The organism is Mycolicibacter sinensis (assembly GCF_001667375.1).
Lineage (GTDB): Bacteria > Actinomycetota > Actinomycetes > Mycobacteriales > Mycobacteriaceae > Mycobacterium > Mycobacterium sinense_A.
This window is the reverse complement of record NZ_LZIN01000081.1, coordinates 1-55,429: the sequence shown is the minus strand read 5'-3', so window position 1 is coordinate 55,429 and position 55,429 is coordinate 1. Positions and strand designations below refer to the sequence as shown.

The 55,429-nt window shown below is 68.1% G+C and carries 60 protein-coding genes and 2 pseudogenes (1 of these 62 cut by a window edge); 37 read left to right on the top strand and 25 right to left on the bottom strand.

Annotation, left to right across the window (positions count from 1 at the left end; genetic code table 11):
- From A5771_RS17085 to A5771_RS17075, 3 genes are all read right to left on the bottom strand, one after another.
- Positions 1–248, bottom strand: partial view of an alkaline phosphatase family protein gene (locus tag A5771_RS17085; RefSeq protein ID WP_064856377.1) — the 5' end (the start) only. The gene continues 1,159 nt to the left of window position 1, outside the view; the window shows 248 of its 1,407 coding nt (coding positions 1–248); the start codon lies at positions 246–248; its stop codon lies off the left edge, out of view.
- 153 nt (positions 249–401) lie between these two features.
- On the bottom strand, positions 402–1,133 hold the full coding sequence (locus A5771_RS17080; protein WP_064856376.1) for a hypothetical protein: 732 nt from the start codon (positions 1,131–1,133) through the stop codon (positions 402–404).
- Positions 1,134–1,376: 243 nt separating this feature from the next.
- Entirely contained in the window at positions 1,377–2,084 is a 708-nt protein-coding gene (locus A5771_RS17075; protein ID WP_064856375.1) for a TetR family transcriptional regulator, read from the bottom strand.
- A 70-nt stretch (positions 2,085–2,154) separates the two neighbouring features.
- On the opposite strand from A5771_RS17075, the gene A5771_RS17070 reads away from it, so the two are divergent.
- Together A5771_RS17070 and A5771_RS17065 are read left to right on the top strand one after the other, a co-directional pair.
- A complete protein-coding gene (locus A5771_RS17070; RefSeq protein ID WP_064856374.1) occupies positions 2,155–3,204 on the top strand; it encodes a ferredoxin reductase in 1,050 nt (349 codons plus the stop codon).
- A gap of 15 nt (positions 3,205–3,219) precedes the next feature.
- Positions 3,220–4,319: pseudogene (locus tag A5771_RS17065) on the top strand (fatty acid desaturase family protein).
- 16 nt (positions 4,320–4,335) lie between these two features.
- Here A5771_RS17065 and A5771_RS17060 read toward each other — a convergent pair.
- Positions 4,336–4,548 carry a TOBE domain-containing protein gene (locus A5771_RS17060; RefSeq protein WP_064856373.1) on the bottom strand — a complete coding sequence of 71 codons (213 nt, stop codon included), beginning with the start codon at positions 4,546–4,548 and terminating at the stop codon, positions 4,336–4,338.
- Between the two features lie 46 nt (positions 4,549–4,594).
- Positions 4,595–5,203: a TetR/AcrR family transcriptional regulator gene (locus A5771_RS17055; RefSeq protein ID WP_064856372.1), complete on the bottom strand. Its 609-nt coding sequence runs from the start codon at positions 5,201–5,203 to the stop codon at positions 4,595–4,597.
- A 116-nt stretch (positions 5,204–5,319) separates the two neighbouring features.
- Between A5771_RS17055 and A5771_RS17050 the strand changes: the two genes are divergently transcribed.
- Positions 5,320–6,654, top strand: coding sequence for a cytochrome P450 (locus A5771_RS17050; protein ID WP_064856371.1), 1,335 nt, complete (start codon positions 5,320–5,322; stop codon positions 6,652–6,654).
- A gap of 18 nt (positions 6,655–6,672) precedes the next feature.
- Here the strand turns inward: A5771_RS17050 and msrA are convergent, their stop codons facing one another.
- Genes msrA through A5771_RS17020 form a run of 6 tightly spaced genes read right to left on the bottom strand, consistent with a single transcriptional unit; the run spans position 6,673 to position 11,499 of the window.
- Positions 6,673–7,176, bottom strand: a complete 504-nt coding sequence (gene msrA, locus A5771_RS17045) for a peptide-methionine (S)-S-oxide reductase MsrA (protein ID WP_064856370.1) — start codon at positions 7,174–7,176, stop codon at positions 6,673–6,675.
- An 18-nt stretch (positions 7,177–7,194) separates the two neighbouring features.
- Entirely contained in the window at positions 7,195–8,352 is a 1,158-nt protein-coding gene (locus tag A5771_RS17040; RefSeq protein WP_064856369.1) for a cytochrome P450, read from the bottom strand.
- A gap of 4 nt (positions 8,353–8,356) precedes the next feature.
- Entirely contained in the window at positions 8,357–9,493 is a 1,137-nt protein-coding gene (locus tag A5771_RS17035) for a hypothetical protein (RefSeq protein WP_064856368.1), read from the bottom strand.
- Positions 9,483–10,121 carry a TetR/AcrR family transcriptional regulator gene (locus A5771_RS17030; protein ID WP_064856367.1) on the bottom strand — a complete coding sequence of 213 codons (639 nt, stop codon included), beginning with the start codon at positions 10,119–10,121 and terminating at the stop codon, positions 9,483–9,485. The genes A5771_RS17035 and A5771_RS17030 overlap by 11 nt, the downstream gene beginning before the upstream one ends.
- Positions 10,118–10,948, bottom strand: coding sequence for an enoyl-CoA hydratase/isomerase family protein (locus A5771_RS17025; protein WP_064856366.1), 831 nt, complete (start codon positions 10,946–10,948; stop codon positions 10,118–10,120). Before A5771_RS17025 ends, A5771_RS17030 begins: the two co-directional genes overlap by 4 nt.
- A gap of 11 nt (positions 10,949–10,959) precedes the next feature.
- Complete coding sequence (locus tag A5771_RS17020) at positions 10,960–11,499, bottom strand: VOC family protein (RefSeq protein WP_064856365.1); 540 nt, start codon at positions 11,497–11,499, stop codon at positions 10,960–10,962.
- Between the two features lie 122 nt (positions 11,500–11,621).
- On the opposite strand from A5771_RS17020, the gene A5771_RS17015 reads away from it, so the two are divergent.
- From A5771_RS17015 to A5771_RS17005, 3 genes are read left to right on the top strand one after another with little or no spacing between them, the layout of a single operon-like run.
- A complete protein-coding gene (locus A5771_RS17015) occupies positions 11,622–12,128 on the top strand; it encodes a nuclear transport factor 2 family protein (RefSeq protein ID WP_064856364.1) in 507 nt (168 codons plus the stop codon).
- Entirely contained in the window at positions 12,125–13,150 is a 1,026-nt protein-coding gene (locus A5771_RS17010; RefSeq protein WP_064856363.1) for an NAD-dependent epimerase/dehydratase family protein, read from the top strand. Before A5771_RS17015 ends, A5771_RS17010 begins: the two co-directional genes overlap by 4 nt.
- Positions 13,147–13,527: a DUF427 domain-containing protein gene (locus tag A5771_RS17005; protein ID WP_064856362.1), complete on the top strand. Its 381-nt coding sequence runs from the start codon at positions 13,147–13,149 to the stop codon at positions 13,525–13,527. Before A5771_RS17010 ends, A5771_RS17005 begins: the two co-directional genes overlap by 4 nt.
- Here the strand turns inward: A5771_RS17005 and A5771_RS17000 are convergent.
- Positions 13,524–13,913, bottom strand: a complete 390-nt coding sequence (locus tag A5771_RS17000) for a nuclear transport factor 2 family protein (protein WP_064856361.1) — start codon at positions 13,911–13,913, stop codon at positions 13,524–13,526. The two genes, A5771_RS17005 and A5771_RS17000, sit on opposite strands and share 4 nt — an antisense overlap.
- Before the next feature lie 187 nt (positions 13,914–14,100).
- Between A5771_RS17000 and A5771_RS16995 the strand changes: the two genes are divergently transcribed.
- The gene (locus A5771_RS16995; RefSeq protein ID WP_234783091.1) at positions 14,101–14,880 is read left to right on the top strand and encodes a DNA-3-methyladenine glycosylase family protein; all 780 of its coding nucleotides are present in this window, start codon (positions 14,101–14,103) and stop codon (positions 14,878–14,880) included.
- Here A5771_RS16995 and A5771_RS16990 read toward each other — a convergent pair.
- A complete protein-coding gene (locus A5771_RS16990; RefSeq protein WP_064856359.1) occupies positions 14,867–15,457 on the bottom strand; it encodes a TetR/AcrR family transcriptional regulator in 591 nt (196 codons plus the stop codon). The genes A5771_RS16995 and A5771_RS16990 overlap by 14 nt on opposite strands.
- Positions 15,458–15,591: 134 nt before the next feature.
- On the opposite strand from A5771_RS16990, the gene A5771_RS16985 reads away from it, so the two are divergent.
- The 4 genes from A5771_RS16985 (at position 15,592) to A5771_RS16970 (ending at position 19,612) form a co-directional block, all read left to right on the top strand.
- The gene (locus A5771_RS16985) at positions 15,592–16,257 is read left to right on the top strand and encodes a TetR/AcrR family transcriptional regulator (protein WP_064856358.1); all 666 of its coding nucleotides are present in this window, start codon (positions 15,592–15,594) and stop codon (positions 16,255–16,257) included.
- 62 nt (positions 16,258–16,319) lie between these two features.
- Positions 16,320–17,255: a class I SAM-dependent methyltransferase gene (locus A5771_RS16980; RefSeq protein WP_064856357.1), complete on the top strand. Its 936-nt coding sequence runs from the start codon at positions 16,320–16,322 to the stop codon at positions 17,253–17,255.
- Between the two features lie 72 nt (positions 17,256–17,327).
- Positions 17,328–18,707, top strand: coding sequence for an aldehyde dehydrogenase family protein (locus tag A5771_RS16975; protein ID WP_064856356.1), 1,380 nt, complete (start codon positions 17,328–17,330; stop codon positions 18,705–18,707).
- 41 nt (positions 18,708–18,748) lie between these two features.
- On the top strand, positions 18,749–19,612 hold the full coding sequence (locus A5771_RS16970; RefSeq protein WP_064856355.1) for an SDR family oxidoreductase: 864 nt from the start codon (positions 18,749–18,751) through the stop codon (positions 19,610–19,612).
- Positions 19,613–19,621: 9 nt separating this feature from the next.
- On the opposite strand, the gene A5771_RS16965 is transcribed toward A5771_RS16970, so the two are convergent.
- The 3 genes from A5771_RS16965 to A5771_RS22750 all read right to left on the bottom strand — a co-directional run bounded on the left by A5771_RS16965 (position 19,622) and on the right by A5771_RS22750 (position 22,276).
- Positions 19,622–21,139, bottom strand: coding sequence for a PE-PPE domain-containing protein (locus A5771_RS16965; protein WP_082947288.1), 1,518 nt, complete (start codon positions 21,137–21,139; stop codon positions 19,622–19,624).
- Between the two features lie 80 nt (positions 21,140–21,219).
- Positions 21,220–22,035 (bottom strand): tyrosine-protein phosphatase, encoded by an 816-nt coding sequence (locus A5771_RS16960; protein ID WP_064856354.1) that lies wholly within the window; start codon positions 22,033–22,035, stop codon positions 21,220–21,222.
- 97 nt (positions 22,036–22,132) lie between these two features.
- On the bottom strand, positions 22,133–22,276 hold the full coding sequence (locus A5771_RS22750) for a hypothetical protein (protein WP_109401181.1): 144 nt from the start codon (positions 22,274–22,276) through the stop codon (positions 22,133–22,135).
- A 130-nt stretch (positions 22,277–22,406) separates the two neighbouring features.
- Between A5771_RS22750 and A5771_RS16955 the strand changes: the two genes are divergently transcribed.
- Entirely contained in the window at positions 22,407–23,087 is a 681-nt protein-coding gene (locus A5771_RS16955; protein WP_064856353.1) for a TetR/AcrR family transcriptional regulator, read from the top strand.
- Here the strand turns inward: A5771_RS16955 and A5771_RS16950 are convergent.
- On the bottom strand, positions 23,068–23,967 hold the full coding sequence (locus A5771_RS16950; protein ID WP_064856352.1) for an alpha/beta hydrolase: 900 nt from the start codon (positions 23,965–23,967) through the stop codon (positions 23,068–23,070). The genes A5771_RS16955 and A5771_RS16950 overlap by 20 nt on opposite strands.
- A 50-nt stretch (positions 23,968–24,017) precedes the next feature.
- Between A5771_RS16950 and A5771_RS16945 the strand changes: the two genes are divergently transcribed.
- The gene (locus A5771_RS16945) at positions 24,018–25,358 is read left to right on the top strand and encodes an FAD-binding oxidoreductase (protein WP_064856392.1); all 1,341 of its coding nucleotides are present in this window, start codon (positions 24,018–24,020) and stop codon (positions 25,356–25,358) included.
- Here A5771_RS16945 and A5771_RS16940 read toward each other — a convergent pair.
- Genes A5771_RS16940 through A5771_RS16930 form a run of 3 tightly spaced genes read right to left on the bottom strand, consistent with a single transcriptional unit; the run spans position 25,355 to position 27,579 of the window.
- Positions 25,355–25,891 carry a TetR/AcrR family transcriptional regulator gene (locus A5771_RS16940; protein ID WP_064856351.1) on the bottom strand — a complete coding sequence of 179 codons (537 nt, stop codon included), beginning with the start codon at positions 25,889–25,891 and terminating at the stop codon, positions 25,355–25,357. The two genes, A5771_RS16945 and A5771_RS16940, sit on opposite strands and share 4 nt — an antisense overlap.
- A 30-nt stretch (positions 25,892–25,921) precedes the next feature.
- Positions 25,922–26,749, bottom strand: coding sequence for a thioesterase family protein (locus A5771_RS16935; protein ID WP_064856350.1), 828 nt, complete (start codon positions 26,747–26,749; stop codon positions 25,922–25,924).
- Between the two features lie 11 nt (positions 26,750–26,760).
- Complete coding sequence (locus tag A5771_RS16930) at positions 26,761–27,579, bottom strand: SMP-30/gluconolactonase/LRE family protein (protein ID WP_064856391.1); 819 nt, start codon at positions 27,577–27,579, stop codon at positions 26,761–26,763.
- A 108-nt stretch (positions 27,580–27,687) separates the two neighbouring features.
- Between A5771_RS16930 and A5771_RS16925 the strand changes: the two genes are divergently transcribed.
- On the top strand, positions 27,688–28,587 hold the full coding sequence (locus A5771_RS16925; RefSeq protein WP_064856349.1) for an acyl-CoA thioesterase: 900 nt from the start codon (positions 27,688–27,690) through the stop codon (positions 28,585–28,587).
- On the opposite strand, the gene A5771_RS16920 is transcribed toward A5771_RS16925, so the two are convergent.
- Positions 28,582–29,265, bottom strand: coding sequence for a DUF427 domain-containing protein (locus A5771_RS16920; protein ID WP_064856348.1), 684 nt, complete (start codon positions 29,263–29,265; stop codon positions 28,582–28,584). The two genes, A5771_RS16925 and A5771_RS16920, sit on opposite strands and share 6 nt — an antisense overlap.
- A 145-nt stretch (positions 29,266–29,410) precedes the next feature.
- On the opposite strand from A5771_RS16920, the gene A5771_RS16915 reads away from it, so the two are divergent.
- Genes A5771_RS16915 through A5771_RS16885 form a run of 7 tightly spaced genes read left to right on the top strand, consistent with a single transcriptional unit; the run spans position 29,411 to position 35,813 of the window.
- On the top strand, positions 29,411–29,968 hold the full coding sequence (locus A5771_RS16915; protein WP_082947287.1) for a hypothetical protein: 558 nt from the start codon (positions 29,411–29,413) through the stop codon (positions 29,966–29,968).
- Positions 29,968–30,684, top strand: coding sequence for a hypothetical protein (locus A5771_RS16910; RefSeq protein WP_064856347.1), 717 nt, complete (start codon positions 29,968–29,970; stop codon positions 30,682–30,684). Before A5771_RS16915 ends, A5771_RS16910 begins: the two co-directional genes overlap by 1 nt.
- Complete coding sequence (locus tag A5771_RS16905; RefSeq protein ID WP_064856346.1) at positions 30,681–31,907, top strand: cytochrome P450; 1,227 nt, start codon at positions 30,681–30,683, stop codon at positions 31,905–31,907. The genes A5771_RS16910 and A5771_RS16905 overlap by 4 nt, the downstream gene beginning before the upstream one ends.
- Positions 31,908–31,910: 3 nt before the next feature.
- Positions 31,911–32,879, top strand: a complete 969-nt coding sequence (locus A5771_RS16900) for a zinc-binding dehydrogenase (RefSeq protein WP_064856345.1) — start codon at positions 31,911–31,913, stop codon at positions 32,877–32,879.
- A complete protein-coding gene (locus tag A5771_RS16895; RefSeq protein ID WP_064856344.1) occupies positions 32,876–33,628 on the top strand; it encodes an HpcH/HpaI aldolase family protein in 753 nt (250 codons plus the stop codon). The genes A5771_RS16900 and A5771_RS16895 overlap by 4 nt, the downstream gene beginning before the upstream one ends.
- A complete protein-coding gene (locus A5771_RS16890; RefSeq protein WP_064856343.1) occupies positions 33,628–34,359 on the top strand; it encodes an SDR family NAD(P)-dependent oxidoreductase in 732 nt (243 codons plus the stop codon). Before A5771_RS16895 ends, A5771_RS16890 begins: the two co-directional genes overlap by 1 nt.
- Positions 34,341–35,813, top strand: coding sequence for a flavin-containing monooxygenase (locus A5771_RS16885; protein ID WP_064856342.1), 1,473 nt, complete (start codon positions 34,341–34,343; stop codon positions 35,811–35,813). The genes A5771_RS16890 and A5771_RS16885 overlap by 19 nt, the downstream gene beginning before the upstream one ends.
- On the opposite strand, the gene A5771_RS16880 is transcribed toward A5771_RS16885, so the two are convergent.
- Positions 35,803–36,906, bottom strand: coding sequence for an alcohol dehydrogenase catalytic domain-containing protein (locus tag A5771_RS16880; RefSeq protein ID WP_064856389.1), 1,104 nt, complete (start codon positions 36,904–36,906; stop codon positions 35,803–35,805). The genes A5771_RS16885 and A5771_RS16880 overlap by 11 nt on opposite strands.
- Positions 36,907–36,920: 14 nt before the next feature.
- On the opposite strand from A5771_RS16880, the gene A5771_RS16875 reads away from it, so the two are divergent.
- From A5771_RS16875 to A5771_RS16800, 16 genes are all read left to right on the top strand, one after another.
- Positions 36,921–37,388 carry an acyl-CoA thioesterase gene (locus A5771_RS16875; RefSeq protein ID WP_064856341.1) on the top strand — a complete coding sequence of 156 codons (468 nt, stop codon included), beginning with the start codon at positions 36,921–36,923 and terminating at the stop codon, positions 37,386–37,388.
- A 45-nt stretch (positions 37,389–37,433) separates the two neighbouring features.
- Positions 37,434–37,883 carry an SRPBCC family protein gene (locus A5771_RS16870; RefSeq protein ID WP_064856340.1) on the top strand — a complete coding sequence of 150 codons (450 nt, stop codon included), beginning with the start codon at positions 37,434–37,436 and terminating at the stop codon, positions 37,881–37,883.
- Positions 37,880–39,493 (top strand): fatty-acid--CoA ligase FadD5, encoded by a 1,614-nt coding sequence (gene fadD5, locus A5771_RS16865; RefSeq protein WP_064856339.1) that lies wholly within the window; start codon positions 37,880–37,882, stop codon positions 39,491–39,493. The genes A5771_RS16870 and fadD5 overlap by 4 nt, the downstream gene beginning before the upstream one ends.
- A gap of 298 nt (positions 39,494–39,791) precedes the next feature.
- The gene (locus A5771_RS16860) at positions 39,792–40,529 is read left to right on the top strand and encodes an MlaE family ABC transporter permease (protein ID WP_109401185.1); all 738 of its coding nucleotides are present in this window, start codon (positions 39,792–39,794) and stop codon (positions 40,527–40,529) included.
- Position 40,530: 1 nt separating this feature from the next.
- The gene (locus A5771_RS16855; protein ID WP_064856337.1) at positions 40,531–41,400 is read left to right on the top strand and encodes an ABC transporter permease; all 870 of its coding nucleotides are present in this window, start codon (positions 40,531–40,533) and stop codon (positions 41,398–41,400) included.
- A 5-nt stretch (positions 41,401–41,405) separates the two neighbouring features.
- Entirely contained in the window at positions 41,406–42,620 is a 1,215-nt protein-coding gene (locus A5771_RS16850; protein ID WP_064856388.1) for an MCE family protein, read from the top strand.
- Positions 42,617–43,645, top strand: a complete 1,029-nt coding sequence (locus tag A5771_RS16845; protein ID WP_064856336.1) for an MCE family protein — start codon at positions 42,617–42,619, stop codon at positions 43,643–43,645. The genes A5771_RS16850 and A5771_RS16845 overlap by 4 nt, the downstream gene beginning before the upstream one ends.
- Positions 43,642–45,246 carry an MCE family protein gene (locus tag A5771_RS16840; RefSeq protein WP_064856387.1) on the top strand — a complete coding sequence of 535 codons (1,605 nt, stop codon included), beginning with the start codon at positions 43,642–43,644 and terminating at the stop codon, positions 45,244–45,246. Before A5771_RS16845 ends, A5771_RS16840 begins: the two co-directional genes overlap by 4 nt.
- Positions 45,243–46,808 (top strand): MCE family protein, encoded by a 1,566-nt coding sequence (locus A5771_RS16835; RefSeq protein ID WP_064856335.1) that lies wholly within the window; start codon positions 45,243–45,245, stop codon positions 46,806–46,808. Before A5771_RS16840 ends, A5771_RS16835 begins: the two co-directional genes overlap by 4 nt.
- The gene (locus A5771_RS16830) at positions 46,808–47,977 is read left to right on the top strand and encodes an MCE family protein (protein ID WP_234783090.1); all 1,170 of its coding nucleotides are present in this window, start codon (positions 46,808–46,810) and stop codon (positions 47,975–47,977) included. The genes A5771_RS16835 and A5771_RS16830 overlap by 1 nt, the downstream gene beginning before the upstream one ends.
- Positions 47,971–49,563, top strand: coding sequence for an MCE family protein (locus A5771_RS16825; protein WP_064856333.1), 1,593 nt, complete (start codon positions 47,971–47,973; stop codon positions 49,561–49,563). The genes A5771_RS16830 and A5771_RS16825 overlap by 7 nt, the downstream gene beginning before the upstream one ends.
- Entirely contained in the window at positions 49,533–50,207 is a 675-nt protein-coding gene (locus tag A5771_RS16820; protein WP_064856332.1) for a hypothetical protein, read from the top strand. Before A5771_RS16825 ends, A5771_RS16820 begins: the two co-directional genes overlap by 31 nt.
- Entirely contained in the window at positions 50,204–51,151 is a 948-nt protein-coding gene (locus tag A5771_RS16815; RefSeq protein ID WP_064856331.1) for an RDD family protein, read from the top strand. The genes A5771_RS16820 and A5771_RS16815 overlap by 4 nt, the downstream gene beginning before the upstream one ends.
- Positions 51,148–51,693: a hypothetical protein gene (locus A5771_RS16810; RefSeq protein WP_064856330.1), complete on the top strand. Its 546-nt coding sequence runs from the start codon at positions 51,148–51,150 to the stop codon at positions 51,691–51,693. Before A5771_RS16815 ends, A5771_RS16810 begins: the two co-directional genes overlap by 4 nt.
- Positions 51,660–52,346 carry a hypothetical protein gene (locus A5771_RS16805; RefSeq protein WP_064856329.1) on the top strand — a complete coding sequence of 229 codons (687 nt, stop codon included), beginning with the start codon at positions 51,660–51,662 and terminating at the stop codon, positions 52,344–52,346. Before A5771_RS16810 ends, A5771_RS16805 begins: the two co-directional genes overlap by 34 nt.
- 3 nt (positions 52,347–52,349) lie before the next feature.
- Entirely contained in the window at positions 52,350–53,015 is a 666-nt protein-coding gene (locus A5771_RS16800) for a YoaK family protein (RefSeq protein ID WP_064856328.1), read from the top strand.
- Between the two features lie 107 nt (positions 53,016–53,122).
- Here the strand turns inward: A5771_RS16800 and A5771_RS16795 are convergent, their stop codons facing one another.
- The 3 genes and pseudogenes from A5771_RS16795 to A5771_RS16785 all read right to left on the bottom strand — a co-directional run.
- Entirely contained in the window at positions 53,123–53,908 is a 786-nt protein-coding gene (locus A5771_RS16795; RefSeq protein WP_064924497.1) for a mannan-binding family protein, read from the bottom strand.
- Positions 53,909–53,918: 10 nt separating this feature from the next.
- Positions 53,919–54,497, bottom strand: a complete 579-nt coding sequence (locus A5771_RS16790) for a hypothetical protein (RefSeq protein ID WP_064856326.1) — start codon at positions 54,495–54,497, stop codon at positions 53,919–53,921.
- 19 nt (positions 54,498–54,516) lie between these two features.
- Positions 54,517–55,429 (bottom strand): annotated as a pseudogene (locus tag A5771_RS16785) (MlaD family protein); the annotation flags it as partial.

The following is a 55,429-nucleotide window of genomic DNA, read 5'->3' as shown; positions in this document are numbered from 1 at the left end:
ACCTCGGTGGCGGCCCCGGTGATGCCCTGGTCCATTGCGAGCTTGAAGCCGCTGTCGTCGTTGTAGGCGTACTCCAGGATCTTGGAGAGGTTCACGCCGTCGACGCCGATCAGCAGCACGTGCTCGGCGGTGAGCATCCAGTCGGCGGCCAGCGCGGACAGCCCGGTCTGCGACCCGACCACCGAGCCCGTTCCGGCAACCAGGCCGGCGACCGCCGCACCACACAGGACCTGCTTGATTGTTGTCACGATCGATTCCCGTCGCCGAAGTTGTGGGACCAGTTGGCGGCGACAGTAGCAGTCACCCAGGAAAAACTCAGCTTTCTCTCGCATTCCGATCATTTGGCCTGGAAGTTACTGAGGATTCGGTCGGCGGCTGCGGTCGAGGGCGGTCCATTCGGCTCACGTCAGGTTGCGGAGGCGCTCCAAAGCACGGAAGTCGGTCAGTTCCGCCCGGTGCTCGGGGTGCTCCCAGTAGAACCGCACCCATTCCCGCAGCGCGTGCCCGCCCGGCGTGAAGGAATCCACCACAAGCGAAGGGGAGGACTTTCCATCGGACCCCAACAGGAAAAGGGTGCCTCGCATCGGCCAGGGCCGGCCGGGCGCGGCCGCCGCGACGCCGCTCACGTCGCTCCATGGATCGCAACGCGATGTCAACCCTTGCCAGATCTCAAACCCTTTCCCGGTCAACCGGAGGTAGCTCATGCCGCCGTGGCGGAGCATTGCCCAGAGACTTGGCAGACCCCATAGGGCTCCCGCGCCGCAGATGAAGAGGAAGTAGGGACGCATCCCTTGGGGTACCGGAATGTCGACCCTGCCGAGGGGAGCGAAAATCACGTACAGGCTCATGGCCAGAACCTGCGCAAATGCGGTTACCTGGGAGATCGTGTCGATCCTGCGATCCGGCCGAACCAGGGTTCCGTCAGCACCGTAGTCGCCGCGTACCTTTGCCCTTCCGGTCTTCGCCAGAACGATGGGTACGAGCAGCCCGAAGCCAAAGATGGCAAACCCGAGAGCTACGGCAGAAGTCAGGTAGTGGTGTCGTGAGATCGAAATAACCGTCCAGACCAAGCCCAACAGGCTCGGGATGCCAACAGCCAAGCCCAAAAAGGCCAGTGCCGCCCAGAATTTCACGGGAGACACGCAAGATTGCCGATGATTCCGCCCACGTGTCCGAACGTCCAGGAGCCTAACGCGTTCGCACCCGTCGCAGCGATGGGAAGAACCTCCGGATAGCGAAACCGACCGATATTTCGAGCGCCTTTCCGCTGGACGAATTGTTGCTATAGAGCGTATCGGCGAAGGTGTCGCCGGACACCGACACCAGGGTGCCGTGCGGCCCAAAACGCCCAGATCCGCACACGCCACGTGCACCGCTCAGGGCTTGCTGCGCCAGCCCCCGGCAGCCAGAGCGATCATCCGAAGTTGTTTGACGGCAACGTGCTTGATCTCGGCCAGTGTCTCGGCGTCCGGGGCCTCCTCGATGGCCTCGGCGGTGACAGTCATCGCGTTGACGAACAGGCCCGCCAGGATGTTCAGGTCTTCGGTGCTCCACCCGTTCAACGCCGGGAAGCGGGCCAGGTCGGTGGCCAACTCGGAGGTGATCAACTTGATCTCGGTGCGAATCGCGTAGCGCAGCACCGTCATTCCGCTGAAGCGTTCCCGGTTGATGAACCGCCAGTATTCGTGGCGGGAGGCGACGCTGTCGATCAGCACTTCGACCGAGGACTCGATGATCCGGCTGGGATCGACCCCGCCGCCGCGGGCGTCGCGCAGCGTCTCGCGCAGCGCCCCAAACGACTCGTCGATGAGCACCAGGCCCAATGCGTCCATCGACTCGAAGTGCCGGTAGAAGGCGGCCGGCACGATGTTGGCCGCCCGCGTCACCTCGCGCAGGCTCAGGGCGCTGAAGCTGCGTTCGTCGAGCAGGGTCAGCGCCGCGCTGATGATGGCGCGGCGGGTGGCTTCCTTGCGTTCCTCGCGCGAGGGCCGCTCCGGTCTTTCGGGCCGGGGTGGGTGCTCGGCACGGGGTGGGCGCGGCGGCCTCGTTCGACCCGACCGTGAATTCGGCGTACGACTGTTCACTGACTGTGAAGCGTAACACAAAGGCGCGATATCCCTTGACGGGCCGTGAACGATTGTTCACTGTGTACATATGTTCACTCAAACGTTGACACGGCGGGTATTGGGCTCCAGCCTGGTCGACCTGCTCACCGGCCCCCACGGGGTCGACCGCTACACCGAACTGGTGTCGCCGACCTGGACGCGCAACGATGCCCGGGCCCGGGTGGTCGCCGTTCGGCGCGCCACGCCGCGCAGCGTGACCCTGCTGTTGGAACCCAACGACGCGTTCGGTGGCTTCAAGGCCGGCCAACACGTCAACCTGTCCGTCGACGTCGACGGGCGCCGGCGCACCCGGTGCTACTCGCCGGCCAGCGCCGAAGGGCAGCGGCTCCTCGAACTCACCATCGGGCGCCACGAGTCCGGCCTGATCTCCGAGCACCTGTACCGCAACGCCCGACCCGGCATGATCGTCGGGCTGGACAAAGTCGGCGGCGACTTCGTGCTGCCGGCGATCCGGCCGCGGCGCATCCTGCTGATCTCCGGTGGCAGCGGAATCACCCCGGTGATGTCGATGCTGCGCACGCTGATCGCCGAACGCTATTCCGGCCGGGTGACATTCATCCACTATGCCCGCACCCCCGAGGAGGCCTGCTACCGCGAGGAACTCGCCGCGATGCCGCGGGTGAAGGTGCTGCACGGCTACACCCGGGCACCCGAAGCCGGTGACCTGCAGGGCTATTTCGACGCCGAGCACCTGGCCGCGGCCACCCCGGAACCGGACGCGGTGTACGTGTGCGGCCCGCCGGCGCTGGTGGCGGCCGTGCGCGAGCAGCGGCCCGACGCCATCTCGGAGAGCTTCGTGCCGCCGGAACTCTCGGCCGACCCCTCCGGGGGCCAGGTCACCTTCCTCGGCAGCACCATCTCGGTGGTCGACGACGGCCGGCCACTGCTGGAACAGGCCGAAGCAGCCGGCCTGCAGCCGGCCAGCGGATGCCGGATGGGCATCTGCCACAGCTGCACCTGTCGCAAAACCGGCGGCACGGTGCGAAACCTGATCACCGGAGCGCTCTCGACCGCCGAGAGCGAAGACATCCAGATCTGTGTGTCGGTGCCCGTCGGCGACGTCGACATCGACCTCTAACCCAAGGAGCCAACCATGACACAGTCAGTCCTCGAGCGCCCGCAGACCGAGCAGCCGCAGGCGCTCACCCGCTCAGACCTTCCGCTCAACCTCGATGCCTTCGGCGCCGAACTCGACGCCATCCGCCAGGGTGTGCTCGACGACCTCGGCGAACGCGACGCCGATTACATCCACCGGATCATCAAGGCCCAACGCACGCTGGAGGTCGGTGGGCGCGCCCTGCTGTTCTTCAGCATCGTCCCGCCGGCCTGGCTGGCCGGCACCGTCATGCTGGGGTTGTCGAAGATCCTCGACAACATGGAGATCGGCCACAACGTCATGCACGGCCAGTACGACTGGATGGGCGAACCGGCGTTGTACGGCAAGCACTTCGAGTGGGACACCGCCTGCCCGGCCGACCAGTGGCGGCACTCGCACAACTACATGCACCACACCCACACCAACATCGTCGGGATGGACCGCGACGTCGGCTACGGCATCCTGCGGATGAGCGACAAGCAGCCCTGGGAACCCTACTTCCTGGGCAACCCGCTGTATGCCTTCCTGCTGATGGTGTTGTTCCAGTACGGGGTGGCGGTGCACGAGTTGGAGGCCGAACGCATCCGAACCGGCGAGATCGGGCTCGCCGACAAACGCGAGATGCTGCGGGAGACCTGGCAGAAGGTCCGGCGCCAGACCCTCAAGGACTACGTGGCCTTCCCGCTGTTGGCCGGCCCGTTCGCGCCGTTGGTGTTCGCCGGCAACCTGACCGCCAACCTGATGCGCAACGTGTGGGCCTACACCATCATCTTCTGCGGGCACTTCCCGACGGCACTCAGGAATTCACCGTCGAGGAGACCGAGAATGAGTCACGCGGCATGTGGTACTACCGCCAGATTCTCGGGTCGGCGAACCTGACCGGCGGCAAGTGGTTCCACATCCTGACCGGCAACCTGTCCTTCCAGGTGGAGCACCACCTGTTCCCGGACCTGCCGGCGCACCGCTACGCCGAGATCGCCCCGCGGGTGCGCGAGATCTGCGAGCGCTACGGCGTCCCGTACAACAGCGGCCCACTGCTCAAGCAGTTCGGCAGCGTAGTGCGCAAGATCTGCAAGCTGGCGCTGCCCTGGAACTGAGAAGCATTGACGGCGGCTACTCGACGCCGATGGTGACCTCGGTCGATTTGATGAACACCGTTGCCGGCTGACCGACCTTGAGGTCGAGGTCCAGGGCGGCGTCGCGGGTGACCGACGAGGTGATCACCTGGTCGCCGCCGTCCAGACGGATCTTGACCACGGCCATCACCGCCCCGACGTCCAGGTCGGAGATGGTCCCGGTGAGTTGGTTGCGCGTTGAGAGTTGCATGGCGGTCCTCCGGATTCTCCAATGCGCCTGATGGGCCAACCGTAGTTCAGCGCCGTGGTCCAAGCAGGGCAATTGACGCGTCGACGGCGGGCTCGACGATGGCACCGATGTCGGTGCCATCTTCCACCGCCAGTGCAGTCAGCTCCCGCAGGCCACCCAGCAGGATCACCGCCAGCGCCGGGCTCAGTCGTGGCAGGTCGGCGCGGCGGAATCCCGGACTGCCGCTGAGCTCGACCAGCAGGTTGGTCATCTGCTCCAGGCCGCGCCGCTGGGCCGGTCGGGCCACCTCGCCCAGCGACGGCAACTCCCGGATCCAGCTCAGCGTGATGGCCGGCCGGGCCCGGATCTGAGCGACGTAGGCCTGCACCGCCTGCCGGATCTGGCCTTGCCAATCGGCATGCGGATCGACCGCGCCGCGAATCCGCTGGGCCAGCGCCTCGTTGTCGGCGCGCAACAGCTCCAGGAAGCACTCCTCCTTGCTGGCGAAGCGGTCGTAGAAGGTGCGCTTGGAGGTGCGCGCGGCGCGCACGATGTCGGCGATGGTGCTGGCCCGGTAGCCGCGCTCGGTGATCGCCTCGGCCAGCCCGTCGAGCAGCCGACGCCGGAACGGGTCGGCGGTGCCTGCCGCCTCGCCGTCGGCCACCAGTGTCGTCATCGCCGTGCCTCTCTGCCGCGCCCGCGAACCCTTGCCAGCCGCTGGTACGTAAGGGTACCGTGTCCGGCAAGCGTTTGGTACGCCTCGGTACCACCGGTCGCCCCAGGAGGCAGCCCATGACCCAAACCATCGCCGGCAACAGCACGCACACCAACCCGGCGGTCAACCTGCCGCCGGGGCCGCGGCTGCCCAAGTGGCTCTCGATGTTGCTGTTCACCGCGGACCGGCGCCGGCTGGTGAATCGCCTGACCCGGCGCTACGGCGCGTCCTTCACCGTCAACAGCCCGATCTTCGGGCCGACGGTCTTCGTCACCGAACCGGACCTGGCCCGGCAGGTATTCCTCGCCAACCCCGAGGACCTCGGCAACATCCAGCCGAACCTGTCGCGGATCCTGGGATCGGGCTCGGTGTTCGCGCTCGACGGCGCCGAGCATCGCCGCCGGCGCAACCTGCTGAGCCCGCCGTTCCACGGCAAGAGCGTCCGGGCCTACGAGCAGATCATCGTCGAGGAGACCCTGCGCGAGATCGCGGACTGGCCCACCGGCACACCCTTCGAGACGCTGCTGCCGATGAACCGGATCACCCTCAACGTCATTCTGCGCGCGATCTTCGGGGCCGAAGGCGCCGAACTGGATCAGCTGCGGGTCGACCTGCCCAGGTGGGTGACGCTGGGTTCGCGGCTGGTGACCTTGCCGATGCCGGCCCGCACCTTCGGGCGGTACACGCCGTGGGGGAAGTTGGCCGCCTGGCGCGCCCAGTACGAGACGATCCTGGACAAGCTGATCGACGACGTCCGCGCGGACCCGAACTTCGAGAACCGCACCGACGTGCTCACCCTGCTGCTGAGCAGCACCTACGACGACGGTACGGCGATGACCCGCAAAGAGATCGGCGACGAGTTGCTGACTCTGCTGGCGGCCGGGCACGAGACCACGGCCTCGACCATGGCCTGGGTCTTCGAGCGGCTGAGCCGCTATCCGAACCTGCTCGACGAGCTCACCGCCGAAGCCGACGGGGACCAGAACACGTTGCGGCGCGCCAGTATTCGGGAAGTGCAACGCGTGCGCACCGTGATCGACTTTGCCGGCCGGCACGTCTACGCGCCCAGCATCCAGATCGGCGAATGGGTGATTCCGCGCGGCTACGGGGTGATCGTCGGGATCAACCAGATCCACCAGAACCCCGCGGCGTTCCCCGATCCGGAGCGCTTCGACCCGCATCGCTACCTCGACGGCAGCCCGTCGGCATTCGAGTGGCTGCCCTACGGCGGCGGCAGCCGACGCTGCCCGGGGTCGACGTTCGCCAACCTGGAGATGGACCTGGTGCTGCGAACGGTTTTGCGGCACTTCACCATCGAGCCCACCACCGAGCCGGGGGAGAAGTATCACGGCCGCGGCGTGGCCTTCACTCCGAAGAACGGCGGGCGGATCACCGTGCGGCGGCGAGACTAGGACCGCCCCGCTCGCCGGTCAAGGCTGGCGCTGCAGCTGCCAGTCCGGCCGGATGTAGTGGCAGGTGTAGCCGTTCGGGTACCGCTCCAAATAATCCTGGTGCTCGGGCTCGGCCTCCCAGAAGTCACCGGCCGGGCTGACCTCGGTCACCACCTTGCCCGGCCAGCGCCCGGAGGCCTCCACGTCGGCGATGGTGTCCAGCGCGATCTGGCGCTGCTCGTCGTCGAGGTAGAAGATCGCCGACCGGTAGCTGGGCCCGATGTCATTGCCCTGCCGGTTGCGGGTGGTCGGGTCGTGGATGGCGAAGAAGAACTCCAGCAGACTGCGGTAGTCGGTGGCGGCCGGGTCGTAGCTGATCTCGATGGCCTCGGCGTGGTTGCCGTGGTTGCGGTAGGTGGCGTTGGGTACCTCGCCGCCGGTGTAGCCGACTCGGGTGGACACCACGCCGGGTTGCTTGCGGATCAGATCCTGCATGCCCCAGAAGCAGCCGCCGGCCAGGATCGCTCTCGGGTAATCGGTCATGCCCCCGATTATCCCGGCTCAGCCGGCGCTCGCCAGTGGATAGGAGCGATAGCTGGTCAGCACCGCGCTCGGTTCCCGCTGTGGCGCCGCGAGCGCGGTCAACTCCGGGAAGCGGTCGAACAGGGCGAGCAGGCCCGACCGGATCTGCATGCGGGCCAGCGGGGCGCCCAGACAGACGTGCGGGCCGAACCCGAAGCCCAGGTGGCCGGTCGGCGGCCGGGCCAGATCGAGCCGATCGGGATCGGCGAACACCGCCGGGTCCCGGTTGGCGGCCGCCAAGCCGAGCAGGATCGGGGCACCGGGGTCGATCACGGTGTCACCCACGTCGATCGGAGCTTCGGCCACCCGGGAGATCATCTGGGCCGGGCTGATCAGCCGGACCAGCTCATCGACGGCGTGCGGGGCCGCCAGCAGCTGCCGTTGCCCGGGGTTGTCGATCAGCAGCGCCACCGCCCCGGTGAGTACGGCGGTGGTGGTGTCGTGCCCGGCCGAGAGCAGGAAGATGGCGTTGTGCAGCAGTTCGTCATCCGACAGCGGCAGGCCGCTGGTGGCCACCACCGACAGCAGGTCATGGCCGGGGTCGGTGCGGCGCAGCTCCAGTAGGTCGGCGAGCAGGGCCTTCATCCCGGCGGCGGCGTCGTCGGCGGCGGTGAACACCGAGCGGGGTGCGGCCGGTTCCAGGGCTGCGATCAGTGCCATCGACCAGGCCGCCAGATTGTCTAGTTCGCTGTCGGGAACCCCCAGCAGGGTGGCGATCATCCCCAACGGCAACGGTTTGGCGAATTCGGCTACCAGGTCGAAACCTTCCGCGTCCAGCCCGGCCGCCAATGTCCTTGCCCGGGCGGCGACTTGTGGCTCGAAGGAGGCCAGCGCTCGCGGGGTGAACGCCCGCGACAGCGGGGCCCGCAGCCGGCGGTGATCGTCGCCGGAGCGGTAGAACAGGTTGTGCTCCACATGGGTCAGATACGGCCGACCCGGTTCGAGCTTGCCGCGGTAAAGGTTTCGCCGGTCGGTGCCGGCCCGTTCGTCGCGCAGCACCGCCAGCACGTCGGCATGGCGGGTGAGCACCCACAGGCCCTGACGGTTGCGGTGCACCGGGTCGGCGGCGGCGAACCGGCGCTGATACGTCAGCGGATCGGCATGCAGCTCCGGATCGCGGAAGTCGAAGTCGAGCATGTCCTCAGGTGCGTTCCGCGATCCAGGACGCCACCAGGTCCGCGCAGACGCCCCGGCTGTCCGCCGGCTGCTGCAGGTAGTGGTCGCCGGCGATGAAATGCAATTGTTTGTCGGTGCTGGCCAGCGAGTCGTGGATGTGGTGGGCGTCGCTGGGGAACACGCCGGTGTCGGAGGTGCCCTGAATCACCAAGGACGGCAACGTGATCCGGCCCAAATGCGGGGCGCCCTGGCAGAACGAGGTTTGCAGGCTCCACATCGACAACCAGGTCCGCAGCGTGCAATGCGCGGCGATGTTGTACGGCGCGCGGTTGGCCCGCCGCGGATCCCCCAGGTAGCACTGGTTCAGCGGGCGGTCCGACGGGTCGATCGCGGGATCCAGGTAGCGCAGGTCCGCCCAGACCCGATGCACCGAGAAGGACCGGTCGTAGGTCCCGGCTGCCTTCAGCCGAGTCAACTCAGCCTGCGCCCATGCGGTAATCCGGTCGTTGCGGTCCCGCTGGGCCTGGCGGTAGCGGGCGATGAATTCCGGGGTGTAGGGCGGCGTGTTGTGTTCGGCGTACATGTCCAGGTCCGGGTCGCAGGACAGTGGGTCGAATTCGTCGGTCACCGACGGATCCATCCAGGCGGTCAGCACCTCCGGGCGTCCGGCGTGTGCCTGGGTGGAGACGTACAGGTCGCCCGGCGGCAGCGCGTTGACCGCATCGGGCACCGGCCCGCCCCCGACCGCGGTGATGTGCGGGTCGACGGCCTGCGACTGGTAGGCCGCCATCAGCGATCCGCCGCCGGAGTTGCCCAGCAGCACCACCACCTCGACGCCCTGCTCGCGCAGCCAGGTCACGCCGGCGGCGATGTCCAGCAGGGCGTGTTCGAGCAAGAACAGCGACTCGCCACTGCGGTACCGGGTGTTCCAGCCCAGAAAGCCGAAACCGCGTTCGGCCAGCAGCGGCGCCAGGTAATGCTCGGCGAAGTCGACGTTGTAGTGGCTGGCGATGACCGCCACTTTCGGCGTGACGCCGGCCGGGGTCCAGTACAGGCCCTGCGCCGGGTGATACCCGGCCGGGTTCACCGCTCCCGATGCCGAAGTGAGCGAAACGAATTCACGCGTTACCGCCACTGCACTACTCCTTTGGTCAAGAACCATCCTCGCGCCAGCTCACCGAGCGGTACCAGGTGTCGGTGAGCGTTTTGATCGCCGCCTCGTCGTCGAGTTCGCGGCCCGCGACGTCGCCGCCGGCCACCAGCCAGATGTAGGTGAAGTGGTTGAGCATGGCGACGATGGCGGACCCGACCAGCTCCGGGTCCGCGTCGGACGCATAGCCTTTGCGCTGGGCCATCCGCACCGTCTGCGCCACCCAGTCGATCGCGTCGGCGCACATCTCCCGCCAGCGCCGGGCGAACTCGTCGTTGATCATCGCCAACTGGAAGACCCCGACCATGACCCCGCGGTGTTCGCGGTAGGTCTCCCAGTGCGCCCGCACCGATTCCTCGATGATCTGCCGCAGATCCTGGCCCGGGTGCAACGCCTGCACCGCACGGCTTTTGGCCACGGCCCGGAAGTCCTCGGCCAGCGAGGCCAACAAGTCTTCTTTGGACTCGAAGTAGTGGTAGAACGACGCCGGCGAGCGCCGTGCCGTCGAGGTGATGTCGGTGATCGTCGTCTTGAAGAAACCCTTACGGGCGATCACCTCGCGCGCCGCCTGCTCCAGGCGGGCCTGGGTGTCGCGGCCCCGGACGGTGGGACGGTTGACCGCCGACGTCCCGGGCCTCATGCCGGTTCCGTTGCATGCAGGTCGGCCACCAACTCGGCCAGCCGGCGTTCGCCATCCGGCGTCTGGCCTCCGGCGTCGAGGAAGCGTTGCATCTTCGCCGATGCCGCACCGCGGCCGAGCACCCGGGCGAATTCGGAGCGCTCCACCGCCAGGCCCGCGGCGACATCCGAGGCGGCCAGGGTGGCCTTGACTGCGGCGATGTCCGCCAACGGTACCGACGCGACGCGCGCCACCAACCGGTCCAGGAACGGCGCGACGTCGCCCGCGTCCAGGGCCCGGTTGACCAGCCCGTAGCGTTCGGCCCGCTCGGCGTCCAGATCGTCGTGGCCGAGGATGACCTCCAGCGCCCGGCCCCGCCCCAGCAGCCGATGCAGGTGTTGTGGACCCGAACCGGCCGGAATGACCCCGATCCCGGTCTCGACCTGGTTGAACACCGCCCGGCCGGCGACCGCGAACCTCAGATCGAGGTTGACCAGCAGCTCCATCCCGCCGCCGGCCACCCGCCCGGCGACCACTCCGATGGTGACCTGGTCGAGCGCCCGGAACGCGCCGACCAGGTCCTGGAACGAGCCGACCGCGGCTTCGGGGTCCGTCGCCGACGCCTGCAACAGCGCCAGGTCGACGTGGGCGATGAAGAACTCCGGGTTGGCGCTTTCCAGCACTACTACCCGGACGTGATCGCCCGCGGCCCGCAGCCATTTCACCAGCCGCCACAGGTCGCCCATCATTGCGGCGTCCATCAGGTTGATCTCGCCGTGGTCGATGAGTACCCGGGCCACCGGCCCGTCCTGGGTGACGGTGAGTGTCGTCAGCGAATCGAGGCCCATGTGTGGCCTGCTCAGCCGAGCTGGGTGGTGGTCGAGCTTGATGTGACCACCTTGGGGTCGGCCGCCCGCTCGGTGCTGGTCAACAGCGCCAGCGCCTGCTTGCGGTCGGGCTCGAAACCGGGTGTGTCCCGGCACAATTCGACCATGATGCCGTTGGGGTCCAGGTAGTACAGCGAGTGGCACCAGCCGTGGTCGACGTCCATCAACGCCTGGACCCCGGCCGCGTCCATCCGGGCCCGGACTTCGTTCTGCTTTTCCTCGGTGGCTCGGAAGGCCACGTGGTTCACCCACACCGGCAGGCCGTTCGGGCGGGACAACGAGCTCGACCAGTCGGGTTTCTCCCCGACGCCGTGCAGGTCGAAGAACGCGATGCACGAGCCGTCGCCGAGGTCGTAGAACACGTGCCGGAAGTAGCCGTCCTGCAGGCGTTCAACCTCGGTGTGCACCAGCGGGAACCCCAACAGGTCCTCGTAGAAATGATGCGTCGCTGCCAGGTCGGCGCAGGCGTAGGCCGCGTGGTGCAGGCCGACGGCCGGTTTGCTGGGCGTCACGGGGGATCTCCTCCTGGCCGGGTCGGGGCGACGGCGTCACCGTAACACCGATCCGAATATAAACCCAGATTCGAATCTGAACCCTCTCGACAACGTCGCTAGAACGTGTTCTAGTTCTTGGCATGTCGAACCCGCAGTTCAGCCGCGCGGAGCTCGCGGCAGCATTCGAGACCTTCGAGCAGACCGTCGCCCGTGCCGCCGAGACCAAGGACTGGGACGCCTGGGTCGGCCACTACACCCCCGACGTCGAGTACGTCGAGCACGCCATGGGCACCATGCACGGTCGCGACGAGGTGCGGCCCTGGATCCGGCAGACCATGTCGACGTTCCCGGGTAGCTATATGACCGAGTTCCCGGCGCTGTGGTCGGTGATCGACGAGGACAGCGGACGCATCATCTGCGAACTGGACAATCCGATGCGCGATCCCGGCGACGGCACCGTCATCAGCGCCACCAACATCTCGATCATCACCTACGCCGGCGACGGGCTGTGGAGCCGTCAGGAGGACATCTACAACCCGCTGCGCTTCGTCGCCGCGACCATGAAGTGGTGTCGCAAGGCCCAAGAGCTGGGCACCCTGGACGACGAGGCGGCCGCCTGGATGCAGCAGTTCGGAGGCAATGCGTGAACGCCCACCCCAAGCTGGTCATCGGCGCCAACGGCTTCCTGGGCTCGCACGTCACCCGCCGCCTGGTCGACGCCGGTGAGGACGTGCGGGTGATGGTGCGTCCGACCGCCAACACCATCGGGATCGACGATCTCGACGTCACCCGGTTCCACGGTGACGTCTTCGACTCGGCCACCCTGCGTGAAGCGATGACCGGCTGCGACGACATCTACTACTGCGTCGTCGACACCCGGGCCTGGCTGCGCGACCCAGCCCCGCTGTTCCGCACCAACGTCGAAGGCCTGCGCAACGTGCTCGAAGTGGCGATCGAAGAGCCGATCGCGGCCGGCCTCCGCCGATTCGTATTCACCAGCAGCTATGTCACCGTCGGCCGTCGGCACGGACACGTCGCCACCGAGGCCGACCAGATCGACCGTCGCCGCCTCACCCCCTACGTGCAGTCCCGGGTGCAGGCCGAAGACCTGGTGCTGCGGTATGCGGCCGACGCCGGCCTGCCGGCGGTGGCGATGTGCGTATCGAGCACCTACGGCGACGGCGACTGGGGCCGCACCCCGCACGGCGCGTTCATCGCCGGCGCCGTCTACGGCCGACTGCCGTTCGTGATGGACGGCATCCGGGTGGAGGCCGTCGGCGTCGACGACGCGGCGCAGGCGCTGATCCTGGCCGCCGCGCACGGCCGTAACGGGGAGCGGTATCTGATCTCCGAGCGCATGATTACCAACGCCGAGATCATCGCGATCGCGGCCGACGAGGCTGGGGTGGCGCCGCCGGCGCGGTCGATCTCGGTGCCGGTGCTCTATGCCCTGGGCGCGCTCGGCGCGCTGAAGGCCCGGCTGGGCGGCAAGGACGCCGAGCTGTCGCTGAAATCCGTCCGGATGATGCGCGCGGAGTTCGAGGTCGACAACTCCAAGGCGGTGCGCGAGCTCGGCTGGAAGCCTCGGCCGGTGGAGGAATCGATCCGGGAGGCGGCGCGTTTTTGGTTGAAACTGCGCGCTGCACGGAAGCGAGGAACCGCCGCATGACCGAACGACCCGTTCACACCCCGACCGCCGAATACCCGATCACCGTGGCCCCGACCGGCCGGCACGTCACCGTGCGCATCGGCGGCGAAGTCATCGCCGACACCGACGCCGCACTGACCCTGCAGGAATCGACGCGCCCTGCGGTGCACTACATCCCGATGGCCGACGTCAGAAGCGATCTGCTGACCCGCACGGCGACCACCAGTTACTGCCCGTTCAAGGGCGACGCCGCTTACTACACGGTGACCACCGCCGCGGGGCAGACCGTCGCCGATGCGATCTGGACCTATGAGCAGCCGTTTGACGCGGTCGCCGCGATCGCCGGGCACGTCGCCTTCTACCCGGACAAGGCCGACATCAGCGTCGACGGAACTTAGATTCCCAGCACCTCGGCCGCAAAGCGCGTCTCGGTGTACTCGCGCACCGACACGATCCGGCCGTCGTGGGTGTCGACGATGAACACCAGCGGGCTGTCGTAGTGGCCCCCGTCGGCGGTGACGCAGTCACCCTGCGCTTCGATCACCACGGTTTCGTCCTCGTTGATGCACCGGAGCAGATCCAGGGTGATCTGCAACCCGCGGCGGCGATGTTCCACTTGCTGGCGCAAGGCGTTCGCGTCGATCGCCTCGCGGGTCAGAATGCTCCAGTAGGTGAAGTCGTCGCTGACAAGAGTGAAAATGTCGTCCAGGTCGTCATCGCCCGAGATGCCCTGCAGGAACATCCACGCCAATTCCGCCTGCGGGTCGTCGAACGGGGTGGCCACTCCCTCATCGTGACGCGGCGACGCGGACCGGTCAACGTGCAAAAATCACAGCATCAACAGTTCACTTCGCCGTACCGTCACCTTCTCCGGGCCGGCCAGCCCAGCGCTGACCCTGTCCCCGCTGCGCCGCGGCCCCGGCGATCCCTGCCTGCAGATCGTCGACGGCGCCATCTGGCGGACCAGCCTGATGCCCAGCGGTCCGGTGACCGCGCGGATCACCCGGGCGGCGCCCGGCGCGGTGGACTGCCAGGCGTGGGGCGCCGGCGCCGCGGAGTTCCTCGACGGCGCCCCGGGGTTGTTGGGCGCCGACGACGACACGTCGGGCTTCGCACCGACCGAGCCGACGGTGGCCGCTGCGCACCGGCGCCTGCCGCACCTGCGGCTGGGCCGCACGCAGCGGGTGCTCGAAGCGCTCATCCCGGCCGTCCTCGAACAGCGGGTGCCGGGCACCGATGCTTTCCGGGCCTGGCGGGTGCTGGTCACCGAGTTCGGGGCACCGGCGCCCGGTCCCGCGCCGGCGCGGATGCGAGTGCCGCCGCCGGCCGAGGTGTGGCGTGCCATCCCGTCGTGGAAGTTCCACCGCGCCAACGTCGACGGCGGCCGGGCCCGCACCGTCGTCAGCTGCGCGCAGCGGGCGTCGTCGCTGGAACGACTGGTGGACCGGCCGGCGGCCGACGCCCGTGCGGCGCTGATGTCGCTGCCCGGCGTCGGCGTGTGGACTGCGGCCGAGACGGCCCAGCGTGCCTTCGGCGACGCCGACGCGCTGTCGGTCGGCGATTACCACGTCGCGAAGATGGTCGGCTGGACGTTGCTCGGCCATCCGATCGACGACGACGCCATGATCGACCTGCTGGAGCCGATGCGCCCGCACCGGCACCGGGTGGTGCGGTTGCTGATCGAGAGCGGGCTGGCCGTCGAGCCGCGGCGGGGACCGCGGCTGGCGGTGCAGCGGATCAGCTCGCTGTGAACGGCTGTTCGGGGAGTCGGGCGCTCGCGGCGGCGAACCGGCCCGAATCGAGTGCGTCAAGCAACTGGCCGGATATCCACTCGATCGCTGCACTGTCGCGCGGCAGCAGCGCCTGCTCGTAGCCGACTAGCAGGTACATCGCCCAGCTGGCGAAAAGATGCGCCGGACGCTTGGCGTTCAGGACTTGCAGCGCCGACTCGTACATGATGTCGAAGCGTTGCCGGTCCACCTCGGCCTGCACCGCGTGCACCGCCGGATCCGCCGAGCTCCAGGCCCGGATCGCGGCCTCCGCCCCGTGCGGCAGTGCCAGCGCGATCTGGATCAGATTGACGATCCGTTCGCGCGGGTCGGGGAGGGCCCGCACGAACTCCACGTGCGCGACGGTGCGCGCCTCCAGCCAGTGTTGCACCAGGTCACGGGTGTAGACCGGCCAACTGGTGAAGTAGTGGTAAAACGAGCCCGTCGTCACCCCGAGCCGGTTGCACACCTCAGCCAACTTCAGGCCGCCGTAACCCATTTCGGACAGCACTTCGAGACCTGTCTCGAAATATGCCTGCCGGGAAAGGATCGCGCCCATAAGTAGACTTTAGTTCGCTGGCGCCCCCGGCGGCACGCATCGGCCGATACAGAAGTTAATGGACAGACACAGAAGTTAATGATCGTAATGCAGAATTTACCGACGAGTAACCGGCGCGGTGTCAGAATCTCCCCATGCAAGAAGCGGCGTTTCACCGGCTCGGGCGCCCTCGCGGCGCCAGGTCGAATGTCACCCGCGAGCGCATCGTCATCGCCGCCAGCGGTGTCTTCGGGGAGTTCGGCTATCACGCGACGACGTTTCAGGCCGTCGCGGCTCGCGCGCACCTGACCCGGCCGGCGATCAATCACTATTTCGCGAGCAAGCAGCTGCTCTACCAGGCGGTGCTGACCCGCATCGAATCGATTCTCGAGCACGCGGTCGCGCTCGCGCGCACCGAGACCGGCCTGATCGCGCGGCTGGCATCGGTGATCTACGCGTTCGCCCAACTCGGCGAAGAGGACCGCACGGCCGCGTCTTTCGCCGTGACCGCGGTGCTGGACGCGCAGCGTGACCCGGAACTGCGACTGTTGGTCGGTGATCTGCAGGGCCCCACCCGCGAATTCCTCACCGAGACGCTCACCGAGGCGATCACCAGCGGAGAACTGGTCACCGCGGCGACGGTCGCCGACCTGACCGAGACGCTGCTGGCCGTGCTGTGGGGGATCGGGTTCTACATTGCCGCACTCGGCGACCACGACGAGTCGGCCGCGGTCATCGCCTGCACCCAAGCCCTACTGGGCAACCGGCTCTGGCAGCTTCACCTGCCCAGGCCGCCGACCTCCGCCGGAAGCGGTGAATAGCTAACCTAACTTTTTCGGTAGCATGGCTTGCGACAGCACCGCCGAGCAAGCGAGGTAACCGGATGAGTTCACTGCGTACCCACGACGACACCTGGGACATCGCCACCAGCGTCGGCTCGACGGCGGTGATGGTGGCTGCTGCCCGCGCGGTCGAGAGCGACAGCCCCGATGCGCTGATCTCCGATCCCTACGCCAAACTTCTGGTCGCCCATGCCGGCACCGGCGTGTGGGAGACCCTGCTCAACGAGGCGCTGATCGACAAGCTGGAGTCCGTCGACCCCGAGATCGCCGCGGTGTATCACCACATGCGCAACTACCAGGCGGTCCGCACGCACTTCTTCGACGCCTACTTCGCCGAGGCGGTCGACGCCGGTATCCGCCAAGTGGTGATCCTGGCCTCCGGACTGGACTCGCGGGCCTACCGGCTGGACTGGCCGGCCGGCACCACGGTCTATGAGATCGACCAGCCGAAAGTCCTGGCCTACAAGGAGGCGACGCTGGCGGCCCACGACGTGACGCCGGCAGCGCAGCGCCGCGCGGTGGCCATCGACCTGCGGCAGGACTGGCCGGCCGCGCTGACCGCCGCCGGCTTCGACCCGGCGGCCGCGACGGCCTGGCTGGCCGAGGGGCTGCTGATGTATCTGCCGGCCGACGGTCAGGACCGGCTGTTCGAGCAGATCACCGCGCTCAGCGCCCCCGGCAGCCGGATCGCGGCAGAGACCGCGGCCAACCACGCCGACGAGCGGCGTCAGGAGATGTCGGAGCGGTTCAAGAAGGTCGCCGAGCAGATCGGCCTGGACCAGACCGTGGACGTGCAGGACCTGATCTACCACGACGAGGACCGCGCGGCGGTGTCCGAGTGGCTCAACGGCCACGGCTGGCGCGCCACCGCACAGCACTCCACCGCGGAGATGCGCCGCCTGGATCGCTGGGTGAACGTGCCGATGGGCGACGACAGCGATGCGTTCGCGGAGTTCGTCACCGCGGTGCGCGGATAGCAGCTTCGCCTCTCCTGCGTCGAGGCTTGCTAACCGCCTCCTGGCCGGGGCGGCGTGGGGTAGGAATGGGGTATGACCAGCATCGCTACCGGCGTCGCGGACACCGTCACCAAACTCCGCGAAACGTTCGCCACCGGGCGGACCCGCGACATCGACTGGCGGCGCACCCAGTTGCGCCGCCTGGAGCAGTTGATGACCGAGAACGAGGAGCGGATCGCCGACGCCCTGGCGACTGACCTCGACCGCAAACCGTTCGAGGCCTGGCTGGCCGACAGCGCCGGCACCGCCGCCGAGGCCCGTTATGCGGCCAAACACGTCAAGAAGTGGACTCGCCGCCGCCACCGCCTCCTCGAACTGGCCCAGCTGCCCGGCCGCGGCTGGGTCGAGTACGAGCCGTACGGTACGGTGCTGATCATCGGCGCCTGGAACTTCCCGTTCTATCTCACGTTGGGCCCCCTGGTGGGTGCCCTCGCCGCGGGAAACACTGTGGTGCTCAAGCCATCCGAGATCGCACCGGCCTCCTCGCGGTTGATGGCCGAGCTCGTGCCGCGCTACCTGGACACCGAGGCGATCGCGGTGGTGGAGGGCGACGGAGCGGTGAGCCAGGAGCTGATCGCCCAGGGCTTCGACCGGGTGATGTTCACCGGTGGGACCGAGATCGGTCGCAAGATCATGGCCGGGGCGGCCGAACACCTGACCCCGGTCACCCTCGAACTGGGCGGCAAGAGTCCGTGCATCGTGGCCGCCGACGCCGACATCGACGTCGCGGCCAAGCGGATCGCCTGGACCAAGCTGCTGAACTCGGGCCAGACCTGCGTGGCCCCGGACTACGTGCTGGCCGACGCCACGATCCGCGACGAACTCGTCGCTAAGATCGGCGAGGCCATCATCGGCTTCCGCTCCGAGGAACCGCACGGCATGAAGATCGTCAACGAGCGGCAATTCAACCGTCTCACAAGCTATTTGACGGCAACTAAGGGCGCGGTGGCGCTCGGCGGCGGCACGGATGCCGCCTCACTGCGGATCGAGCCGACCGTGATCGTCGACCCCGACCCGGCCGAGGCGTTGATGACCAACGAGATCTTCGGCCCCATCCTGCCGGTGATCACCGTCGCCTCCATCGAGGACGCCATCGCGTTCGTCAACGCCCGGCCCAAGCCGCTGGCCGCGTACCTGTTCACCAAGACCCGGGCGGTCCGGGAGAAGGCGATCAACCGGGTGCCCTCCGGCGGGATGCTGGTCAACCACCTGGTGTTCCAGGTGTCCACCGCCAAGCTGCCGTTCGGTGGGGTCGGGCCGTCCGGGATGGGGGCCTACCACGGCCGGTGGGGCTTCGAGGAGTTCAGCCACCGCAAGACGGTGCTGACCAAGCCGACCCGACCCGATGTCAGCGCGATGATCTACCCGCCGTATACAGAGAAGGCCTGGAAATTGGCGCGGAGGCTTTTCTAGGGGCTGTTTTATCGTGGCGATCGAATCGAGGAAGGAAACTCATGCCCGGAGTGCAAGATCGTGTTGTCGTCGTCACCGGAGCCGGTGGAGGCTTGGGCCGTGAATACGCCCTGACCCTGGCCCGTGAGGGAGCCAGTGTGGTGGTCAACGACCTCGGCGGTGCCCGCGACGGCACCGGCGCCGGACACAACATGGCCGACCAGGTGGTCGCCGAGATCAAGGAGGCCGGCGGGCGGGCCGTCGCCAACTACGACAGCGTCGCCGACGCCGACGGTGCGGCCAACATCATCAAGACCGCGATCGACGAGTTCGGCAAGGTCGACGGGGTGGTCAGCAACGCCGGCATCCTGCGCGACGGCACCTTCCACAAGATGACCTTCGACAACTGGAATGCCGTGCTGCAGGTGCACCTCTACGGCGGGTACAACGTGGTCCGGGCCGCCTGGCCGCACTTCCGCGAGCAGAGCTTCGGCCGGGTCGTGGTCGCCACCTCCACCAGCGGACTGTTCGGCAACTTCGGGCAGGCCAACTACGGGGCCGCCAAGCTCGGCCTGGTCGGCATGATCAACACCCTGGCCATCGAGGGCGCCAAGTACAACATCAAGGCCAACGCGATCGCCCCGATCGCCGCCACCCGGATGACCGAGGACATCCTGCCGCCGGAGGTGCTCGAGAAGCTCAAGCCCGAGTACGTCGCACCGGTGGTCGCCTACCTGTGCACCGAGGAGGTCCCCGAGACCGGTTCGGTGATCATCGCCGGCGGCGGCAAGGTGCAGCGCGCGGCGCTGTTCGAGAACGCCGGCGCCAACTTCGACAACCCGCCGTCGGTTGATGACGTCGCGGCGCAGTGGTCGACGATCGCCGACCTGTCGGAGGCCAAGTCGGCCAGCTTCTCGCTGCAGTAGGCGAGCTGTTCAGAAGCCGAGGCCGGCGAAAATGGCGTTGATCTCCGAGATCGTGTTCGTGATGAGCTGGACCTCGAAACCGGCCGCCAGCGTGTAGATCGCGGTGTTGGCCGCGAGCGGCAGACCGAAGGCATCGAGCAGATCACCGTTTTGCAGGTTGGCGGTGAGCAGGCTCAGGTCGTAGGACGGCACGCTGGTGAGCAGGGCGTTGGCGATGTCCGACGTCCCCGACAGCGCGCCGTTGATCGCCGAGGTCACGCTGGTGAACGCGTCGATGATGTCGGACAACGACGGCAGGGTCGTCACCGCGGTGTGGGTGACGGTGTCGGCGACCGCGGGGGAGAACGCCGCCATCAGTGACGCCGGATCGGCCAGGTCGGCCTGGAACGCCTGCCAGCCCTGCTCGACCCGGTCGACGAGATCGTTGAACACCGTCGTCGGGTCGACGTCGGGGAACAGCCCGAACGGGGTGGCCACGTTGGCCGGTGCCGTCGAGTAGCCGAAGTCGCCGTCGCCGTAGCCGAGGTTGATCAGGTACGTCAGGGCCGGACCCAGCAGATCCTGCAGCGGTTTCGGCAGCAGCGCCACCAGCGGTGCGGTCTGGTCGATCATGTAGTAATCGGTGAGGCTGCCCGGCGTGCCGAGCGACTCCGAGCCGGGCAGCAGGTGCGCGTCGGCGATCTGCTCGGGTGTCGGGCCGCTGCCGTCCACGCCGCCGTTCAGGTAGGTGCCGTGCAGCGTCCGGATGCCCAGGAAGGCGTTCAGGTCGGCCAGGAAGTTCAGCGGGTAGCGGGGGAAGTCGGTGAAGCCGTCGTACTCCATCGAGTAGATCGTGGTCTGGAAGGCATCCGACGGGGTCACGCTGTCGAAGCTGAAGCCCAGGCTCGGCAGGTTCAGCGGCAACGCGTGCGTCTCGCCGGACGTCGTCTCGAAGCCGCTGAAGCGCTCCAAAATGCCGCCGTTGGGGGCACTGGGATCACCGATTAGCAGGAACTGTACGGGCGAGCTGCCGAGGCCTTCGCCCTGGAGCTTCTCCATCTCCAGGCTGGCGATGGTCGCGCTCTGCGAGTACCCGAACACGGTGGTGGTGGCTCCGGCCGCATTGTTGGCCTTGATCCAGTCGTCCAGAATCGTCAGGCCCTGGCCCACCGAGGTGGTCTGCGAGGGAAAGCCGCTGGCGTCGTTGGGGTAGTTGAAGCGCAACACGTTGATGCCGTCGAGCGGGTAGAGCCCCTCCGGCGTGAAGACGCCGTTCGCGAGCACCCCGGGGTAAGTGGTGCCGGGATAGATGGGATGCAGCGGATTGTCGATGTAGAGCCCGTTCGCAGCATCCACATAGCCGGCTCCGGGGATGGGTACGCCGCTGCCGCCGATCACCAGCCCGATCGACGGGACGGGGGGATCGCCGGCGGTGAGCCGCACGGCCCGCGACTGCACGTCTGGCGATGCTATCGGGCTGACCGCGACGACGCCGGCGCCGAGCAGGGCGCAGCCGATCATCTGATAGGGGCGGTGTGCAAGTTTCATGAGAAACCCCCTAGATAAACCTAGGTACCGACGTTAACTTTCCGGCTAGCCGGTGGCAAGGGGGAATTTCGGCGCGATTCCTAGCCGAGCAGCGCGGCGCGCAGACCCTCCCGCTCGGCATCGGTAACCCCGCAGGCATGCAGGAAGCCCTCCAGCGAGCCGAAGTTCTGCTCGATCGAGCGGTGCGCGGCGTCGAGATAGTCGGCGCGTACGCCGAGCACCTCGTCGGAGAGCCGGGCCTCGGTGAAAGTCAGCACCTCCGGGGTGATCTCGTCTTCGGCCCGCTGCCGGATCATGTCCATGATCCGGTCGCGCAAGACCGGTACCGCGGCGTTGCTGCGCAGGTAGTCGGCCACCACCGCGTCCCGGGCCACTCCGGCGGCCTGCAGCACCACCGCGACGACGAACCCGGTGCGGTCCTTGCCCGCGAAACAGTGCGCCAGCACCGGCCGGCCGGCCGCCAGCAGCGATACCACCTGTTGCACCGCCCGGCGGGATCCGCCGAGGGTGGGGAAACGCTGGTACTCCTCGAGCATGTAGCGGGCGGCGACGTCGGCGGACGAGTCCGCGTCGGGCTTCTCGGCCATCATCTTGCGGAAGACGTCCTCGTGCGGCGACGAGCTGTCCGGCGACTGATCGCCGGCCAGGTCGGGGAAGGGCAGCAGATGGATATCGACTCCGTCGGGCACCAGTCCCGGTCCGCGACGTGTCACCTCCCGCGGGGACCGCAGGTCGGCGACATCGGAGACCCCGATCCGCAGCAGCTGTTCGCGGCCGCGATCGTCGAGGCGACTCAGCTCGCTGGACCGAAACAGCCGGCCCGGGCGCAGCGCGCCGGTGGTCTGGGAAACATCGCGAAAATTCCACGCCCCGGGCAGTTCCGGTTGGGAGGTCACGTGGCCACGATAAGACACGGCGCGGACGGCCCCGCCGAGAGACGCAATGACCCCCGATCCTGAGACGGATCGGGGGCCGGTGCGTGCGCTCGTGTGATCAGATCGGCGGGTAGTTCGGCGGGGGGTAACCACCGCCTCCGTCGACACCCCGCAAACCCCAGGTCAGGTACTTGAAGAAGAACTCAGCCTCGTCGGTAATCTCGTAATCCGGATTCGGATCGTAACCGTAACCAGGACCCATGTCATCAACCCCTCAGCTTGGATTCCACCAGTTTAGTCGGCTCGTCAACGGTCCGACCCCGGACTGCATAGAATCCTTCCAACCAGTTGATTGAGACCGGATGACTCCGGCGGCCGGATAGCGAGGGCGCATGCCAAACGACAAGGGCGGGTCAGGGAACTCCGCCCACGGGCCCTCCCGCCGCGAGGAATTGCTCGCGGTCGCCACCAAGCTTTTCGCCGCCCGCGGCTACCACGGCACCCGGATGGACGACGTTGCCGACGTGGTCGGTCTCAACAAGGCGACCGTCTACCACTACTACGCGAGCAAGTCGCTGATCCTCTACGACATCTATCAGCGGGCCGCCGAACGCACGCTGGCCGCCGTACACGACGACCCGTCCTGGACCGCGCGCGAGGCGCTCTACCAGTACACCGTGCGCCTGCTCGACCAGATCGCCGCCAACCCCGAGGGCGCGGCGGTCTACTTCCAGGAGCAGCCCTACATCAGCGAGTGGCTCACCGAGGAACAGGTCGCCGAGATCCGGGAGAAGGAGACCCAGGTCTATGAGCACGTGCACGGCCTGATCGACCGGGGTATCGCCAGCGGCGAGTTCTATCAGTGCGATTCGCACGTGCTGGCGCTCGGCTACATCGGCATGACGCTGGGGGCCTACCGCTGGCTGCGGCCCAGCGGCCGGCGCAGCGCCAAGGAGATCGCCGCGGAGTTCAGTACGGCGCTGCTGCGCGGGCTGATCCGCGACGAGGCGATCCGCGTCGAATCGCCGCTCGGTAACGGCGAGCCGGGGGTCGCTAAGCAGCCGGCTCTTTGAGGTTGCGGTCCAGGAACTCGATCTGGTCGGCGACCACCCGCTCGAACGCGTCGCCGACGTAGATGTCGAAGTGCCCCTCGGGGTACCGCTTGACCGTTCCGCGCGGAGCCTTGGCCGCGTAACGCAGGGTGGGGCCCGCCGGGGCGACCGAGTCGGTGTCGCAGACGCAGAACAGGATCGGGCAGGTCACCTTGGCCGCCAGACGGCCGGGGCGGTAGGCGATGACCTTCATGCCCAACCGCGCGGCGACTTCGTTGCGCACCGGCTGCCCCTCCGGCATCAGCTTCAGGTAGCCCGGGTAGGCGTCCGGCGTGGTCATCAGCGCGACCTCCCCGGGGCGGCCGGCGGTGGCCACCATCACCGGCGGATTGCCGAGCCGGGCCGCGGCCAGGTCACGCAGGGCCAGCAGGCTGATCCGCGCGGTGGTCAGCGGCGGAATCGTGCGGGCCGAGGCGATTCCGTCGGTGAACGGGCACTGCGCCACCACCGCCGCCACCCGTAGCCGTGCCGCGGTGGCGATGACGTGTCCACCGCTGAACGAGGTGCCCCACAAGCCGATCCGGGCCGGGTCGATTCCGGCCAGGGTGTGGGCGAAGTCGACCGCTGCGGCCCAGTCGGCCAACTGCAGGCCCACGTCGAGCAGTTGGCGCGGCGCGCCGTCGCTGTCACCGAAGTTGCGATAGTCGAAGACCAGGCAGGCGTAACCGGCCGCGGCGAACCGCTCGGCGTAGGCGTCCAGGCGCATGGTGCGTACCGCACCCAGTCCGTGCGCCATGACCAGCAGCGGCGCCCCGTTCGGGCCGGTGCCGTCGGGCCGGTACAGCCACGCGCTGACCGAGTCTTTGCCGGATCGGAAGGTGACGTCTTCGCGGGAAGCCATACGGAGAAAGGTAGCGCGGCGTGTGGTAGACCGGGGCGGTGACAGCGAGCCTGCTGCAGGGCCTGGCCGATGTGGTGGGACCCGCCCATGTCACCGACGACCCCGACGTGCTGGCCGGACGCAGCGTCGACTACACCGGCCGCTACCGGGGCCGGGCCGGCGCGCTGGTGCGGCCGGGATCGTCCGACGAGGTGGCCGCGGTGCTGCGGGTCTGCCGGGACGGCGGCGCTTATGTCACCGTCCAGGGCGGGCGCACCTCGCTGGTGGCCGGCACCGTCCCCGAACACGATGACGTGTTGCTGTCCACCGAGCGGCTGAACACCATCGGTGAGGTCGACGCGAAAGAGCGCCGGGTGAGCGTGGGCTCCGGCGCCACGCTCGCGTCGGTGCAGCATGCCGCCGCCGCGGCCGGCCTGCTGTTCGGGGTCGACCTGACCGCCCGCGACACCGCAACCGTCGGCGGGATGGCCTCGACCAACGCCGGCGGGCTGGCGACCGTGCACTACGGCAACATGGCCGAGCAGGTCGTCGGGGTCGAGGTGGCGCTGCCGGACGGCTCGCTGCTGCGTCGGCACAGCCAGGTGCGCGCCGACAACACCGGCTACAACCTGCCGGCACTGTTTGTCGGCGCCGAGGGCACCCTGGGCGTCATCACCGGCCTGGACCTGAGATTGCGCCCGGCGCCGGCGCATCGGGTCACCGCGGTCTGCGGCTTCACCGAGCTCGCTGCCCTGGTTGATGCCGCCCGGGTCTTCCGTGATCTGGATGGCATCGCGACGCTGGAGTTGATCGACGCGCGCGTCGCCGCACTCACCGCAGAGCGGCTCGGGGTCGCCGCGCCGGTGGGCGGCGACTGGCTGCTGCTGGTGGAGCTGGCCGGCGACACGGACCAGAGCGATCGGCTCTTCGGCCTGCTCGAGCAGGTGTCGCCCGGCGATGAGCCGGCGGTCGGCGTCGACACCGCCACCCGGCAGCGGCTCTGGCGGGTCCGCGAGGCGGTGGCCGACGTGCTGGGGGCGTTCGGCCCTCCGTTGAAGTTCGACGTCTCGCTGCCGTTGGCCGCGGTGGCCCGATTCGCCGCGGCGGCGAGCACCGTGGTGGGCCGGCACGCACCGGAGGCGCTGCCGGTGCTGTTCGGCCATATCGGTGAGGGCAACCTGCACCTGAACGTGCTGCGCTGCTCGGCGGAGGCCGAACCCGGGCTGTATGCGGCGATGATGGAGCTCATCGCGGAGTGCGGCGGCAATGTCAGTTCTGAACACGGGGTCGGCAGCCGCAAGCGGCCCTACCTGTCGATGTCGCGTGGGCCGGCCGATATCGCCGCGATGCGCACGGTCAAAGCCGCGTTCGATCCGACCGGTTACCTCAACGCCGCCGTGCTTTTCGACTAGCCGCGGTGCTTGATGCCCACCGCCTGGCGCAGCTGGGCGAGGAACTGGTCCGAGTCGTCACTGCGAATGATGTAGTGCGAGATGGCAATCCGGATGGCCGCCGCCGCCTTCACCGCGGCATCCGGACCGGTCAGCATCCGCTGCAGCCCCTCGCGCATCGGGACGATGATCCGGGAGAAGTCGCCGAGCACATGCTTGGGTTCGATGTCGATCATCCGGACGCCGGTGGAGGAGTGCTGGTAGTCGACGATGAAACGCAGTGCGGCATCGAGTTTTTCGGTGCCCTTCAGGCCTTCGGTGGCCTTGCTGAGGCCGCTGTCGAAGATGTGCCGCTCGTAGCGGGAGAATGCCGAGACCAGTTCCTCTTTCGACGGGAACCACCGGTACAGGGTGGGGCGTGACACCCCGGCCTGGGCGGCCACCTCGGACAGGCTGAGCTTGGTCATCCCGTTGCGGCCGAGGACTTCGGCGGTGGCCGCAAGGATCCGCTGCCGGGTCGAACTGTCGGGGCCGTCCACCGTGCTGCGGGTCATAGGGAGACCTTACAAAAAATAGTGCGAGTGTCAGCCGGGTTCATCGGCCCGTCGGCGCCGGCGCACCAGGACCGACTGCTGAATACCCGCCACGGCGCCCTGCTCGTCGAACAGGGTGCCGATGGTCGTGCCGATGCCGTCCGGCCCGTAGTTGGTCTCGGCGCGGATCCCGATCCACTCGCCGTCGGGAATCCGGTGCACGTGCACCACCAGGTCGGTGTTGAGGAACGTCCACGTCCTGATGTCGAGTTTGGCTCCGACACCGTTGGCATCGTCGGCCACCGCGAACAGCCGCTGCAGCGGGGTCATCGTCTCGCCGGCCACCAGGTCCACGATCGGTGAGATCCAGGCCTCGCCGGCGCCCGGCGCCAGCGGCGTGGTCAGCCACCGCCAGTCCAGGCTGTGCACGTAATTGCGATCCCAGTTCGCCGGCATGTTGTTGCTGCCGGCCTCGCTGACCGGACGCAGCGGGGCGGCCGCGGCGTGCGCGACGTCACCGGTGTCCAGGGTTTGCAGCCGCCACCCGCTCGCGCGGGCAACCGGCCGGGGACGGTGGTCGGGCCCGGGCGCCAGCATCTCGGCGCTGACCAGTTCGATCTGCTTGCCGGCCCGGTCGACCTGTGCGCGAACCCACAGTGCACCCTCGGCGGGCACCGGACCCAACAGATCGACGGCGACGCGGCTCAGCCGGGTATCGTCGCGGGCCGCCTGGCGCTCCAGGGCGCGCACCAGCAGCGCCGAAACCGGTGCGGCGTGCTGGATCTGGGCCGACCAGGTTCCTCGCACCAGGTCGGTGGCGCCGAACTTCTCCCCCCGCGGGTCGGCGGCGTCGAGCAGTTCGTAGTACGACTCGCTCATGGATTCGCCTTTCAGGGCAGCCCGGCGCCGGGTATCTCCACGGTCACCATGTCCAAGCGGGATTCGCGGGTCCCGATCAGCCGCTTGGGGTAGGCGTCGGTGCTGGACAGCAGAAACAGGGTGCGACGCTGCGGCCCGCCCAGGGTGCAGGCGATCGCGGCCCGGTCGCCGATGTCGATGCGGTGGGTGACGGTGCCGCCCTCGGTGATGCGCTCGAATTGGTGGGCCAGCGTCATCGACGTCCAGACCCCGCCGGCCGCGTCGAGGGCGATGCCGTCGGGCGGCCCGTCGAGCGTGTCGGCGAAGATCCGGCGGTCGTGCAGCCCACCGTCGGCGCCGAGGGTGAACGCGGTGAGCCGGCGGCCCATCGATTCGGCGACGATCAGCGTGCCACCGTCGGCGGTGATCACCATCCCGTTGGGAAAATCGAGGTCTTCTGCGACGGTGTGCACCCGTGCGTCCGGATCGACCCGCACGATCACGCCACCGGTGTAGGCCTGCGAACCGATGTAGCTGCCCCCGTTCGCGTCGATCACCATGTCGCCGAGGTTGGCCGGCACCCGGTCGCTGAGGTCGGCCAGGGTGGTGATCGTGTCGCCGTCGTAGTGCAGCACCTGGCGGTCCTCGGCGGACGCGATGAGCAACGAGCCGTCCGGACGGAACCCCAGCCCGGTCGGGGTGTGCCCGGGCACCGGCACCGTGGTCATCGAGCCCTGCAGGTCAACGGTGTGGATCGCTTCGCCGAGCATGTCGGAGAACCACAGCAGGCCCTCGAACCAGCGCGGGCCCTCGCCGAAGCAGAAGCCACCGGCCAGCGGGGCCGGTGACAGCGTCGAGCTCGTCTCGGCAAGGTTCACCAGGGTTGCCCTCCGGTCCTGCGGTTGTGGACGCGACCAGGCCTACTTTACAAAACGCACCCCAAATGTCACGCTCGCGGAATGGTAGAGGCCACCGACAGCATCGAGAAGTCCCCCACCGCGCACTGGTCGGTCAGCGGCCTGCTGGACCTGTTCGAGGTGACCGCCGACGGCCCGGACCGGTTCACCGGTGCCACCGGCCTCGCCGGCGACGACGAACGGCAGGTGGTGGAAGGTACCCAGCTGCTGGCGCAGGCCGTCGTCGGGGCGGCGAAACGCTTCGGCGACAAGTCGATCCGCTCGGTGCATGCGGTGTTCGCCCGGGCCGTGCTGGTGGGTGCGCCGGCGGAGTACACCATCGACGTGGTCAACGAGGGCCGCTCGACGGCCACCGCAGTCATTTCGGTGCTGCAGAACGGCAAGCGCTGCGCGACGATGACGGTGTTCGCCGACGTCCCGTCGGCCGACGTCATCACCCACCATCTGCCCCGCCCGGACGTCGCCTCACCCGCGCAGGCCAACCCCTGCGAGATGCCGATGGAGGGCCGCCAGGTGCGCCTGGTCGACGTCGTCGACGTCAACAGTCCCGACGAGGTGGGACCGCCGGAGCTCTACGCCTGGCTGCACTACGACCCCATTCCCGCTCGCGACGACCTCGCCAAGGCACTGATCGCTTATTTCACCGGCCATTTGGGCATCTCGACCACGATGCGCGCGCACGCCGGCATCGGCACCAGCCAGTCACATCTGACCGTGTCCACCGCGCCGATGACCGTCACGGTCAGTTTCCACGAACCGGTGCGGTGGGACGGCTGGATCCTCTATGGACACGAGAGCACCCAGGTGGGCGCGGGCATGTCGTATGTCCGCGGCACCGTGCACACCGAGGAGGGCCACCTCATCGCCTCCTTCGCCCAGGACGGACTGATCCGCCCGCTGCGCACCAGCGACAACAAGATCGCCGAGCAGGCGCGGCTATAGCCCACCCGGTGGCAGTTGCGCGTATCCGTCGGCGCGGTCCAGGTCGAAGCTGAAAAACCCTGCGATCGGCAGGCTTTCGGGCAGCGGCTCGGGGTAACACCAGGCCACGTCCTGCACGACGGTGTCGCCGACGACCGCAGACCAGTATTTCGCGTAGCCCTTGTAGTTGCAGTAGGTCGAGGTCGGCGACGGCTGTAGCAGCTCGGTGCGGACGAGTTCGGAAGCGACGTACAGCCGTGGCGCCAAGGCGGTCTCGAACACGATCACGGTGCGGTCGGTGTCCACCAGGGGCACGCCGGCGACCTGCACCCGCAGTGTGCGCCGGGTAGGCCGGCAGTCGACCCGGTGATAGGGATTGGGTGGGTAGTGCACCAGCTCGCGGCCCTCCTCGAACCAGGTGTCCACGGCATCCCACGGGACGCGGACGAAGCCGGGCGCCTCCGGCACGGCTTGGTGCGGCAGATCGCCGACGGCCTCAGCGGCAAAGGCGTAGGACAGTGGGTGGCCTCGGCGGTGCACCAGCACGACGCGTTCGGTGTCCAGCACGATGCGGTCAGCGCGGACCGCCTGCACCCGGCGGGGGTGCGGGTCCACGTACACCAGATCTCCGGCGATCTCGGGGGAGAACCAGCCGGCGCGCTCGGTGCTGAGCGGGCCGCGCCCGGCAACCAGACTCATTTCACCGCACCCCCTTGTTCAGATTGTGACTTTACAAAGTAGGCCTCAACTGTAATATCTCCCATGAGTTGCGTCACGCGGCTGGGCGGTACCCGCCGGGCCCGGTGATGCCCACCGGATTCTCATGACGAGCTGGGATGATGCGATGACGAGCACCGCTGCGGCGCTGGACCCGCCGGCCGAGGATCCGCATCTGCGCTATCGCCTCGATGTCATCGCGCTCGATGTCACCGCGCTGGTGCAGGCGGCCGGAGGGTGGCTGTATCACCGGGTGGCGACCGGGTGGGACGTCAACGTCCTGCTGCCCCCGCATCAGGACCTCCGGCCGCTGCAGATCCTCGGCGTGCAGACCGCGGACCTGGAGACCGAGCTGGCCGCAGCCACCGGCGATGCGGCCGGTCACGGCCTGGCGGTTCTCACCGACGCCTTCGCCGAAGATCCCCGGATCTGCCGGCGGGTGCAGTCGGCGCTGCGGCGCAGTGTGACCGAGGTCGTGCTGTGGGGCGAAGGCTGGCCGATGGCGGTGAATCAGCGACTCAGCGCGGTGCGCCACGTGCTGACTGTGGCGGGCCGGGCTTTCAAGCGCCAAGCCCTGATGGCCGCCGACGCCCGGGCCGACGGCCGGATCGACGCTCCGGAGCTGTTCCGCAGTGACCAGAAGCGTTGCCTGCCGGTCGGTTCCGATCTGATGCCGGTCGATTGATGCGCAAGCACTACGACCACACCCTGCTGTATCTGCACGAGACCATCGATCTCGGCCGCGGCCTGACCGCCGACTTCACCGGTGCGTTCACCGAGATCTACCAGCCGATGATGAGCGAGCTGGGCGCGCGACTGTTCGCAGTATGGGAGACCACCCGCTACAACGGCCACTGGCCGCAGGCCACGGTCCTCTGGGAGATCGACGCCTTCGCCGACTACGCCCGCATCGGTCGGGCGCAGGGCCGCGGCGGCAGCCACGAACGCTCCGCCGCCGAGTGGTCGGCCTACCTCGCCGGCATCGGCGCATCCGGCGAGGGCCGCATCATGTATCCCGGCCCGCACAACAAGACGCTGTCGCAACTCTGCGACATCGACTTCGATGCCACCGTGGTGATTCAGGAGATCATGCAGACCAAGCCCGGTCGCCAGGATGACTACATCCGGGAACTGGAGCGACTGTACGTGCCGTGGTCCGAACGCACCGGCAAACGCTGGCTCGGTTCGTTCACCACCACGTTCCGCTTCAACGAGGTGATCCATTACTGGGCGCTCGACGGCGACTGGGACTGCTTCGCCCAGCACTACCCGTCCTGGAAGGACCAGCCGCCGGCTGAGATCGTGACCTGGATGAGCGTGGCCCCGGCACTGCGGGACGGCTGGGAGGACTCCATCCTGCAGGCGCTGCCGCCCTCCCCACTCCAGGGAGGCACCGCATGAAAACGGTTGTGGACGCGGACTTCTCGTATGACCCGTTCGATCCGGCGGTGATGGCCGACCCGCTGCCGTATTACCGCGTGCTGCGCGATCACCATCCGGTGTACTACGTGCCGAAATGGGATCTGTATGCGATATCCCGGTTCGACGACATCTGGGAGGTGCTCGCGGTCAGTGACGGCACGTTCGTCGCCTCCGAGGGCACCCTGCCCGCGGCCAACGTACTGGCCCACCACAACACCGGGCCGGTGCCGGATCCGCCGCTGACACCGCTTCCGTTTCACGCCGTCTTCGACAAACCGATCTACGACGACATCCGCCGGCTGCAGTCACCGGCGTTTCGGCCCCGGTCGGTGACCGACTGGGCGGAGCGGATCCGCACGCTGGCCAATCAGCGCCTTGATGAGCTGCTGCCGCAGGGCCGCTTCGACCTCACCGGTGACTACGGCGGAATCGTGGTGGCCCAAGTGGTGTGCGAGCTGCTCGGTATCCCGCTCGAGCTGGCGGCCGACGTGCTGGCCGCCGTGAACGCCGGCAGCTTGGCGCAGGCCGGCAGCGGCGTCGACACTGCCGCGGCGCGGCCCAACTACCTGCAGTACCTCATCCCGGCCGTACAGGCCCGGCGCGCCGCCAATGCGCGCGACGACCTTTCGATCGTCGACGGGATGCTGCGCTACCGACTGCCCGATGGCCGCCCCCTCGACGACGTCGAAGCCGCCACCCAGCTGCTGTGCATCTTCATCGGCGGCACCGAGACGGTGCCCAAGATCGTCGCGCATGGGCTGTGGGAGCTGGCGCGCCGTCCCGACCAACTCGCCGAGGTACGAGCCGACCTGAGCAGCGTGGAACTGGCCTGCGAGGAGATGATCCGCTTCTGCGCCCCGGCACAATGGTTCGCCCGCACCGCCCGCAAACCCTTCACGCTGCACGACACCACCATCGCGCCGGGACAGCGCATCATCACGCTGCTGGCCTCGGCCAGCCGCGACGAGCGCCAATACCCCGAGCCCGACGAATTCCGATGGAACCGCCCGATCACCCGGTCGCTGGCTTTCGGCCGCGGACAGCACTTCTGCATCGGCTACCACCTGGCGCGCCTGGAAGTCACTGTGCTGGTGACCGAATGGCTGCGCCGGGTCGGCGACTACCGCATCGTCGACGACGGCGCGACCAGGCTGCCGTCGAGTTTCCAGTGGGGCTGGAACTCCATCCCGGTGGAGGTCTGAAACATGTGGGCCCACCGGCTGATCGCGCCCTATGCATTCGAGCGGATCGACGTCCCCGACCTCGCCGAGGACCAGGTCGACGAGGGCCAGGTGCTGCTGGCGTTCGTCGCCGCCGGCGTGTGCGGCAGCGACCTGCCCGCCTTCCGCGGCGCGCAGGGCAGACTGCCCGGGGACAGCGGTGCCCGCGCGGCGGAGAAGAACGGCTTCCCGATTCACGAGATCGTCGGAGACGTGATCGCCAGCCGGCACCCGCGCCACCGCCCCGGCGACCGGGTCGTCGGCTGGGCATCGGGCTTCGACGGTTTGATGCAGCGGGTGATCGCCGACGGCGACGGGCTCGCCGGCCACGACCCGACGCTGGCGCCCGAGCACGCGGTGGGTCTGCAACCGCTGGCGTGTGTGCTCTACGCAGTCGAACAACTTCCCGACCTGGCCGGCCGCCACGTGGCGGTGCTCGGGCAGGGCTCGATCGGTCTGCTGTTCAGTGCGGTCGCCAAAGCGGCCGGCGCGCGCCACGTCACCGGCGTCGACCCGGTCGACCGGCGCGCTGTCGCCGCCGCGTTCGGCGTCGACACCGTGGTGCAGTCCACCAGCGACCGCTGGGTGCATCACCTCGACGCCGGCGACCGGCCGGAGATCGTGATCGAGGCGGTCGGCCACCAGGTCGCCACCCTGAGCCACGCCATCGACGCCGTCGCGCCCGGCGGCACCGTCTTCTACTTCGGTGTCCCCGACGACGACAGCTACCCGATCAGCATGCGCACCATGCTGCGCAACAATCTGACGTTGATCTCCGGGGTGACCCGGGACCGGGCGCGGATGCTGGACGCCGCAAGCAAATTCGCCGCCGAGCATCCCGACCTGCTGGGCAGCTACGTCACCCATGTCTTCGGTGACCACGACGCGCAGGCCGCCTTCGAACTGGCGTCCCGTCCGGTGCCGGATCGGGTCAAGATCGCGATCGTCGGATGATGTCGGCGTTGCGTGCCGCGCTGACCGAGCGGACACCGCTGTGGGGCGGGTGGATCACCGGGCCGACCGTGCTCGGGCCGGAGGAATTCGCCCGGGCGGGCTATGACTACGTGGGCTTCGACGCCCAGCACAGTTATCTCGACGACGCCGCGATCGCACAACTGCTGCGCTACGTCGAACACCTGCCGATCGCCACGGCGGTGCGGCTGCCGAATGCCGATCCCGCGCCGATCGGGCGGGTGCTCGACGCCGGGGCCGACGCGGTGATCATCGCGATGATCGAAACCGCCGAGCAGGCGGCGGCCGCGGTCTCCGCCGCGCGATACCCACCGGGCGGAGTCCGCAGCTTCGGTCCGCTGCGGCCGGCGCTGGGCCGTGACCTGACCGCCTTGGAGTCGCGGGCGGACGTGTTCGCCATGATCGAAACCGCCGGCGCACTGGACGAGGTGAAGCAGATCTGCGCGGTACCCGGACTGGCCGGGGTCTACGTCGGGCCCGCCGATCTGGCGGTCTCGATGGGCGTCGACGTCACCCAGGCCACCACCCACCCCGACCTGCGGGAGGCGATGACCCGGATCCAGCAGGCGGCGTCCGCGGCGGGCGTCATCGCCGCAGCGCACGGCGGATCCGGTGCGGGTGGGCGCACCCTGGCCGGGCTGGGCTACCAGATGATCACGCTGGCCGCCGAATCCCAGGCGCTACGGTGCGGGGCGCTCGAGCATCTCAACGAGGCCAGGGGCAGGCACTGATGGGGCAACCGCGAGTGGCTTTGGTTACCGGCGCCGCCCGCGGCCAGGGCTGGGCGATCGTGGAACGGTTGCGCGCCGACGGGTTCGCCGTCGCCGCCTGCGACATCAACGAAACGGAACTGGGGGCCGCGATCAGTGCGCGGGACGATGACGCGGTGATCGGGCTCGCGCTCGACGTGACCTCCCCGGCGCAATGGGACGCCGCGGTGGCAGCGACCGTGCAACGCTTCGGGGCGCTGACCGCGCTGATCAACAACGCCGGCACTCTGCACCGGGCGGCGATCGCCGATGAAACCCCGGAGGCTTTCGAAAACGCTTGGCGGGTCAACTGTCTCGGCCCCTTCCTAGGCACCCAGGCGGCGCTACCGCAACTTCGCACCGCCGAGGGCGCCGCCATCGTGAACACCTGCAGCACCGGGGCGATCCGGCCCTTTCCGCAGCACAGCGCCTACGGATCGTCGAAGTGGGCGTTGCGCGGCCTGACCCAGACCGTCGCCGCCGAACTGGCAACGGCCGGGATCCGGGTCAACGCGGTCTTTCCCGGGCCGATCGCCACCCCGATGCTCGACGCGGGCACCCAGCAGCGACTTGCCGCGGTGGCCTCGACCGGGCGGCTCGGCCGGCCGGGCGAGGTGGCCGACGCGGTCGCCTTCCTGGTGTCTGACGCGGCGTCGTTCATCACCGGCGCCGAACTGATCGTGGACGGCGGCCAATGCCTGCAGATCCGCTGAGCGTCGGCATCATCGGTGCCGGCCCGGGCGGCCTGGCGCTGGGAATCCTGTTGCGGCGCGCGGGCTTCACCGATTTCACCATCTTCGACCGGGAGGACGGCGTCGGCGGCACCTGGCGGATCAACACCTATCCGGGGCTGGCGTGCGACGTCAAATCGCATCTGTACTCCTACTCCTTCGACCTGAACCCGCACTGGTCGCGGCAGTGGTCGAAGCAACCCGAGATCCTGGCGTACTTCGAACGCTGCGCCACCGATCACGGTCTGCAGCCGCACCTGATGCTGCGCACCGAGATCCGCTCCGCGGTGTGGGAACACGACCGCCGCCAATGGTGTCTGACCACCACCGACGGCAATGAGCACCGGTACGACGTCGTGGTCTCGGCGGTCGGCCTTTTCACCCAGCCGGTGCTGCCCGACCTGGCCGAGGAGCAGCCGTTCACCGGCACCGTCATGCACTCGGCGCGCTGGGATCACTCGGTGCGGCTCGACGGCGCCAGAATCGCCGTGCTCGGAACGGGTTCCACCGCGGCGCAACTGGTGCCGGAGTTGGCCCGGGTCGCCGAGAAGGTTTATTCGGTGCAGCGGTCGCCGACCTGGATCCTGCCCAAACCGGATCGCCGCTACAGCGCGCGGGAGCACTGGGTATTCACCCGCGTCCCGCTGGCCAAGCGGCTGTACCGGATGCGGCTGTGGCTGCGCAGCGAGGCGAACATCTCGGTGATCGAGAACGGCAGCGACAAGACGGCCGAGTTCACCGCCACCGCACGAAAGCTGTTGGACCACGCCGTCACCGACCAACGGCTCCGCGCCGCGCTGACCCCCGACCACCCGCTGGGCTGCAAACGGCTGGTCTTCTCCTCGGACTACCTGCCCGCGCTGAATCGGCCCAACGTCGAGGTGGTGACCAGCCCGGCCAAGGCCCTGCGCTCGCGATCGCTGGTCACCGAGGACGGCACCGAGTGCGACGTCGACGTGGTGGTCTGCGCCACCGGGTACGCCGCTACGGACTACCTCGGCCAGATCGAGGTGGTGGGCGAGGGCGCCAGTCTGCGGCAGGTGTGGCGCGACGGGCCGCGGGCCTACCTGGGCATGGCGATGCCCGGGTTCCCCAACTTCTTCATGCTCTACGGACCCAACACCAACGTCGGCTCCAACAGCGTCATCTTCGTGCTGGAAGCCCAAGCGCGCTACATCGTGCGGGTGCTCAAACATCTGCGGCGCCGGCGCAAGACCTATGTCGCGGTGAGGCCCGCCGCGCTGGCCGCGTTCGTCGCCAAGATCGACCGCTGGATGCAGGGCACGGTGTGGACCACGCGTTGCAGCAGTTATTTCCGAGCGGCCAACGGCCGGGTGGTCACCCAGTGGCCGCGCAGCGCCGGCGCCTTCTGGGCGATGACCCGCCGCTTCCGGGCCGCCGACTTCGTCTTCGAACCCGACCCGGTCAGAACGTGATGACCTGGCGCACCGCGGTGCCGTCGGCCAACCGGTCCATCGCCTCGTTGATGGCATCAAGGGTGATGGTCGCCGACACCAACTGCTGGACCGGCAGCTGGCCGGCGCGCCACAGCGCGACGAACTTCGGGATGTCCCGGGCGGGCACCGACGAGCCGAGATAGCTGCCGATCAGCGAGCGGCCTTCGGCCACGAAGCCCAGCGGGGACAGGCTGATCCGAGCATCGGGTGCCGGCAGGCCGACGGTGATAGTGCGGCCCCCGGGCGCGGTCAGATCGATCGCGGTCTGCAGCGCGGCCGGATGACCGACCGCCTCGATCACCATCGGTACGCGCACGCCGGCGTCGACGGCCTGCTGCGGCGTGTAGGTGCGTTGCACGCCCAGACCGCTGGCCGCCGCGAGCTTCTCGGGTAGCTGGTCGATCGCGATCACCTCGACCCCGTCGTGCGCCAGCACCGTCAGCACCGCCGCCATCCCGACCCCGCCGAGCCCGACCACCGCCACCGTCTGCCCGGCCACCGGGCGAGCCACGTTGAGCACCGCGCCGCCGCCGGTCAGCACCGCGCATCCCAGCAACGCCGCCACCGACGGCGGCACGTCCTCGGGTACCGGCACGGCGCTGGTCGCGCTGACCACCGCATGGGTGGCGAAACCGGAGACACCGAGATGGTGGAAGACCGGCTGCCCGGCCCGGTGCAGCCGGATCCCGCCGTCGAGCAGGGTGCCCGCGCCGTTGGCCGCGCTGCCCGGCTCGCAGGGGGTCAGACCCTCCGTGGCGCACGCCGGGCAATGCCCGCACCGGGGCAGGAAGGTCAGCACCACCCGCTGCCCGGGCGCGATGTGGACACCGTCGCCGGTCGCCTCGACGATGCCGGCCGCTTCGTGGCCGAGCAGCATCGGCACCGGCCGCACCCGGTTGCCGTCCACCACCGACAGATCTGAATGGCAGACTCCGGCGGCTTCCACCCGGACCAGCAGTTCCCCCGGTCCCGGCGGCGCCAGCTCCAGCTCGCTCACCGTGATCGGCCGAGACCGGGCATACGGTCGTGGCGCCCCGATCCGCTCCAGCACCGCGCCACGGATGGCAACCATGCTGGAATACAACCATGAATGCCGCGGTCCCGCCCGCCCCGGAAGGATTGACCAGCCAGGACTTTCCGGTGCACTGGCCGGTGCTGACCCGCTGGGCCGACAACGACATGTTCGGCCATCTCAACAACGCGGTGTACTACCAGCTGTTCGACACCGCGATCAACGGGTGGATCGCGGCCAACGCCCCCGACGTCGATCCGGTTGGCATGCCGGAGCTGGGGGTGGTGGCCGAGTCGGGCTGCCGTTTCCTGGGCGAGCTGGCCTTCCCGGATCGGCTGGCGGTCGGCCTGGCGGTCACCCGGCTGGGGCGCAGCAGCGTCACCTACCGGCTCGCGGTGTTCCGGGCCCCCGATAAAGAGGCGGACCCTGCCCCGCCGGCCGCGCTCGGGCACTGGGTGCACGTCTACGTCGACCGCAACACCCGGCGGCCGGTGCCGATCCCCGACGGCATCCGGGCGCTGCTGGCCACCGCCCAGGTCTAACGTCGGTCTCGGCGGGCAGACCGCCAGGATGGATATGCTCGCCCAATGCCGCTCGTGAGCAAGACCGTCGAAGTCGCCGCCGACGCCGCCACCGTCATGGGGATCGTCGCCGACTTCGAGGCGTACCCGCAGTGGAACGACGAGGTCAAAGGACTGTGGGTGCTGGCCCGCTACGACGACGGCCGGCCCAGCCAGCTGCGCCTGGACGCCTCGTACTCCGGCTTCGACGGCACCTTCATCCAGGCGGTGTACTACCCCAGCGCCACCCAGATCCAGACCGTGCTGCAGCAGGGCGACCTGTTCAGCAAGCAGGAGCAACTGTTCTCGGTGGTCGAGATCGGCGCCACCTCGCTGCTCACTGTCGACATGGATGTCGAGACGGAGATGGCGATGCCCAAGCCGATGGTCAAGAAGGCCTTCGGCAACGTCCTGGACTACCTGGCCGACAATCTCAAACGGCGCGCCGAGGAACTGGCTGCGGGAGGGTCGAATTGAGCCACCCGACAGCCGATCCCGCTGAGCAGCCCTATCGGGCCCGACGCCAGAACTGGGTCAACCAACTGGACCGGCACGCGCTGATGCAACCCGACGCCACGGCGCTGCGGTTCCTGGGCCGGACCACGACGTGGGCGCAGCTGCGGAATAGGGTCGGCGCGCTGGCCGACGCCTTGAGCCGCCGCGGTGTCGGCGCCGGCGACCGGGTGATGATCCTGATGCTCAACCGCACCGAGTTCGTCGAGGCGGTCCTGGCCGCGAACATGCTGGGCGCGATCGCCGTCCCGGTGAACTTCCGGCTCACCCCGCCCGAGCTCGCCTATCTGGTCACCGACTGCGAGGCGCGGGTACTGATCACCGAGACGGCGCTGCTGCCGGTGGCCCTCGGCGTGCGCGAGCTGACGTCCCTGCTGGACACCGTGGTGGTGGCCGGCGAAGGCGGTGAGGCCGCGGGCATGACCGCCTATGAAGACCTGATCACCGAGACCGGGCAACCGCACCCGCCGGTGGACATTCCCAACGATTCGCCGGCGCTGATCATGTACACCTCGGGCACCACCGGCCGGCCCAAGGGGGCGGTGCTCACCCACACCAACCTCACCGGCCAGGCCATGACCGCCCTCTACACCGCCGGGACCGGTCAAGGCGACGTCGCTTTCATCGGGGTGCCGTTCTTCCACATCGCCGGCGTCGGCAACCTGCTGCCGGGCATGTGGCTGGGGATTCCGACGGTGATCAATGCGCTCGGGGCGTTCGACGCCGGCCAACTGCTCGACGTGCTGGCCGCCGAGAAGGTCACCGGCATCTTCCTGGTGCCGGCCCAGTGGCAGGCGGTCTGCGCCGAGCAGCAGGCCAATCCGCGCGACATCCGGTTACGGACCATGTCCTGGGGTGCCGCCCCGGCGTCGGACACGCTGCTGCGCCAGATGGCGCAGACCTTCCCGGACACCAAGATCCTGGCGGCATTCGGGCAGACCGAGATGTCGCCGGTCACCTGCATGCTGCTGGGCGAGGACGCCATCCGGAAGCTGGGCTCGGTCGGCACCGTCATCCCGACCGTCGCCGCGCGTGTGGTCGACGAGGACATGAACGACGTCGCCGTCGGTGAGGTCGGTGAGATCGTCTACCGGGCCCCCACCTTGATGAGCGGCTACTGGAACAACCCGGAAGCCACCGCCGAGGCGTTCGCCGGCGGCTGGTTCCACTCCGGGGATCTGGTCCGGATGGACGCCGAAGGCTATGTCTGGGTGGTCGACCGTAAGAAAGACATGATCATCTCCGGCGGCGAGAACGTGTACTGCGCCGAGGTGGAGAACGTCCTGGCCGGTCACCCCGACATCGCCGAGGTCGCCGTGATCGGCCGCCCGCACGAGCAATGGGGCGAGGTCCCGATCGCGATCGCCGCGGTCACCCGGCCCGATCTGGTCTTGGCCGACCTCCAGGACTATCTGACCGAGCGACTGGCGCGTTATAAGCACCCGAAGGCGCTCGAGATCGTCGACGCCCTGCCGCGCAACCCGGCAGGGAAGGTGCTCAAAACCGAACTGCGCATTAACCACCGAACCGCCCCCGGAGCCGAGTCGGTCACCGCCACAACCGATACCGGCTAGCTCCCTACCGTTGAGGTGGCGGCACGTTACTGTCCGGTAGCGAACCTGTGTAGGTTGCGCCGAATCGATGCCATCCTCACGCAGTCATCAGGTATGGTCCGATGGTCGCCAACGGCACCTTGGGCCGCTATGGTGACGCGGGTCTCGTAGGAACATGGACGGACGGAGAAGCCACTGTGCGACGCGATCCCTTGCTGCGTCGTGACGCTGGGTCTCCGGTGAGGGGGTTGCTGTGACGGCTCCTGCGCGTCCCCGCCTGGCTGATTTCGCCCGTGATCGGCTGCTGCCGCCGCTGGTGATGGTCGGCGGGTTCTTCCGGATGTGCGCACTGACCGCGCGTGCGCTGTTCGTACCGCCGTTCCAATGGCGCGAGACGCTGCAGCAGGGCTGGTTCATCACCAGTGTCGCCATCATCCCGACCATCGCGGTCGCCATCCCGCTGACCGTGCTCCTGGTCTTCACCCTGAACATTCTGTTGGCGCAGTTCGGTGCTGCCGACGTCTCCGGCGCCGGTGCGGGCATCGCGGCCGTCACCCAGCTCGGGCCGTTGGTCACCGTGCTGGTGGTCGCCGGCGCCGGCTCCACCGCGATCTGCGCGGACCTGGGCGCCCGCACCATCCGCGAGGAGATCGACGCGATGGAGGTGCTCGGCATCGACCCGATCCACCGGCTGGTGGTGCCCCGGGTGATCGCCGCGACCGTGGTCGCGTTGCTGCTCAACGCTCTGGTGATCGTGATCGGCCTCGCCGGCGGCTTCCTGTTCGGTGTCTACCTGCAGAACGTGTCCGGCGGCGCCTATCTGTCGACGCTGACATTGCTGACGGGACTGCCCGAGGTGGTCATCTCGACGGTCAAGGCCAGCGTCTTCGGGCTTATCGCAGGCTTGGTCGGTTGTTATCGGGGTCTTACGGTTCGGGGCGGGTCCAAGGGGCTCGGGACTGCCGTCAACGAGACGGTGGTGCTCTGCGTCCTTGCGCTGTTCGCCGTGAACGTGGTGCTGACCACCATCGGCGTGAAGTTCGGAACGGGGACCTGACATGTCGACATCGGCAGTGCTGCGGGGCCGGTTTCCCGGCCTGATCGCGAACTATCACCGTTACGTCGGGGCGGCCGGCCGCTCCCTGGAGAAGAGCGGCCAGCTCGGCTGGTTCTCGGCGACCGCCGTGCGGCAAATCCCCTGGGCGCTGCGGCGGTACCGCACCGAGACGCTGCGCCTGATCGCCGAGCTGGGCATGGGCACCGGCGCGATGGCCGTGATCGGCGGCACCGTGGCCATCATGGGGTTCGTGATGCTGGCCGGCGGCTCGCTGATCGCCATCCAGGGCTTCACCTCGCTGGGCAACATCGGGGTGGAGACCTACACCGGTTTCGCCGCGGCGCTGGTCAACGTCCGTGTCGTCGGGCCGGTCAACGCCGGCATCGCCCTGGCTGCCACCGTCGGAGCCGGAGCAACCGCCGAACTCGGGGCGATGCGGATCAGTGAGGAGATCGACGCACTCGAGGTGATGGGGATCAACTCGATCTCCTACCTGGTGTCGACCCGGGTGGTGGCCGGCTTCACCGTGATCATCCCGCTGTACGCGCTCGCGCTGATCATGGCGTTCGCCTCGCCGCAGATCGTCACCACGTTGTTCTTCGGACAGTCGTCGGGAACCTATGAGCATTACTTCCGGACGTTCCTACGTCCCGACGACGTGTTCTGGTCATTCCTGGAAACCATCCTGATCGCGGTGGTGGTCATGATCACGCACTGTTATTACGGGTTCAACGCCAGCGGCGGCCCGGTCGGTGTCGGCGCCGCCGTGGGCCAGTCGATGCGCCTGTCCCTGGTCACGGTGCCCACTGTCGTGTTGCTCGCAGCGTTGGCGCTCTACGGCGTCGACCCCAACTTCAACCTGACGATGTGACGGCCATGGCAACCGGGAAGCAGAACAAGATCCAGAGCCCGCCCTACAAAGTGGCGGGAGTGGTGACCTTCGCCGTGCTGGCGCTGATCGTCGGGCTGGTGTACGGCCAGTTCCGCGGGGCCTTCACCAAGACGACGTCGCTGACGATGGTGGCGCCGCGGGCCGGTCTGGTGATGGACCCGGGCGGGCCGGTGACCTACAACGGCGTCCAGATCGGGCGCGTGGCCAGCATCGCGCCGACGGAGCACGACGACAAACCGGCGGCGAAGTTCACGCTCGATGTCGACCCGCAGTACATCAAGCTGATTCCGTCGAACGTCAAGGCCGACATTCTGGCGACCACGCTGTTCGGCAACAAGTACGTGTCGCTTACCGCGCCCGAGCACCCCACGCCTGAGCGCATCAGCACCAAGCACATCATCGCGACCTCGGTGACGACCGAGCTCAACACGCTGTTCGAGACCATCAACAACCTCTCGGACCACATCGACCCGATCAAACTGAATCTGACCCTGCACGCAGCCGCCGAGTCGTTGACCGGGCTGGGCAACAAGCTCGGCGAGTCGCTGGTCAACGGCAACAAGATTCTCGACGACGCCAACGCCTACATGCCGTCATTGCGCCGCGACCTCAAGGGCTTCGCGAACCTGGGCGAGATCTACGCCGACGGAGCACCGGATCTGGTCGGCTTCCTGGAGAACTCGATCCCCGCGGTCAAGACCATCACCGCTCAGCAGAAGGAATTGGACTCCGTGTTGCTCGGCGCCGCCGGGGTCGGCCACCTCGGAGCGGACGTCACCAACCGGTTCGGGCCGTACTTCCGCCGGCAGTTCTCCGACCTGGTGCCGGTCTCGGCCCTGCTCGACGAGTACAGCCCGGAGTTGTTCTGCGCCATCCGCAACCTTGCCGAGGGCGCGCCGAAGGTCTACGAGTTCCTCGGCGGCGGGGACGGTTACGCCCTCGACACGGTCAGCAAGCTGGTCAGCCCGGCCAACCCGTACATCTACCCCGATAACCTGCCGCGTTACAACGCCCGCGGCGGCCCAGGAGGAGCGCCGGGCTGCTGGCAGGAGATCACCCACGATTTCTGGCCGGCGCCTTACCTGGTGGCCGACACGGGAGTCAGTCAAGCGCCCTACAACCACTTTGAATCCGGATCGCCCACGGCCGTCGATTACGTCTGGGGTCGCCAAGTCGGAGAAAACACGATCAACCCATGAACATCACCAGAACCGCACTCAAACTCGGCGCCGTCGGCTCGGTGCTGCTGCTCTTCACGGTCGGGTTGGTCGTGGTATTCGGCCAGGTCAGGTTTGACCGGACGGCCGGCTACTCCGCCGAATTCACCAATGCCAGCGGCCTGCGGGAGGGACAGTTCGTCCGCGCCTCCGGCGTGGAGATCGGCAAGGTCAAAAAGGTGCGCCTGGTCGACGGCGGTCGTCGGGTGGTGGTGGACTTCAACGTCGACCGGTCACTACCGCTGTACCAGTCCACGACCGCGCAGATCCGCTACGACGACCTCATCGGCAACCGCTACCTGGAGCTCAAGCGGGGTGAGGGCGAAGGTGCCGACCGGCGGTTGCCGGTGAACGGGTTCATCCCCGCCGCCCGCACCGAACCGGCACTGGACCTCGACGCGCTGATCGGCGGTTTCAAGCCGGTGTTCCGGGCGCTGGACCCCGACAAGATCAACACCATCGCGTCGACCATCGTCACGGTCTTCCAGGGCCAGGGCGGCACCATCAACGACATCCTGGAACAGACCGCACAACTGACCTCGCACATCGCCGAGCGGGATGCGGCGATCGGCGAGGTGGTCAAGAACCTGAACGTGGTGCTGGACACCGCGGTTCGGCACCGCCAGACGTTCGACGAGACCGTCGACAACTTCGACAAACTCGTCAAGGGGCTGAACGCCAACAACACCACCCTGGCCAACGGCACCGCCGAATTCGGTAACGCCGCCGGCAATCTGGCCGACCTGCTGGCCGACAACCGGAAGCAGTTGCACAGCCTGTTCCCGCCGGCGGGCCCGGAGCCGCCCGACCGGATGGCTGACGTCGAAAGCACACTGGAGAAGTTGCCGAGGGCGTTGAAGCTCCTCGGGCGCACCGGTGTCTACGGTGACTTCTTCAACTTCTATATCTGTGACGCCACCATCAAGCTTCCCGGTTTGCAGCCCGGCGGGCCGGTGCGCAACGTCCGGTTGTGGCAGCAACCGACCGGGAGGTGCACGCCGCAGTGAGGACCCTGGAACCGCCCAACCGGGCACGGATCGGAGTCATCGGCGTCATCACGGTGGCGCTGGTGACGCTGGTGGGGCAGAGCTTCAATACCGCGCCGATGCTGTTCGCCGAGCCGAGCTATTACGGCGAGCTCTCCGACACCGGCGGGCTGACCGCCGGTGACAAGGTGCGCATCTCGGGCGTGGACGTCGGCAGGGTGCAGGACCTGTCGATCGAGAACGACCACGTGCTGGTGAAGTTCTCCGTGGGCGCGCACCCGATCGGCAGCGATAGCCGGATCGGCGTCAAGACCGACACCATCCTGGGCCGGAAGGTGCTGGCGATCGAGCCCAAGGGTGAGCGCCGGATCGCGCCGCAGGGCGTGCTGCCGCTGGGGCAGAGCACCACCCCCTATCAGCTCTACGATGCCGTCTTCGACGTCACCAAAGCCGCGTCCGGCTGGGACATCGACACGGTCAAGAAGTCGTTGCAGGTGCTGTCGGACACCGTCGAAGAGACCTCTCCGGACCTGAGCGCCGCGCTCGACGGGGTCGCGAAGTTCTCCGACACCATCGGCAAGCGCGACGAGGAGATCACCCACCTGCTCGCCCAGACCAACGAGATCGCCACCGTACTGGGCAACCGCAGCGGCCAGATCGACGCCGTGTTGCGCAACACCCAGACCCTGCTGGCCGCGTTCAACCAGCGCAGCCAGGCGATCTCGGCGTTGCTGGGCAACATCGCCTACTTCGGCGAGCAGGTCCAGGGCCTGGTCCGGGACAACCCGACTCTGGATCTGAGCCACGTGTTCGAAGAGGCCGCCAACATCACCGACATGCTGGTGCGGCGCAAGGGCGAACTGATGGAGATGTTCACCATCTTGGGCAGGTACCTGACCATCGTCAACGACGCGGTCGCCTCGGGGCCCTACTTCAAGGTCTCCACCTTGAACCTGATCCCGTTCTGGATCCTGCAGCCGTGGGTCGACTCCGCGTTCAAGAAGCGTGGCATCTCGCCGGAGGAATTCTGGCGCAATGCCGGCCTCCCGGAGTTCCGCTACCCCGATCCCAACGGGACCAGGTTCGCCAACGGCGCGCCGCCGCCTGCTCCGCAGGTGATCGAGGGAACCCCCGAGCACCCGGGGCCGGCGGTCGCACCGGGCTCGCCGTGCTCGTACGCGCCGGCCGCCGGAATGTTCCCGACCCCGGGCAACCCGCTGCCGTGCGCGAACCTGGACCCGAACGCCGGGCCGTTCGGCCCGAGTGGTCCGTACCCGGGGCCGGTGGACGTGCTGACCTCGCCGCCGAACCCCGACGGCATCGGCTCGACGCCCGGCATCTCGATTGCGGGCCGGCCGGGCGAGACGCCGCCGCTGGTGCCCGGTACTCCGGTCCCGATGCCCGACGCAAACCCCGGTGCGCGCTCCGAACCGCTGGGTCCGATGCCCGGACCGGCTCCGGCCAACCCGGGCGCGGCTCCGCCGCCTCCGGCGATGGCACCCGGCCCGCCCGCTCCGCCCGGACCGGGCAACCAGTTGCCGGCACCGTTCATCGCGCCCGGCGAAGGCGGAAACAGCCAGCCCGGTGGTGGCGGCGGCGCAAGAGGGAGTGAGCGGCCGTGAGTACCGTCTTTGATGTTCGCAACCTGCGACTGCCGGAGCGGTCCCGGACGACGGTGGTCGTCGGATCACTGCTGCTGGTGCTGGCGCTGCTGGTCGGCTTCGGCGGCGTGCAGCTGTTCCGCAAGCTCAACAGCACCACCGTGGTCGCCTACTTCCCGCAGACCGACGCGCTCTACCCCGGCGACGCGGTGCAGATCATGGGTGTGCGGGTGGGCGCGATCGACAAGATCGAGCCGGCCGGCGACAAGATGAAGGTCACGCTGCACTTCAACAACAAATACAAGGTGCCCGCCGACGCCAAGGCGATCATCTTGAACCCGACCCTGGTGGCGTCGCGGACCATCCAGTTGGAGCCGCCGTACCGGGGCGGGCCGGCGCTGGCCGACAAGGCCGTCATCCCCGAGGAACGCACCGAGGTCCCGGTGGAGTGGGACACGCTGCGCAACGACGTCACCAACATCATCGAGAAGCTGGGCCCGACGCCCCAACAGCCGAAGGGACCGATCGGCGAGGCCATCGAGTCGTTCGCCGACAGCTTGAGCGGCAAAGGCCAGCAGATCAACACCGCGTTCAACAGCCTCTCGGACGCGCTGACCGCGCTGAACAAGGGCCGCGGCGACTTCTTCGCGGTGGTGCGCAGCCTGTCACTGTTCGTCAAGGCACTGGACCACAACGACCAGCAGTTCGTGGCGCTCAACCGGGACCTGGCCACCTTCACCAACAACCTGACCGGCACCGACCAGGACTTGGCCAAGGCCGCCGACCAGTTCTACGCGACGATGACGATCATCCGCGCGTTCCTCAACCAGAACGCCGACCTGCTGGTCAGAAACATCAACAACGCGGAGCAGATAACTACGGCCATCACCCAGCCGGACGCGCTGGACGGTTTCGAGACCTCACTGCACGTGCTGCCCAACGTGCTGGCCGCGGTGGGCGAGATCTACCACCCGGCGCAGGGCGCGGTCACCGGTTTCCCGGTGCTGGTGAACTTCGCCAACCCGATGGAGTTCATCTGCAGCGCGATCCAGGCCGGTAGCCGGCTGGGCTACCAGGACTCCGCGGAGCTGTGTGCCGAGTACCTGGCGCCGATCGCCGATGCGATCAAGTTCAACTACCTGCCGTTCGGTATCAACATCTGGACCAACGCCTACACGACGCCGAAGCAGATCGCCTACTCCGAGCCGCGACTGCAGCCGCCACCGGGGTACAAAGACACCACCGTCCCGGGTATCTGGGTGCCCGACACGCCATTTGCGCACAAGAACAGCCAGCCCGGCTGGATCACCGCGCCCGGCATGCAGGGTGTGCAACCCGGCCATGACACCGAGCGGCTGTTGACGCCGGAGTCGCTGGCACAGTTGATGGGCGGCCCGGACCCGGCGCCGATCCAGTCCCAGTACCAGACGCCACCCGGCCCGCCGAACTCCTATGACACGGAGCCCGGCCCGCTGCCCTACGTCGGTCTGCCTCCCGGCCAGGCGCCGATCCCGCCGCCCCCGCCGGGACCCAACGTGATCCCCGGCCCGGTCGCACCGCTTCCCCCGCGAGGTGAAGGCTGATGAGACGCAGTACAGCGATGAAGACGGTCAGCCGGCGCAGCTGGCAGGCCCTGGTGCTGCTGATGGCCACCCTGACGCTGACGTCCTGTGGCAGCTGGCGCGGTATCGCCAACGTGTCCTTGCCGGGCGGTCCGGGTAGCGGCCCCGGTGCCTACACGGTCTACGTCCAGGTGCCGGACACCTTGGCGCTCAACGGCAACAGCCGGGTGCTGGTCGCCGACGTCTTCGTCGGCGCGGTCGAGCACATCGAGCTGAAGAACTGGGTCGCGACGCTCAAGCTGAAGCTGAACAAGGACGTTCACCTGCCGCGCAACGCCACGGCGAAGATCGGCCAGACCAGCTTGCTGGGTTCGCAGCACATCGAGTTGAAGTCACCGGCCGACCCGGAGGGCGAACTGCGCAACGGCGACACGATCGCGCTGAACAATTCGTCGTCGTACCCGACCATCGAGCGGACACTCGCCGGTCTGGCCCTGCTGCTGCAACGCGGCGGATTGTCGGACCTGGACACCATCACCACCGAGTTCGCCGCGCTGTCCAACGGGCGGGCCGACCAGATCCGGGCGTTCCTGACCAAGCTGGACACGTTCGTCGCCAACCTCAACGACCAGCGCGAGGACATCACCCGGGCGATCGACTCGTCCAACCGGTTGCTGAGCTATATCGGTGCCCACAACGACACCATCGACAAAGTCCTGACCGACTTCCCGCCGCTGTTCAAGTACTTCAACTCCCAGCAGCAGATCTTCATCGACGCGATCGGAGCGCTGGGTGACATGGGGGCCTCGGTCAACCAGCAGATCGCGCCCGCGCGGGGTGATCTGACCAAGGTGCTGACGAATTTCCAGTGCCCGGGACGCGAGCTGCGTAAGGCGTCGCCGTACATCCCCGACCTGCTGCAGGTAATGATCACCGCGCCGTATCACGTCGACGGTGCCTTCAAGGCGGTGCGCGGTGACTTCATCAACACCTCGCTGGTGGTCGACCTCACTTATGCGTCCATCGACAACGCGATCCTGACCGGAACCGGCTTCTCCGGCATGCTGCGGGCGCTGGAGCAGTCCTTCGGCCACGACCCGGAGAAGATGATCCCGGACATCCGGTACACGCCGAACCCCGCTACCGCACCCGGTGGCCCGTATGTGGAAAGGGCTGACCGGAATTGCTGAAACCACAGATCAAGCGTCAACTGGTCATCTTCACCGTCCTGACCGCGGTGGCCTTGCTGGTGTTGGGTGTCTACTACCTGCGGTTGCCGACCCTGGCGGGTATCGGGCAGTACACGCTGAAGGCGAATCTGCCGGAGGCCGGCGGTTTGTACAAGACCGCGAACGTCACCTACCGCGGCACCATCATCGGCAGGGTCACCGCCGTCGAGCCCACCGAGACGGGTGCGCAGGCGACGATGCAGATCTCCAGCAAGTACAAGATCCCCGCCGATGCCAGCGCCAACGTGCATTCGGTGTCGGCGATCGGTGAGCAGTACCTGGACCTGGTGTCCACCGACAACCCGGGGCAGTACCTGAAGCAAGGCCAGACGATCACCAAGGGCACGGTGCCCTCGGCGATCGGGCCGGCGCTGGACACCGCCAATCGTGGTCTGGCCGCGTTGCCGGCGGGCAAGATCTCGGCGCTGCTCGACGAGACGGCGACGGCCGTCGGCGGGTTAGGCCCGTCCCTGCAGCGACTCGTCGATGCGACGCAGTTGATCGTCAGCGACTTCAAGGCCAATCTCGACGACGTCAACGACATCGTGAACAAGTCGGCGCCGATCATCGAAAGCCAGGTCGACTCCGGCGACGCCATCCACCAGTGGGCGCGCAACCTCAACGTCCTGGCCAGCCAGGCGGCCAGCCGCGATGAGACGGTGAAGCACATCATCCACGAGCTACCGCCGCTGATCGATCAGGTGCACACGCTGTTCAGCGAGACCAAGGACTCCCTGCCGCAGCTGATGGCGAACGCCTCGATCCTGACCGAGATGGGCAGACGCTACAACCGCAACACCGAGCAGGCGCTGGTGTTCCTGCCCCAGGCCGGCTCGATCATTCAGACCGTAAGTTCGGTCTTCCCCGGCCGGGCGTTACTCGACGTGGCCCTCGGTGCGTTCCCCGGGCCGGTCTTCCCGGTTCCCATTCCGGGCCTGAGCTTGAACTATCCTCCGCCGTGTCTGACTGGTTACCTGCCGGCGTCGGAGTGGCGGGCGTTCGCCGACACCAGCCCGGCTGACCTGCCGGACGTGTCCTGCCGGATTCCGCAGGACACCCCGTCCAACAACGTTCGCGGGGTGCGCAACATCCCGTGTGTGGACGTGCCCGGCAAGCGGGCGGCGACGCCCAAGGAGTGCCGCAGCGACAAGCCGTACGTCCCGCTGGGCACCAACCCCTGGTACGGCGACCCGAACCAGATCCGGAACTGCCCGGCGCTGGGCGCGCGCTGCGACCAGCCGGTCGAGCCGGGTCACGTGATCCCGGCGCCGTCGATCAACACCGGCCTCAACCCGCTGCCCGCGGATATGGTGCCACCGACACCGCCGCCGGCGAACGACCCGCTGACCCGACCGGGCACCGGTAGCGTGCAGTGCAACGGGCAACAACCGAACCCCTGCATCTACACTCCGGGCGGGCCGCCGATGGCGATCTACAATCCGCAGAGTGGCCAGGCGGTGGGGCCAGACGGCGTCGAATACTCCGTCGAGAACTCGATGAACATAGGAGACGACGCATGGAAGGGGATGCTGGCACCGTTCCAGTGAGCACGGACGGGGAACAGCAGACCGCAGACACCGCCGACACCGCAGATCTCCAGGATGGCCCGGACGCAGCGGACGAGGACACCGCAGCCGACGTCACTACGACCGAGCCGGTCAGCGCCGACCCGGCGGAGACGGAACCGGCGCCGTCCCGCCTCGGCCGCCGCCAGGTTCTGGGGATCTGTGCGTTGCTGGTGCTGTTGGCGGCCGGTCTGACGGCTCTCGGATACCTGAGCATGCGTGATCACGCGGCCAGTCAGTTGATGGCGCGGGACAACGCCGAAGCCATTGAGGCGGCGAAAACGTGCGTGCTGGCGACCCAGGCCCCCGACCCGGGGGATGTGTCGCTGTCTCAGGAGAAGATCTTCAACTGTTCGGCCGGGGAGTTCCGCACTCAGGCCGCGCTGTACGCCCAGATCCTTCCGCCTGCGTACCAGGCGGCGAAGGTCCAGGTCGAGCTCACCGAGATGGGCGCCGCGGTGGAGCGCAACAACCCGGACGGCTCGGTCGACGTCCTGGTGGCATTCCGGATCAAAGTCGACAATGTCGAGGCCAAGGGCCGCGAGGCGGGCTACCGGTTGCGTGCCCAGATGGTCCGCGAGGACGGCCAGTACCGGATCGCCAAGCTCGACCAGGTGGCCCGGTGACCGAAGCCGTTCTCGACGCGCCGGCCGGCCCGGCGGCGCGGTGGCGTAGCCGCGTCATCGCCTACGCGGTCGATCTGCTGCCCGGGGTGATCGTGGTGGCGGCGATGGCGTTGGCGGCACTGAGCTTCCCGCGCGGCGGGGCGTGGTGGTGGGTCGCGATGACACTCATCGGGGTGGTGATCCTGGCGACCGCGGTAAACCGGGTGCTGCTGCCGGCCATGACCGGGTGGAGCCTGGGCCGCGCGTTCGCCGGAATCGAGGTGGTGCGCGGCGGCGGAACCACCGAAGCCGTCGGCGCCGGACGGCTGCTGGTGCGCGAAGTGGCCCATCTGCTGGACGCTGTGTTCCTCGGCTGGCTCTGGCCGTTGCGCGACCGGCGCGGGCGTACTTTCGCCGACCTGGTGGCGCGCACCGAAGTGCGCCCGGCGAAGCTACGAGTGCCGCCGGCGAACATCCGGCTGCGGGCGATGGCGGCTTTCGTGGTCGCCGCCGTTCTGAGTTTTGCCGGTGCCGCCGCCGCCTACGCGGTGGTCTACCGGACGGAGCACAACGCGGATCAAACCCGCATCCAGATCGCCCGCCAGGGCCCGAAGATCGTGGCGGACATGTTGTCCTACGATCCCGAGACCCTGGAAGACGACTTCGCCCGCGCGCAGTCGCTGGCCACTGACAAGTACCGCGAGCAACTGGTACCCCAGTTGGACGCCATCCGCAGCGCCAAGCCGGTGCCGAACTTCTACCGGGTTACCGACGCGGCGGTGCTCGACGCCGCCAAGAGCCGCGCGACCATGCTGCTGTTCCTGCAAGGCCAGCGCGGCACCGCCGGCAAGGAGCGGTTGATCAGCGCCACCGTGCGGGTGGTGTTCGCCAAGGTGCAGCACAACTGGCGTGTGGACGATCTGTCCGTTGTCAGCAAGCCGCTGCCCGCCGAGGGGGACAAATGAGTCCGCGTCGTCGGGTCCAGGCCGATGACCAGCCGCTCTTCGTGGAGCGCACGGTGCCCGATCGGCGGCTGAGGACGGTGATCGCAGGCTCGCTACTGATCGGCGTCGCCGCGATCGCGATCTGCGCGGCGACGCTGTTCAGCCATGAGCAACACCGCAGGTCGGCACTGCGCGACGTCGAGGCGCTGGCCGCGGTCCAGTCGTTCATGACGATGTTCACCTCGCCGGACCCGTTCCACGCCAACGACTACCTGGCAACCGTCCTCGATCACGCCACCGGGGACTTCGCTCAGCAATACCAGGACAAGGCCAACCAAATCCTGATCGCGGTGGCGCGCAGTGAGCCGACCACCGGAACGGTGATCGCGGCCGGTGTCGAGCGGTGGAACGACGATGGCAGCGTCAGCATGCTGGTGGCCGTCGAGAACAACGGCAAGTCGCCGGACGGTAAACATGAGGTCAAGGCCGCAACTCGCTGGCTGGCGACCGCGCAGAAGGAAGGGGACCAGTGGAAGATCAGCAATCTGAGCCAGGTGCTGTGACCGAGACCGGCCCCGCAGATGAGCAGGAGCTCGAACCGGCCGGCGAGGAGGCGGACGGCGCGGAGGCGGAGCCGGACGGCGAAGCGGAGGCCGACTCTGAGCCCGAGACCGCGGTGGACACCCGCCGCGGGCGCCGCAAGCTCGGCCTGCGGGTCGCGGTCGCGGCGTCGGCGGCCCTGTTCGTCGGGTCTGCGGCGTTCGCGGCGGCCGCCGCACAGCCGTATCTCCTCGACCGGGCCGAGGTGGCCACCAAACTCGACATCGCCCGGACGGCAGCCCGAGCGATCCACACGCTGTGGAACTACACGCCGGAGAACCTGGACACCCTCCCGGATCGGGCGGCGGTCTACCTCAGCGGCGACCTGGAAGCCCAGTACCGCAAGTTCATCGCTGCGATCGCCGAGAGCAACAAACAGGCCAAGGTCACCGACAGCACCGAGATCGTCGGCGCCGCAGTCGAATCGCTGAACGGCCCCGAGGCCACCGTGCTGATCTACACCAATACCTCGGCCACCAGCGAACTGTCCAAGACCATCCCGCAGATCAAGTACCTGACCTACCGGCTGTACATGAAACGCGACCAGAATCGCTGGGTGGTCACCAGGATGCCGACGATCACCTCACTGGATCTCACCCCGCGGTTCCAGAGCTGAGTCATGCCGGTCACCTCGCCGCTGTCGCAACGGCGCACGGTGACGGCATTACTGCTACTGACCTTTGCCACCGGCCTGGTCGACGCGGTCAGCGTGCTGGTACTCGGCCGGGTGTTCGTTGCGAACATGACCGGCAATGCGATCTTCCTGGGCTTCCTGTTCGTCGCCCACGCCGGCATCGATCTGACCGCGGCGGCCGTGGCGGTCGGCGGGTTCCTGCTCGGAGCGATCGCCGGTGGCCGCCTGGTACGGGCACTGGGACAGCGAGTCCGGACCTGGGTCAGCACCGCCCTGGGCATCGAGGTGGCGCTGCTGCTGGCGCTGGCCGCACTGGCCGGATTCGGGGTGCTGCACTACCACGACGCCAGCAAACTGGTTTTAATCGTCGGCCTCGCGATGGCATTCGGCATGCAGAACTCGACGGCGCGCCAATTCGGCATCCAGGAGCTCTACACCACGGTGCTCACCTCCACGATCGTCGGAATCGGGTTGGACAGCAGGCTGGCCGGCGGGACCGGGCACCGTGAAAAGTTGCGCTACGGCGTGGTATTGACGATGATCGGCGGCGCCACTGTCGGCGCGACGCTGTCCCATGTGGTGGTAGCGCCGGTGATCGCGCTGACCGCGGGCGTGGTCACGGTGAGCCTGCTGCTGTTCCGCTACGGCTAACCCGTTCGGGCCGCCCTTATCCGCCCGAGAGTGCAATCATGCAGGGAAACCGGCGAAATCACCTGCGCCAGTACAATCTCGAGGGGGAAGCGCCGCTCCGACCCCGCTCAGACCCCGCCGTACTCGGGGCGCAGAATCGAACGCAGCGCCGCTAGCGGGATGTGCGCCTGGACGTTGCCGCCGTCCATGTACCACTGCATCTGGTTGTACTGGATCGGCGAATCGTGGCTGACCGGATAGTCGGGCATGTACAGGATCAACTCGTCGGGGGTCAACGCCCACGACCGGTAGCCGCCGGAGAACACCTTGTCCGGGGTGAACCGCTCGGGGACGAACGGGTAATCCCCGGGCCGGTGCTCCCAGAACGCCCGGTCGAGTGCCTCGACGATGTAAGGCTCGCCGAGTTGTGGGATCGTCGCGAGTGGGTCCACCCCGGGCTTGGTGATGTCGGCCAACTGCAGCTGGCGGCCGCCGGCCCCCATGTCGAAGGTGAAGGTGCGGTAGGCGTTGTTGATGTAGGGGCCGTCGGAGTGATAGTCCTCGTGGAAGACCACAGTCAGCGCGTTGCCGTGCTGAAAGATCTCGAAGTTCTCGTTGCCCCAGCTGTCGACGACCATCGAGGCGCCCTTGGCACGCCAGTTGGTGAACAACTTCGACAGGTAGTCGCGAATCGGCGGGCCCGCCACCGGGTGGTCGACCAGCTCTGGCGGCACCGCCATCCGGATATAGCGGGTGGCCAGCCGCTCGGAGCGCACGTCGGTGCTGCAGTAGTGCCCGTCCCAGTCGCCGCCCAGCCCGCTGCAGAACGACGGGGCCGAGGCACCGACCTCCGGTGCGGCGCACACCATCAGCACCGTCGCCGTCATCCCCGTCAGTAGCCGGGTCGCCCACATTGTTTGCCTCCTAGGGCAATTCGACTTTGCTCGCCAACCATCGACCGTCGACCTTCTGCATCGTCATCTTCATCCGGCTGCGGTCCACCCGCGGGTCCGGGCGGGTGGTGTTGCTAACCGTCTGATTGACCATCAACAGCACCACCACCGTGTCCGTGGACTCGGACTGGACGGCCGAATCCACCACGACGCCTTGGGCCGACGCCTTGTTGTCGATCAGCAGCTGGCGCAGTCCCACACTGGCCTTGGTGTAGGTGTCCTTGAAATCCCCGGTCGCGCCGTTGAGCACCGCGGCGAAATCGTCGTCCACCCGGTCGGAGTCGATGCTGGTCAACACCTGGGCGTAGTCCACCGCGGCGCGTTGCCCGGCCGCCCCGGCGGCGGCGACCCGATGCTGTTGCCACAGCTGCCAACCCAACCCGATGACCAGACCGAAGACCACCAGGTAGGCGGCTGCGACCCCCGCCATCGCCAGGGTGCGGTGCCGGGAGCGCACCGGTGGTGCCGGCTCCGGCGCACCTTCGGGCAGGTCTTCCGGCGCTTCTTCGGGCAGGTCTTCGGTGGTATCCGGTTCGTCAGCGGTGCTCACCGCAGCGTCTCCTTGCACATCAGCGTGGCGGATCGATCAACAGCGGCGGTCCGCCGTACGGGGTGGGAATCGTGTAGCGGCCCTTGGGGGTCGGGTCGGTGGTCGAGGCCAGGTCCGCGCCGGGCGGCGGGCCCGCGGTGTCGTCGCCCGGTGGGCGTGGCGCATTGTGAGCGCCGCGCACCAGCACCGACTGGTCGGTGTCGCGGCAGTAGCCGTAGAGGAACGGTTCGGGAAAGTCCGCTGCCGACGGGTTGCGCCGTGGCGTCCCATAGTCGCAGGTGTAGCGCGGGTAGATGTCGACGGTCGCCCACATCCCGTCCTCGTGGATCGCCGAGCTGAGCGCCTCCACCGTCGAACCCCGGTAGTTGGGGAACAGCGCGTTGAGCGCCGGTGTCCGCACATAGAGCAGCTGCGCCGTGGTGACCAGGTTGCCCAGCAGCCCGACCATGGTGTCGGAGTTGTCGTCGAAGAGGCCGTCGACCGACGACAGCATCGCCGGTGCCTGATCGACCAGTTGCCGGTAGCCGCCGATCATCGGATTGACGCCCTTGAGCACCTTGTCGAGATTGTCCGACGTCGCGGCCAGACCGTTGTTGACGTCGCTGAGCATGGTCAGCACTACCCGGCTGGTCTTCAACAGGCTCACCGTCTGCGGCAGAACCGAATCCAGGGTCGACAGCAGGAACGTACCACCGTCGACGATGTCGGTGAGCTTGCGCGGGCCGTCCTCGGAGAGGCTGAGTTCGGACTTGATCAGATCGAGCTTGCGCGGGTCGGTCTGGGCCAGCATGCCGTCGGCGTCGGCCAGCAGCTGCGAGATCGGAATCGGCGTGGGGGCCGGGTAGGGGGGGGCCCCCCGGGCCGCCGGACAGGAACGGGCCGGTGTTCGAGGGCGGCTCGAAGTCGATGTACTGTTCGCCGGCGGCCCCCAC

Coding starts and splice junctions, on each gene's coding strand:
- A5771_RS17040 (WP_064856369.1), bottom strand. CDS start 8,352: ATGCTCGACTTCGACTTCCGCGATCCGGAGCTGCATGCCGATCCGCTG.
- A5771_RS17050 (WP_064856371.1), top strand. CDS start 5,320: ATGACCCAAACCATCGCCGGCAACAGCACGCACACCAACCCGGCGGTC.
- A5771_RS16810 (WP_064856330.1), top strand. CDS start 51,148: ATGAGTCCGCGTCGTCGGGTCCAGGCCGATGACCAGCCGCTCTTCGTG.
- A5771_RS16935 (WP_064856350.1), bottom strand. CDS start 26,749: ATGAGCGAGTCGTACTACGAACTGCTCGACGCCGCCGACCCGCGGGGG.
- msrA (WP_064856370.1), bottom strand. CDS start 7,176: ATGACCGATTACCCGAGAGCGATCCTGGCCGGCGGCTGCTTCTGGGGC.
- A5771_RS16975 (WP_064856356.1), top strand. CDS start 17,328: ATGACCAGCATCGCTACCGGCGTCGCGGACACCGTCACCAAACTCCGC.
- A5771_RS16985 (WP_064856358.1), top strand. CDS start 15,592: ATGCAAGAAGCGGCGTTTCACCGGCTCGGGCGCCCTCGCGGCGCCAGG.
- A5771_RS16990 (WP_064856359.1), bottom strand. CDS start 15,457: ATGGGCGCGATCCTTTCCCGGCAGGCATATTTCGAGACAGGTCTCGAA.
- A5771_RS16925 (WP_064856349.1), top strand. CDS start 27,688: ATGGTAGAGGCCACCGACAGCATCGAGAAGTCCCCCACCGCGCACTGG.
- A5771_RS16800 (WP_064856328.1), top strand. CDS start 52,350: ATGCCGGTCACCTCGCCGCTGTCGCAACGGCGCACGGTGACGGCATTA.
- A5771_RS16955 (WP_064856353.1), top strand. CDS start 22,407: ATGCCAAACGACAAGGGCGGGTCAGGGAACTCCGCCCACGGGCCCTCC.
- A5771_RS16900 (WP_064856345.1), top strand. CDS start 31,911: ATGTGGGCCCACCGGCTGATCGCGCCCTATGCATTCGAGCGGATCGAC.
- A5771_RS16885 (WP_064856342.1), top strand. CDS start 34,341: ATGCCTGCAGATCCGCTGAGCGTCGGCATCATCGGTGCCGGCCCGGGC.
- A5771_RS16940 (WP_064856351.1), bottom strand. CDS start 25,891: ATGACCCGCAGCACGGTGGACGGCCCCGACAGTTCGACCCGGCAGCGG.
- A5771_RS16905 (WP_064856346.1), top strand. CDS start 30,681: ATGAAAACGGTTGTGGACGCGGACTTCTCGTATGACCCGTTCGATCCG.
- A5771_RS16880 (WP_064856389.1), bottom strand. CDS start 36,906: ATGGTTGCCATCCGTGGCGCGGTGCTGGAGCGGATCGGGGCGCCACGA.
- A5771_RS16845 (WP_064856336.1), top strand. CDS start 42,617: ATGAACATCACCAGAACCGCACTCAAACTCGGCGCCGTCGGCTCGGTG.
- A5771_RS16870 (WP_064856340.1), top strand. CDS start 37,434: ATGCCGCTCGTGAGCAAGACCGTCGAAGTCGCCGCCGACGCCGCCACC.
- A5771_RS16980 (WP_064856357.1), top strand. CDS start 16,320: ATGAGTTCACTGCGTACCCACGACGACACCTGGGACATCGCCACCAGC.
- A5771_RS17005 (WP_064856362.1), top strand. CDS start 13,147: ATGACCGAACGACCCGTTCACACCCCGACCGCCGAATACCCGATCACC.
- A5771_RS16855 (WP_064856337.1), top strand. CDS start 40,531: ATGTCGACATCGGCAGTGCTGCGGGGCCGGTTTCCCGGCCTGATCGCG.
- A5771_RS17070 (WP_064856374.1), top strand. CDS start 2,155: ATGTTCACTCAAACGTTGACACGGCGGGTATTGGGCTCCAGCCTGGTC.
- A5771_RS16965 (WP_082947288.1), bottom strand. CDS start 21,139: ATGAAACTTGCACACCGCCCCTATCAGATGATCGGCTGCGCCCTGCTC.
- A5771_RS16850 (WP_064856388.1), top strand. CDS start 41,406: ATGGCAACCGGGAAGCAGAACAAGATCCAGAGCCCGCCCTACAAAGTG.
- A5771_RS16995 (WP_234783091.1), top strand. CDS start 14,101: ATGCCCAGCGGTCCGGTGACCGCGCGGATCACCCGGGCGGCGCCCGGC.
- A5771_RS16820 (WP_064856332.1), top strand. CDS start 49,533: ATGGAAGGGGATGCTGGCACCGTTCCAGTGAGCACGGACGGGGAACAG.
- A5771_RS16895 (WP_064856344.1), top strand. CDS start 32,876: ATGATGTCGGCGTTGCGTGCCGCGCTGACCGAGCGGACACCGCTGTGG.
- A5771_RS16795 (WP_064924497.1), bottom strand. CDS start 53,908: ATGTGGGCGACCCGGCTACTGACGGGGATGACGGCGACGGTGCTGATG.
- A5771_RS16970 (WP_064856355.1), top strand. CDS start 18,749: ATGCCCGGAGTGCAAGATCGTGTTGTCGTCGTCACCGGAGCCGGTGGA.
- A5771_RS17025 (WP_064856366.1), bottom strand. CDS start 10,948: ATGGGCCTCGATTCGCTGACGACACTCACCGTCACCCAGGACGGGCCG.
- A5771_RS16920 (WP_064856348.1), bottom strand. CDS start 29,265: ATGAGTCTGGTTGCCGGGCGCGGCCCGCTCAGCACCGAGCGCGCCGGC.
- A5771_RS17060 (WP_064856373.1), bottom strand. CDS start 4,548: ATGCAACTCTCAACGCGCAACCAACTCACCGGGACCATCTCCGACCTG.
- A5771_RS17015 (WP_064856364.1), top strand. CDS start 11,622: ATGTCGAACCCGCAGTTCAGCCGCGCGGAGCTCGCGGCAGCATTCGAG.
- A5771_RS16910 (WP_064856347.1), top strand. CDS start 29,968: ATGCGCAAGCACTACGACCACACCCTGCTGTATCTGCACGAGACCATC.
- A5771_RS16890 (WP_064856343.1), top strand. CDS start 33,628: ATGGGGCAACCGCGAGTGGCTTTGGTTACCGGCGCCGCCCGCGGCCAG.
- A5771_RS17055 (WP_064856372.1), bottom strand. CDS start 5,203: ATGACGACACTGGTGGCCGACGGCGAGGCGGCAGGCACCGCCGACCCG.
- A5771_RS17030 (WP_064856367.1), bottom strand. CDS start 10,121: ATGAGGCCCGGGACGTCGGCGGTCAACCGTCCCACCGTCCGGGGCCGC.
- A5771_RS16875 (WP_064856341.1), top strand. CDS start 36,921: ATGAATGCCGCGGTCCCGCCCGCCCCGGAAGGATTGACCAGCCAGGAC.
- A5771_RS16915 (WP_082947287.1), top strand. CDS start 29,411: ATGACGAGCACCGCTGCGGCGCTGGACCCGCCGGCCGAGGATCCGCAT.
- A5771_RS22750 (WP_109401181.1), bottom strand. CDS start 22,276: ATGGGTCCTGGTTACGGTTACGATCCGAATCCGGATTACGAGATTACC.
- A5771_RS16830 (WP_234783090.1), top strand. CDS start 46,808: ATGAGACGCAGTACAGCGATGAAGACGGTCAGCCGGCGCAGCTGGCAG.
- A5771_RS16860 (WP_109401185.1), top strand. CDS start 39,792: ATGGTCGGCGGGTTCTTCCGGATGTGCGCACTGACCGCGCGTGCGCTG.
- A5771_RS17035 (WP_064856368.1), bottom strand. CDS start 9,493: ATGGTTCTTGACCAAAGGAGTAGTGCAGTGGCGGTAACGCGTGAATTC.
- A5771_RS16950 (WP_064856352.1), bottom strand. CDS start 23,967: ATGGCTTCCCGCGAAGACGTCACCTTCCGATCCGGCAAAGACTCGGTC.